General features: G+C 67.8%; 56 protein-coding genes and 1 pseudogene (1 of these 57 cut by a window edge). 24 read left to right on the top strand and 33 right to left on the bottom strand.

The window, feature by feature from the left end; translation table 11 throughout:
• The 3 genes and pseudogenes from ASD13_RS06155 to ASD13_RS17625 all read right to left on the bottom strand — a co-directional run.
• On the bottom strand, window positions 1-614 hold the 5' portion of the coding sequence (locus ASD13_RS06155; RefSeq protein ID WP_055867100.1) for a hypothetical protein. It extends 169 nt beyond the left edge of the window; the window shows 614 of its 783 coding nt (coding positions 1-614); its start codon is at window positions 612-614; its stop codon lies beyond the left edge, outside the window.
• A 59-nt stretch (window positions 615-673) separates the two neighbouring features.
• Window positions 674-1,165 (bottom strand): hypothetical protein, encoded by a 492-nt coding sequence (locus tag ASD13_RS17630; protein WP_235562552.1) that lies wholly within the window; start codon window positions 1,163-1,165, stop codon window positions 674-676.
• Window positions 1,166-1,336: 171 nt separating this feature from the next.
• Window positions 1,337-1,432 (bottom strand): annotated as a pseudogene (locus ASD13_RS17625) (DUF2510 domain-containing protein); the annotation flags it as partial.
• 215 nt (window positions 1,433-1,647) lie between these two features.
• Here ASD13_RS17625 and ASD13_RS06145 point away from each other — a divergent pair.
• A complete protein-coding gene (locus ASD13_RS06145; protein WP_055867095.1) occupies window positions 1,648-3,150 on the top strand; it encodes a SulP family inorganic anion transporter in 1,503 nt (500 codons plus the stop codon).
• A gap of 11 nt (window positions 3,151-3,161) precedes the next feature.
• On the opposite strand, the gene ASD13_RS06140 is transcribed toward ASD13_RS06145, so the two are convergent.
• Window positions 3,162-4,280, bottom strand: a complete 1,119-nt coding sequence (locus ASD13_RS06140) for a hypothetical protein (protein ID WP_157535593.1) — start codon at window positions 4,278-4,280, stop codon at window positions 3,162-3,164.
• Between the two features lie 39 nt (window positions 4,281-4,319).
• Window positions 4,320-5,405, bottom strand: coding sequence for a type I restriction endonuclease (locus ASD13_RS06135; RefSeq protein WP_055869119.1), 1,086 nt, complete (start codon window positions 5,403-5,405; stop codon window positions 4,320-4,322).
• A gap of 107 nt (window positions 5,406-5,512) precedes the next feature.
• Between ASD13_RS06135 and ASD13_RS06130 the strand changes: the two genes are divergently transcribed.
• Window positions 5,513-5,974, top strand: a complete 462-nt coding sequence (locus ASD13_RS06130) for a (deoxy)nucleoside triphosphate pyrophosphohydrolase (protein ID WP_327039313.1) — start codon at window positions 5,513-5,515, stop codon at window positions 5,972-5,974.
• On the opposite strand, the gene ASD13_RS06125 is transcribed toward ASD13_RS06130, so the two are convergent.
• Complete coding sequence (locus tag ASD13_RS06125; RefSeq protein ID WP_157535592.1) at window positions 5,961-6,905, bottom strand: hypothetical protein; 945 nt, start codon at window positions 6,903-6,905, stop codon at window positions 5,961-5,963. The two genes, ASD13_RS06130 and ASD13_RS06125, sit on opposite strands and share 14 nt — an antisense overlap.
• 80 nt (window positions 6,906-6,985) lie before the next feature.
• On the opposite strand from ASD13_RS06125, the gene ASD13_RS06120 reads away from it, so the two are divergent.
• On the top strand, window positions 6,986-7,321 hold the full coding sequence (locus ASD13_RS06120) for a nucleotide pyrophosphohydrolase (protein ID WP_055867085.1): 336 nt from the start codon (window positions 6,986-6,988) through the stop codon (window positions 7,319-7,321).
• Window positions 7,318-9,057 (top strand): DUF2075 domain-containing protein, encoded by a 1,740-nt coding sequence (locus ASD13_RS06115; protein ID WP_055867084.1) that lies wholly within the window; start codon window positions 7,318-7,320, stop codon window positions 9,055-9,057. Before ASD13_RS06120 ends, ASD13_RS06115 begins: the two co-directional genes overlap by 4 nt.
• A gap of 60 nt (window positions 9,058-9,117) precedes the next feature.
• Here ASD13_RS06115 and ASD13_RS06110 read toward each other — a convergent pair whose 3' ends face one another.
• Together ASD13_RS06110 and ASD13_RS06105 are read right to left on the bottom strand one after the other, a co-directional pair.
• The gene (locus tag ASD13_RS06110) at window positions 9,118-9,993 is read right to left on the bottom strand and encodes a hypothetical protein (RefSeq protein ID WP_157535591.1); all 876 of its coding nucleotides are present in this window, start codon (window positions 9,991-9,993) and stop codon (window positions 9,118-9,120) included.
• Between the two features lie 237 nt (window positions 9,994-10,230).
• A complete protein-coding gene (locus ASD13_RS06105) occupies window positions 10,231-10,845 on the bottom strand; it encodes a MerR family transcriptional regulator (RefSeq protein WP_055867082.1) in 615 nt (204 codons plus the stop codon).
• Between the two features lie 72 nt (window positions 10,846-10,917).
• Between ASD13_RS06105 and ASD13_RS06100 the strand changes: the two genes are divergently transcribed.
• The 3 genes from ASD13_RS06100 to ASD13_RS06090 all read left to right on the top strand — a co-directional run bounded on the left by ASD13_RS06100 (window position 10,918) and on the right by ASD13_RS06090 (window position 12,571).
• Window positions 10,918-11,424, top strand: a complete 507-nt coding sequence (locus tag ASD13_RS06100) for a DUF4188 domain-containing protein (protein WP_055867080.1) — start codon at window positions 10,918-10,920, stop codon at window positions 11,422-11,424.
• 61 nt (window positions 11,425-11,485) lie between these two features.
• Complete coding sequence (locus ASD13_RS06095) at window positions 11,486-11,914, top strand: phosphatase domain-containing protein (protein WP_055867076.1); 429 nt, start codon at window positions 11,486-11,488, stop codon at window positions 11,912-11,914.
• 177 nt (window positions 11,915-12,091) lie between these two features.
• A complete protein-coding gene (locus tag ASD13_RS06090) occupies window positions 12,092-12,571 on the top strand; it encodes a DUF2087 domain-containing protein (RefSeq protein ID WP_055867071.1) in 480 nt (159 codons plus the stop codon).
• A gap of 24 nt (window positions 12,572-12,595) precedes the next feature.
• Here the strand turns inward: ASD13_RS06090 and ASD13_RS06085 are convergent, their stop codons facing one another.
• Complete coding sequence (locus tag ASD13_RS06085; protein WP_235562478.1) at window positions 12,596-13,165, bottom strand: TetR/AcrR family transcriptional regulator; 570 nt, start codon at window positions 13,163-13,165, stop codon at window positions 12,596-12,598.
• 86 nt (window positions 13,166-13,251) lie between these two features.
• Between ASD13_RS06085 and ASD13_RS06080 the strand changes: the two genes are divergently transcribed.
• Window positions 13,252-14,253 (top strand): SDR family NAD(P)-dependent oxidoreductase, encoded by a 1,002-nt coding sequence (locus ASD13_RS06080; protein ID WP_055867068.1) that lies wholly within the window; start codon window positions 13,252-13,254, stop codon window positions 14,251-14,253.
• A 276-nt stretch (window positions 14,254-14,529) separates the two neighbouring features.
• Entirely contained in the window at window positions 14,530-16,908 is a 2,379-nt protein-coding gene (locus tag ASD13_RS06075) for a M1 family aminopeptidase (protein WP_082531423.1), read from the top strand.
• Between the two features lie 99 nt (window positions 16,909-17,007).
• Here ASD13_RS06075 and ASD13_RS17620 read toward each other — a convergent pair whose 3' ends face one another.
• The 6 genes from ASD13_RS17620 to ASD13_RS06050 form a co-directional block, all read right to left on the bottom strand.
• A complete protein-coding gene (locus tag ASD13_RS17620) occupies window positions 17,008-17,268 on the bottom strand; it encodes an NUDIX domain-containing protein (protein ID WP_235562477.1) in 261 nt (86 codons plus the stop codon).
• Window positions 17,269-17,275: 7 nt separating this feature from the next.
• Window positions 17,276-17,455, bottom strand: coding sequence for a hypothetical protein (locus ASD13_RS17615; protein ID WP_235562476.1), 180 nt, complete (start codon window positions 17,453-17,455; stop codon window positions 17,276-17,278).
• Between the two features lie 25 nt (window positions 17,456-17,480).
• Window positions 17,481-18,251, bottom strand: a complete 771-nt coding sequence (locus tag ASD13_RS06065) for a 3-keto-5-aminohexanoate cleavage protein (protein WP_157535590.1) — start codon at window positions 18,249-18,251, stop codon at window positions 17,481-17,483.
• Window positions 18,248-18,478 (bottom strand): hypothetical protein, encoded by a 231-nt coding sequence (locus ASD13_RS06060; protein ID WP_055867063.1) that lies wholly within the window; start codon window positions 18,476-18,478, stop codon window positions 18,248-18,250. Before ASD13_RS06060 ends, ASD13_RS06065 begins: the two co-directional genes overlap by 4 nt.
• Window positions 18,479-18,573: 95 nt before the next feature.
• Window positions 18,574-19,770, bottom strand: coding sequence for a MalY/PatB family protein (locus ASD13_RS06055; RefSeq protein ID WP_055867062.1), 1,197 nt, complete (start codon window positions 19,768-19,770; stop codon window positions 18,574-18,576).
• Between the two features lie 275 nt (window positions 19,771-20,045).
• Window positions 20,046-20,978 carry a hypothetical protein gene (locus ASD13_RS06050; protein WP_055867059.1) on the bottom strand — a complete coding sequence of 311 codons (933 nt, stop codon included), beginning with the start codon at window positions 20,976-20,978 and terminating at the stop codon, window positions 20,046-20,048.
• 293 nt (window positions 20,979-21,271) lie between these two features.
• Between ASD13_RS06050 and purL the strand changes: the two genes are divergently transcribed.
• From purL to ASD13_RS06020, 7 genes are all read left to right on the top strand, one after another.
• Window positions 21,272-23,602, top strand: a complete 2,331-nt coding sequence (gene purL, locus ASD13_RS06045) for a phosphoribosylformylglycinamidine synthase subunit PurL (RefSeq protein WP_055867057.1) — start codon at window positions 21,272-21,274, stop codon at window positions 23,600-23,602.
• Window positions 23,599-23,754: a hypothetical protein gene (locus ASD13_RS17545; RefSeq protein WP_017830104.1), complete on the top strand. Its 156-nt coding sequence runs from the start codon at window positions 23,599-23,601 to the stop codon at window positions 23,752-23,754. Before purL ends, ASD13_RS17545 begins: the two co-directional genes overlap by 4 nt.
• An 89-nt stretch (window positions 23,755-23,843) precedes the next feature.
• Complete coding sequence (locus ASD13_RS06040) at window positions 23,844-24,194, top strand: TraR/DksA family transcriptional regulator (protein ID WP_055867049.1); 351 nt, start codon at window positions 23,844-23,846, stop codon at window positions 24,192-24,194.
• 38 nt (window positions 24,195-24,232) lie between these two features.
• Window positions 24,233-24,691, top strand: coding sequence for a VOC family protein (locus ASD13_RS06035; RefSeq protein WP_055867042.1), 459 nt, complete (start codon window positions 24,233-24,235; stop codon window positions 24,689-24,691).
• Window positions 24,692-24,698: 7 nt separating this feature from the next.
• Window positions 24,699-25,514 carry a hypothetical protein gene (locus tag ASD13_RS06030; RefSeq protein ID WP_055867036.1) on the top strand — a complete coding sequence of 272 codons (816 nt, stop codon included), beginning with the start codon at window positions 24,699-24,701 and terminating at the stop codon, window positions 25,512-25,514.
• A 72-nt stretch (window positions 25,515-25,586) separates the two neighbouring features.
• Window positions 25,587-26,345: a hypothetical protein gene (locus tag ASD13_RS06025; RefSeq protein ID WP_055867030.1), complete on the top strand. Its 759-nt coding sequence runs from the start codon at window positions 25,587-25,589 to the stop codon at window positions 26,343-26,345.
• Complete coding sequence (locus ASD13_RS06020) at window positions 26,342-27,190, top strand: SMP-30/gluconolactonase/LRE family protein (RefSeq protein WP_055867021.1); 849 nt, start codon at window positions 26,342-26,344, stop codon at window positions 27,188-27,190. The genes ASD13_RS06025 and ASD13_RS06020 overlap by 4 nt, the downstream gene beginning before the upstream one ends.
• Before the next feature lie 97 nt (window positions 27,191-27,287).
• Here ASD13_RS06020 and ASD13_RS06015 read toward each other — a convergent pair whose 3' ends face one another.
• The gene (locus ASD13_RS06015; protein WP_047523725.1) at window positions 27,288-28,142 is read right to left on the bottom strand and encodes a fumarylacetoacetate hydrolase family protein; all 855 of its coding nucleotides are present in this window, start codon (window positions 28,140-28,142) and stop codon (window positions 27,288-27,290) included.
• A gap of 14 nt (window positions 28,143-28,156) precedes the next feature.
• Window positions 28,157-29,131 (bottom strand): C-terminal binding protein, encoded by a 975-nt coding sequence (locus ASD13_RS06010; RefSeq protein ID WP_055867014.1) that lies wholly within the window; start codon window positions 29,129-29,131, stop codon window positions 28,157-28,159.
• Window positions 29,132-29,219: 88 nt separating this feature from the next.
• Here ASD13_RS06010 and ASD13_RS06005 point away from each other — a divergent pair, with 88 nt between their 5' ends.
• Together ASD13_RS06005 and ASD13_RS06000 are read left to right on the top strand one after the other, a co-directional pair.
• Window positions 29,220-29,969 carry an SDR family NAD(P)-dependent oxidoreductase gene (locus ASD13_RS06005; protein ID WP_055867011.1) on the top strand — a complete coding sequence of 250 codons (750 nt, stop codon included), beginning with the start codon at window positions 29,220-29,222 and terminating at the stop codon, window positions 29,967-29,969.
• Window positions 29,962-30,321, top strand: coding sequence for a nuclear transport factor 2 family protein (locus ASD13_RS06000; RefSeq protein ID WP_055867005.1), 360 nt, complete (start codon window positions 29,962-29,964; stop codon window positions 30,319-30,321). Before ASD13_RS06005 ends, ASD13_RS06000 begins: the two co-directional genes overlap by 8 nt.
• Window positions 30,322-30,334: 13 nt before the next feature.
• Here ASD13_RS06000 and dinB read toward each other — a convergent pair whose 3' ends face one another.
• Window positions 30,335-31,531, bottom strand: a complete 1,197-nt coding sequence (gene dinB / locus ASD13_RS05995; RefSeq protein ID WP_055867001.1) for a DNA polymerase IV — start codon at window positions 31,529-31,531, stop codon at window positions 30,335-30,337.
• A 103-nt stretch (window positions 31,532-31,634) separates the two neighbouring features.
• On the opposite strand from dinB, the gene ASD13_RS05990 reads away from it, so the two are divergent.
• Window positions 31,635-32,465, top strand: coding sequence for a zinc-ribbon domain-containing protein (locus ASD13_RS05990; RefSeq protein WP_055866998.1), 831 nt, complete (start codon window positions 31,635-31,637; stop codon window positions 32,463-32,465).
• Window positions 32,466-32,477: 12 nt separating this feature from the next.
• Here ASD13_RS05990 and ASD13_RS05985 read toward each other — a convergent pair whose 3' ends face one another.
• Genes ASD13_RS05985 through ASD13_RS05960 form a run of 6 tightly spaced genes read right to left on the bottom strand, consistent with a single transcriptional unit; the run spans window position 32,478 to window position 40,147 of the window.
• On the bottom strand, window positions 32,478-33,284 hold the full coding sequence (locus ASD13_RS05985; RefSeq protein ID WP_055866995.1) for an SDR family NAD(P)-dependent oxidoreductase: 807 nt from the start codon (window positions 33,282-33,284) through the stop codon (window positions 32,478-32,480).
• 1 nt (window position 33,285) lies between these two features.
• The gene (locus ASD13_RS05980) at window positions 33,286-34,362 is read right to left on the bottom strand and encodes a mandelate racemase/muconate lactonizing enzyme family protein (RefSeq protein ID WP_055866992.1); all 1,077 of its coding nucleotides are present in this window, start codon (window positions 34,360-34,362) and stop codon (window positions 33,286-33,288) included.
• The gene (locus ASD13_RS05975) at window positions 34,359-35,120 is read right to left on the bottom strand and encodes an SDR family NAD(P)-dependent oxidoreductase (RefSeq protein WP_055866991.1); all 762 of its coding nucleotides are present in this window, start codon (window positions 35,118-35,120) and stop codon (window positions 34,359-34,361) included. Before ASD13_RS05975 ends, ASD13_RS05980 begins: the two co-directional genes overlap by 4 nt.
• A 53-nt stretch (window positions 35,121-35,173) precedes the next feature.
• The gene (locus tag ASD13_RS05970; RefSeq protein ID WP_055866984.1) at window positions 35,174-36,565 is read right to left on the bottom strand and encodes a hypothetical protein; all 1,392 of its coding nucleotides are present in this window, start codon (window positions 36,563-36,565) and stop codon (window positions 35,174-35,176) included.
• A 34-nt stretch (window positions 36,566-36,599) separates the two neighbouring features.
• Window positions 36,600-38,783, bottom strand: coding sequence for a hypothetical protein (locus tag ASD13_RS05965; RefSeq protein WP_055866982.1), 2,184 nt, complete (start codon window positions 38,781-38,783; stop codon window positions 36,600-36,602).
• Window positions 38,783-40,147: an MFS transporter gene (locus ASD13_RS05960; protein ID WP_055866978.1), complete on the bottom strand. Its 1,365-nt coding sequence runs from the start codon at window positions 40,145-40,147 to the stop codon at window positions 38,783-38,785. Before ASD13_RS05960 ends, ASD13_RS05965 begins: the two co-directional genes overlap by 1 nt.
• A 150-nt stretch (window positions 40,148-40,297) precedes the next feature.
• Between ASD13_RS05960 and ASD13_RS05955 the strand changes: the two genes are divergently transcribed.
• Both ASD13_RS05955 and ASD13_RS05950 read left to right on the top strand, forming a co-directional pair.
• Window positions 40,298-40,948, top strand: a complete 651-nt coding sequence (locus tag ASD13_RS05955) for a GntR family transcriptional regulator (protein ID WP_055866975.1) — start codon at window positions 40,298-40,300, stop codon at window positions 40,946-40,948.
• An 8-nt stretch (window positions 40,949-40,956) separates the two neighbouring features.
• The gene (locus ASD13_RS05950) at window positions 40,957-41,799 is read left to right on the top strand and encodes an SDR family NAD(P)-dependent oxidoreductase (protein ID WP_055869117.1); all 843 of its coding nucleotides are present in this window, start codon (window positions 40,957-40,959) and stop codon (window positions 41,797-41,799) included.
• A gap of 228 nt (window positions 41,800-42,027) precedes the next feature.
• On the opposite strand, the gene ASD13_RS05945 is transcribed toward ASD13_RS05950, so the two are convergent.
• The 9 genes from ASD13_RS05945 to ASD13_RS05905 form a co-directional block, all read right to left on the bottom strand.
• Window positions 42,028-44,193 carry a peptidase C14 gene (locus ASD13_RS05945; protein ID WP_082531421.1) on the bottom strand — a complete coding sequence of 722 codons (2,166 nt, stop codon included), beginning with the start codon at window positions 44,191-44,193 and terminating at the stop codon, window positions 42,028-42,030.
• Between the two features lie 108 nt (window positions 44,194-44,301).
• Entirely contained in the window at window positions 44,302-45,219 is a 918-nt protein-coding gene (locus ASD13_RS05940) for a GNAT family N-acetyltransferase (protein WP_055866974.1), read from the bottom strand.
• Window positions 45,216-46,172 (bottom strand): hypothetical protein, encoded by a 957-nt coding sequence (locus ASD13_RS05935; protein WP_055866972.1) that lies wholly within the window; start codon window positions 46,170-46,172, stop codon window positions 45,216-45,218. Before ASD13_RS05935 ends, ASD13_RS05940 begins: the two co-directional genes overlap by 4 nt.
• Window positions 46,169-47,182, bottom strand: coding sequence for a hydroxyacid dehydrogenase (locus tag ASD13_RS05930; RefSeq protein ID WP_055866969.1), 1,014 nt, complete (start codon window positions 47,180-47,182; stop codon window positions 46,169-46,171). The genes ASD13_RS05935 and ASD13_RS05930 overlap by 4 nt, the downstream gene beginning before the upstream one ends.
• Complete coding sequence (locus ASD13_RS05925) at window positions 47,179-48,240, bottom strand: dihydrodipicolinate synthase family protein (RefSeq protein WP_055866966.1); 1,062 nt, start codon at window positions 48,238-48,240, stop codon at window positions 47,179-47,181. The genes ASD13_RS05930 and ASD13_RS05925 overlap by 4 nt, the downstream gene beginning before the upstream one ends.
• Window positions 48,240-49,274 (bottom strand): NAD-dependent epimerase/dehydratase family protein, encoded by a 1,035-nt coding sequence (locus ASD13_RS05920; protein WP_047523745.1) that lies wholly within the window; start codon window positions 49,272-49,274, stop codon window positions 48,240-48,242. The genes ASD13_RS05925 and ASD13_RS05920 overlap by 1 nt, the downstream gene beginning before the upstream one ends.
• Window positions 49,275-49,293: 19 nt before the next feature.
• On the bottom strand, window positions 49,294-50,199 hold the full coding sequence (locus ASD13_RS05915; RefSeq protein WP_047523747.1) for a carbohydrate ABC transporter permease: 906 nt from the start codon (window positions 50,197-50,199) through the stop codon (window positions 49,294-49,296).
• Window positions 50,196-51,101: a carbohydrate ABC transporter permease gene (locus ASD13_RS05910; protein ID WP_047523748.1), complete on the bottom strand. Its 906-nt coding sequence runs from the start codon at window positions 51,099-51,101 to the stop codon at window positions 50,196-50,198. Before ASD13_RS05910 ends, ASD13_RS05915 begins: the two co-directional genes overlap by 4 nt.
• A gap of 76 nt (window positions 51,102-51,177) precedes the next feature.
• On the bottom strand, window positions 51,178-52,419 hold the full coding sequence (locus tag ASD13_RS05905; protein ID WP_017830075.1) for an ABC transporter substrate-binding protein: 1,242 nt from the start codon (window positions 52,417-52,419) through the stop codon (window positions 51,178-51,180).
• A gap of 189 nt (window positions 52,420-52,608) precedes the next feature.
• Between ASD13_RS05905 and ASD13_RS05900 the strand changes: the two genes are divergently transcribed.
• From ASD13_RS05900 to ASD13_RS05890, 3 genes are all read left to right on the top strand, one after another.
• Window positions 52,609-53,793, top strand: a complete 1,185-nt coding sequence (locus tag ASD13_RS05900) for an ROK family transcriptional regulator (RefSeq protein WP_055866964.1) — start codon at window positions 52,609-52,611, stop codon at window positions 53,791-53,793.
• On the top strand, window positions 53,790-54,803 hold the full coding sequence (locus tag ASD13_RS05895) for a Gfo/Idh/MocA family protein (RefSeq protein ID WP_055866962.1): 1,014 nt from the start codon (window positions 53,790-53,792) through the stop codon (window positions 54,801-54,803). The genes ASD13_RS05900 and ASD13_RS05895 overlap by 4 nt, the downstream gene beginning before the upstream one ends.
• Window positions 54,800-55,621, top strand: an 822-nt coding sequence (locus ASD13_RS05890) for a Gfo/Idh/MocA family protein (protein ID WP_055866958.1), incomplete at its 3' end; no start/stop codon positions are given. The genes ASD13_RS05895 and ASD13_RS05890, both read left to right, overlap by 4 nt.

Below are 55,621 nucleotides of genomic sequence, written 5' to 3'. Positions count from 1 at the left end.
GTGATCGCGTAGTCCTCACCGTAATCCCGCACAAAAGTCTCATAGGTCGACGGTGACTCCGCGAGGGCGATCTCTCGCTCCATCACGACCTCCGCCAGGAACAGAGCGGACCCTTCGGTGCGGGCGATGTCATAGAGGATCGACTTGATCTGGTCTTTGTAGGCGTCGGACGCAGTGTCGAGTGCAGCCGAGTAGATCCAGTACTGGTTGAGAGCTGCGGGGCTCCGCCCGGCGTCGACCGCGACCGTCTCGTATTGCGGGCCGTTGTAGACATACTTCTCTTCGGGCTCCGCGGACGGTTCGGGGCTGGGCTCAGTGGAAGCAGCCGTCGGCATCGTCGTGGGCTTCACCGAGTGATCATCGCCGCCAGTGATCAGACTCATGATGAGGATGACGACGAAGCAGATGACGACGACTCCGCCGGCGATTCCGATCACGAGCCACGGAGGTTTTGGCTTCACCTGGCGGAAGGTCAGCTGGGTGCGGAACATCGGGAGCTCCAGCTGTGAGACGCATTTCCAGCCCTGATGCTCCCACTTCGCAATCGACCGCGCTTCGGCCCCGCGCACGGTCGTCACCGTCTTGGTCACGTAGTGGACTTCTTTGTCGACCATGAGACTCGATCTCTTCTTTGTGTGGGGAACGGTGGACCGCTCCCCACAGCGGGGTGCGACTACTGAGCGGTATTCACAACGGCGCGGGTTGCCTCGACCTGTGCGCGAACCGTCTCAACGGCCGCGAGGATCGACGGGCCATCCTGCGTCGAGATCGCCTCAACCAGAACGTCCTGGGCACCGTCCAGTGCGACAAGAGATGCCAGCCAGGTGGTGGACACGTTCTCGGGAACATCAAGCGCTTCGAGCTGCCCCTGGTTGAACGCGAGTTCGCCAGAGTTGCTCAACAGGCGCCAAAAGCCATCCTCGTTAACCGTCGTGACGATGTCATCGAGGTCTTTGAGCATGTCGTCGAGATGGGAGCCTGCCTGCGCACGGAATGCGACGGCATCAACGGCCTCGACCACGGGGGCGGCCGGTGGCGTGGGTGAAGATGTCGGTTCCGGCGCAGCCGTCGGCGTCGCCGTGACCGGGGCGACGCTCGCCTCTGCAGCGGGTTCAGAACGGCCGCCGGCTCCGATGGCCGCGCCGACCGATCCGACAACGATCACGCCAGCTGCGATCGCCCCGCCGATGATCCACTTCTTCTTCGATCCGGAAGCACCTGTCCCGGCGGTAGAAGCAGGTGCGGCGGCCGGGGCCGAAGGAGGAAACGGAGCAGCGGGCGCAGGAGGAGGCGAGAGCACAGGCGCTGGGGCCGTCATCACCTCCGGGGCCGCGGCGGGCGCTGTGTTCTGCGTCCACTGTGCCCCATCCCAATAGCGGACCTGATTCGGGTCTTCGGGGCTCGGGTACCAACCGGCGGGGGCGTTGCTCACACTGACTCCGTACTACTGAGGGGCCCAGTTGGGCTCGATCTGACCATAGCGAACCACGAGAAACGATCTGCGGCGGATTTATCACAATCGAATGACGAACTCGATGCCGCCAGAACATGGATAGACCGTCCCTGAGATGGGATCCTCTCCTCCCACAGCTCCGCCCTACGCTGGAGCGTCTGCCTCATTCTCGAGGCGCCTTCCCCTGGAGCTCCATGTCTGCAACGACGGTCGATGATCGTGCCCGCTACCGGGCGAACCCCTCTGTGCTGACGGCGCTGAAGAATCCGCGGATGCTGACCCGCGAGGTGCTGGCAGGTCTCGTCGTCGGACTCGCGCTCATCCCCGAGGCCATCGCCTTCTCGGTGATCGCGGGCGTCGACCCCAAGGTGGGGCTGTTCTCGTCGTTCATCATGGCGGTGTCGATCGCGTTCCTCGGCGGGCGGCCGGCGATGGTGACCGCGGCGACCGGAGCCGTCGCGCTCGTGATCGCGCCGGTCGCGCCGATGTACGGGCTCGACTACTTCATTGCGACCGTCATCCTCGCCGGCATCTTCCAGGTGATCCTCGGAGTGGTCGGCGTCGCGAAGCTGATGCGGTTCATCCCCCGCAGCGTCATGGTCGGATTCGTGAACGCGCTGGCGATCTTTGTGTTCAGCTCGCAGTTCCCGCAGCTGATCGACGTGCCGTGGCTGGTCTATCCGCTGGTGGCGCTCGGGATCGTCGTGATGCTGGTGATGCCGAAGATCACCAAGATCGTGCCGGCGCCGCTGGTGTCGGTGGTCATCGTGACGGGTGTCGTGCTCGCGTTCGGCATCACGGTGCCGACGGTCGGCGACCAGGGAGAGCTGCCGCGGAGCCTGCCCTCTCTCTTCATCCCGAACGTTCCGCTGACGTGGGAGACGTTCACGATCATCGCGCCGTTCGCGCTCGGAGTCGCGGTGGTCGGGCTGCTGGAGTCGCTGCTCACCGCGAAGCTCGTCGACGAGATCACCGACACCCACTCGCGCAAGAGTCGCGAGGCGTGGGGGCAGGGCGTGGCGAACGTGCTGTCGGGGATCTTCGGCGGCATGGGCGGCTGCGCGGTGATCGGTCAGACCATGATCAACGTGAAGGCGTCCGGCGCGCGGACCCGCATCTCGACGTTCTGCGCCGGCCTCTTCTTGTTCTTGCTGGTGGTCGTGTTCGGCGACTTCGTCGGGACGATCCCGATGGCAGCGCTCGTTGCCGTGATGATCATGGTCGCGATCGGGGCGTTCGACTGGCACAGCATCCGTCCGTCGACGTTGAAGCGGATGCCGAAGAGCGAGACCTTCGTGATGGTCTCTACTGTCTTGTTGGTTTTGGTGACCCACAACCTTGCCGTCGGCGTGGTCGGTGGGGTGCTGGTCGCGTCGGTGCTGTTCGTGCGGCGGGTGGCGCACTTCGTCACGGTGACTCGGGTTTTGGGTGCTGATGGGGCTGTCGCTACGTATGTCGTGGAGGGGGAGCTGTTCTTCGCGTCGAGCAATGATCTGACGACGTTGTTCTCGTACTCAGACGATCCGGAGCGCGTTGTTGTTGATCTGTCGGGGTCGCATGTGTGGGATGCGTCGACCGTCGCCGCGTTGGATGCGATCGAGACGAAGTACCAGGCGTTGGGGAAGACGGTAGAGATCGTCGGGATGAATGAGAGCAGTACGCGGATGCGGGGGCGGTTGACGGGTGGGTTCGAGTAGTAAAAGGTCAGCTAGCGGCTGTTCCAGGCTCGACGACCGCTGAAGTCTGGCGTGTCGTCAGCATCGGAGCCGTTGTCAAACTCCGCTAGCGCTGCTTCAGCACGTTGCTGAGCCTCAGCCACCATCCGTTCGAAGAACTCATATCCTTCTGGATCATTGTGCGCCTCGAAAATAGACCGGACACCGTCCATCAGATCATCCAGCTTGTCTTTCCACTCTACTGTCCCGAAGTCAAGCTCCTGCGAAATCTCGTTCACTCCTTCGAAGATCGCCATTTCGTGGCCTTCGGTACTACCTGCTCGGTTGAGGCCGACGGCGGTTGCAGCGTGCCAGAGCGGGAGAGTAGCCCGAGCCGGAACCTTGGCTTTCGACAAGAACCGCGCAGTCGAACTCAAGATCGCGCTGTCGGCCAGCCCTTGTTCGAGCGCGTTGGCGAGCAAGCGCAGTCGCTCCCGTCGAAGAAGCCGAGCTTGCATTACGAGGACGAGAGCGCCAAGTGCGAAGGCCAGCGATATCCACCATGCGATTACTGCCCCGAGCACGATCCCGAGCGTCGCGATCGGCAGCGCCACGCCCACCCGAAACCCTGCTTCAGCGCGAAGACGATCACTCTCTTGATACTGGTCCGGCGCCTTATGCCAAAGCTGGAGAGAGAGCGACTCAAGCTGCGACTCGAGCAGCGAGAGGGGAAACGCTAGATAGACGTCAGGCTGCACCCCCGCGTCTGCGTAGCGCCGACTGATGGCATCCATAAGCATCCCGCGGACAGGGTATTTGGCATCACGTCGATAGATGTACGAGCGCCACCGAGCGAGCGGCTTTAGCTTGCTTGCTTTGACACTTCTTTCAATCGCAGCCACGCGTCGCTGGATCTTCCCAGCCACCCACGATGAGAGACCTTGTGTGATAGATCCCAGTAGGTAGGCGACAAAGGCTCCGACGCCTGTCACCGCAACTAGTCCCATTGACTGAACTAGACGCGAGAGCTCAACAAGGGCGCCATGCTCCGCCGATAGCGCACTCCAGTCGCGCCACACGAGAATGAGCAAAACCGTCAGCCAGATTCCCCCCACCGCCAAAGGCGTCCTCACCTGGCGGACCCCAGGCATCAGACTCGTGATCAGATTCACGGGACCCTCCGTCCCTTCTTGAGCCAATCAGACAGAGCTTTACTCCTTGTACCGACGAACCGCTTCACGAATTCCGTCAGCGTGCGCATAGATCTCGTCGAGCTCGTCGATCGCATGGCGCGTCTCGACCTTGTCCTCGTCCAACAGTCCCAGGTACTTCTGCTTCCCGTTGAAGTGAAGACGAGCAACGGGCTTTCGGTTGTTATCGTCGAGCAGCACAGCGAAGTAGCTCTTGGCATCGCGATGCGTCACTCGCTGCGGCTTCACCTCGCCACAAGCGATCGCCTTGACGATCTGGTAGCCCTCAAGTTCCTCGAGTGTGGTCTCGATCTCGGTGTCTCGATCGAGATCCGCCTCCGCCACCTCGGCGCTCGTCGCCGGCGACGGGTCTGCGGTGTGCGCGATGCCGCTCACCCCGAGCGCGGCCTTCAAACGGTCATTCACCCGCTCGTTCAGGAACTGATGAGCCGCCTTGCCAACCAGTCCGGTGAACTGCTGTCGCACCTTCTGTGTGTAGGAGCCGTCGTAGACGCGCGTTGCAAAGAACTTGATCCACTCGTCGGTCGGTTCGCGGAACTGGCTCGCGATCTCTCTCTTGAGCGCGCCAATGTACTTCAGCTCTTCCGCGGCGCTGATGATCGATTCGAGATCGAAGCTCTCCTTGCTGAGCTTCTGGATCTCGGGGATGAGAGTCTCATCGATGTCGAGCAGGTCGAGAACGAGGAACGGCTTGCCATCCATGCGGTTCGGAGCATCAAGGTCTGTGTAGAAGTGCCAGAGGACACCGTTTGTCAGGACAGCGATGCGCGCGTTGGTGACGGAGAAGTAGCGGAAAAGCTGCGAGGCGTGCTCGATCTTGAGCGAACCCATCGATGGCTTGCACTCGATGAGGATCTGGACCTCCCCGTCGCGCATGATCGCGTAGTCGACCTTCTCGCCCTTCTTGGTGCCCACATCTGCCGTGAACTCCGGAACGACCTCCAGCGGGTCGAAGACGTCGTAGCCAAGAATCGTCGAGATGAACGGCATGACAAATGCGTTCTTCGTCGCCTCCTCGGTTCCAATCGCCGTCGCCTGGTTCTTCACCTTCGTTGCGAGGGAATCGAGACGCTCTGAAAACTCCACCGTCACTCCATTCTTCGTTGAACACGCGTTCATCCAGACGATAGCGGAATTGCAGAGCATCGTGTGGGCGCATGCGCTGCAAGAGCCGAGTATGCACGGCAGCCATCATGGCCGGCCTTGCACTCACTGATCGCTATGCTGCCCACAAAGAACGGATTCCGATGCCCAAACAACTTCACGTCGTCGCCGCGGTTATCGTGCGCAATGGTCGTGTGCTTGCCGCGCAGCGAAACGCGGCCATGTCACTGCCGAACCTCTGGGAGTTCCCCGGCGGAAAGATCGAGCCAGGCGAGTCCCCTCGAGCTGCTCTTGTCCGCGAGCTACACGAGGAGCTCGGCTGCACGGTCAGTGTGGGGGCGCCGATCGTAGAGACGCGGCACGAGTATGACTTTGCGACCATCGTTCTGGCGACCTACTACGCGTCGATTGACGCGGGAGAGCCAGCCCCTATCGAGCATGCAGAGGTGCGCTGGTGCACGGCTCCCGAACTTAGGTCCTTGGACTGGGCCGCCGCTGATCTACCGGCCGTTGCTGCTGTTGCTTCACAGCTTGAGGCTATGCAGCAGTAGCTATCCCCTCGAACGAGAACCGATCGCCATCTTTATAGGCGAGCCCTAGGCCGGCGGCTTGAAGATAGTCCCGAAGGTCCGCGTTTGGACGCGATGGCAGCAGCACGGAGCAACGAAGGTTGTCGACTTTGACATGTCGGCGATAGTCATAGAGCTGCCCGACAGCCATACGAAGATCCGCCCTGCCCGCGATCGCCTTCGCCTCGTACAGAACCCGATCAGTTCGGTCGTAGACGTCAGTCAGAAGAGGTGAGCGCTCTTCTGGGAGCTTGATCGCCCACCGCTTGAACTCGTGTCCAGCCTGGCTCGCAACAAATTCGTCTACGAGCTGAGACTCCTTGCGGACCGCGGAGCCTGCAGCGCGAGGGGCGGTTTCAAAGAAGAACCTAGAGTTGATCTCAAGCGGTACTTCCAACGACCCGGGTCGATCGGTGATGCCGCTGAAGCCCACTCTGTCTACAAGCGAGCTAGGCACCTTCGTCACGGCAAGCAGGCGGAACACTATTACGGTCCGCGAAGCACCCACCCGATCAGGGGCTGCCATCCGTTCGAACCCTCGGCTTGGATCGAGGATGAACTCTCCGAGATAGCGCTGACGCTTCGTTTGAGTGCCAGCCACAAAACCGTCCGCAACGAACGCGTGAAGTGATCGACCCTTTTCAGCGTGCGTGAGGATCGGTGAGTTTGACCCCGACTCAAGCTGATCTCCGCTCTGTCCGGCCCCGGTGTAGAACAACACGCTGCCGTCGCTCGAGAAACCGTCGTACACGTATCCGAACTGGTTCCCCTCGCTGTGATCAGTGAAGATGAAAACTCGGTTTGAGCGCCTGCTGGCGATGATCCCACCCTGAGTCGCACCGCCGTACTCGACCGCAAGCTCACTTCGCGTGACGACATCTCCCACACGCAAGCGAAACGGATCGATAGGCATGGTCATACAGTAGCGGCGCTGATGGCGCGTACGCGGATCGTCTCCGGTAGCGAGATACGGGGTCCTGCTAGCGTCACATCATGCCTTCATCCGAGACTCTGGCCGCCCTCCGCGCCTTCGTCGCCGAGCGCGACTGGGACCAGTTCCATTCCCCAGAGAACCTCGCCAAGAGCATCTCGATCGAGGCTGGCGAGCTTCTGGAGTGCTTCCAGTGGTCGCCGGACTTCAACCAGGAGCAGGTGGAGGCCGAGCTCGCTGATGTCGTCACCTACTGCATCCACCTCGCCAACAAGATCGGCGTCGACCTGAACGAGATAGTGATGAAGAAGCTGGAGTCAACGAAGGCCAAGTACCCCGTCGAGCTCGCCAAGGGCCGAATGACGAAGTACACCCAACTCGGAGATTCTCGCGAGTGACCGAATTCAACATCCAGCGGCTTCCCTTCCGCCGCGAGTCAGTGGACACCTGGGCGCGGGACGATGCCAGGCACACCAACTGGCCTGTCGTCTACGTGATCGAGGGCGACACCCGGCGCAGTTCTCCCGGTCTCTATGTCGGCGAGACGGTTAGCGCCGCTACACGGATGCGCCAGCACCTCGCAGGGTCTAAGAGGAACGAAGCCCTCGAATCGATCCGGGTCGTCATTGATCACACCTTCAACAAGTCGGTGTGCCTCGACCTCGAGTCGCACCTCATCCGCTGGTTCTCGGGCGATGGTCAATATCGCATCCTCAACGGCAACGATGGCCTGACCGATGCGCAGTACTACGATCGCGATCTCTACCGCGAGTCTTTCCGCGACGTGTTCGAGGCACTGAGAGCACAGGGGCTATTCTCTCGCAGCATCCCTCAGATCGAGAACTCCGACCTCTTCAAACTGTCGCCCTTCAAAGCTCTGACAGATGACCAGGGCATCGCAATCATGGACATCCTGGAGGGTCTGCTCGAAGACCTTCAGGACCCCGGCGCTCGATCAACGCTCGTAGTCCAGGGGAACCCGGGAACAGGGAAGACGATCATCGCGATCTTCCTGATGAAGTTGCTCGCCGACATCCGCGATTACGACGACCGCGACGGGGTCGAGCCGGACTCCATGTTCTCGGAGTTCTTCGTCCCCGAGAACCGCGAACTGCTCAAGTCACTCCGCATGACGCTCGTGATCCCACAACAATCTCTGCGAATATCGGTCAAGAAGATCTTCAAGAAGACACCCAAGCTCGATGCTGCAATGGTGATGTCGCCATTCCAGCTCGGTGAATCGGACGAGGCTTACGACCTCGTTCTCGTCGACGAGACCCACCGTCTCGGCCAGCGAGCCAATCAGGCATCGGGGGTGCAGAACAAGAAGTTCCGCGAGATCAACGAGGCTCTGTTCGGAAGCGATGACCCTCGCTACACCCAGCTCGACTGGATCAAGGCTCGGAGCAAGCATCAGCTCCTGCTTGTTGATGGGGAGCAGAGTGTGCGGCCTCATGACCTTTCCCCGGCGGCACTCAACGCCGAAATCGGTGAGGCCAAGGATGCGCATCGCTTCTTCCGGCTGACGACCCAGATGCGCGTGCAGGCCGGCGCAGATTATGTCGAGTTCGTCCGTGCCCTGCTGCGGGATGAAGCACCTGTGCTCCCCGACCTCGGTGACTATGAGCTCCGCCTCTTCGACGACCTCGGAGAGATGCGCGATGCCATCCGGCAGAAGGATGCTGAGGTCGGTCTCTCCCGCCTCGTCGCGGGCTACGCGTGGGATTGGGTTTCGAAGAAGAGCCCGGGCGCGTTCGACATCGAGCTTGACGGTGAGCGAATGCGGTGGAACGTCACGGATAGGGACTGGATTAACTCGAAGGGTTCGCTCGAAGAGGTCGGCTCGATCCACACCGTCCAGGGGTACGACCTCAACTATGCGGGCGTCATCATCGGGCCGGACCTCCGGCTCGACCCGGCAACTGATCGGATCGTCGCTGATCGTGAGAGCTATCGGGACAAGAAAGGCAAGGAGAACACCGGGCACCTTAAGGATGCCTTCGGGGACGATGACCTGTTGACGTTCATCCGGAACATCTATGGCGTGCTGCTGACACGTGGCATGCAGGGGACGTACATCTACGTTTGTGATGCTGCGCTCCGGAGCCGAATATCGACAGCACTCAGCAACTGATCTTCCTGATCAGAGCCAGAACGCCCACTGAGCGCATCACCGCGCTCGGTCGCGTCGTCGTTAGTTCGAGGTGCGGCTACGGATCTCGTCGTCTGTCAACGGAGTGAACCCCGCATCGACTTCCCGCTGGTACTCATCAACCAGGTTTCGATCGTCCTGTTCCTTATATTTGACCGCCTGCTTGCGATTCAGCTCCCTCTTATCACGGTTATTCTCCTTGAGCTTCTTCTTGGAGGGCTTGCTTGCCTTGCCGTCCGCCTGGATTACGGTCTGCTCAGCTTGGAGCGTCTCGGTCGCGTACCGGTTGTAAAAGGGCGAGACATCCATAAGTAGCCGCCAATACACCCACTCCTTGGGCACGAGCAGGAGGGCACGTCCGTCCGCGACAGGGAGCGTGAGGCGCTGCTTGGTCCACCGCAGTGTCGCTGGATCGAAAACGTCATACTCATCAGTCGAAGCACCCGCCGCCAGACTGGGGTACCGACTCATCATGTCTGTCGTAAAGTCGGCGAGAACGTGAAACACGATTCGTGTAGTCGCGTCGGAGATAAGGTCGTAGCCCACTCCATCCGCGAAGAGCCTCAGCTGCTCGAGACGGGTCAGCACCGCAATTCTCGCCTCGCGGCTATTTTCTAGCAGTTTCCAAAGATCCTGAGATTCCTCGTGTCCAAACGCTCTTCCATACTTGCTCTTGACACTCATACCGAGGCGAGTCTCGTTTGGCTCATGCAAGTGTTCGAGCATCTCTTGCCCCGCCACGTGGTCCGCAGCTACAGATGAGAGGCGGAGCCGGAGCACCTCCGTGAAGAACGCGATCAGCGCCTTGTTGGCAGCGACCGCGTACTTTCCTCCTCCGTTCCGGATCGCGCTCGGGTCCAGGAACAGCAGATTGTCCCGATGCACGTGCACATCGACAAACGGGACGACACCGGACAATCCAAAAGTCTTGGTCACTCGCATACGTACTCCCCAACCACATCGTTGACGACTCGGTCGTAGCCGAGCAGCGCCAGCTGGGCGCTTTCTGTGAACCATATCGTGAAGCAGTTACGATACTGTCGCCGCAAGTAAATCCTCGCGAGCGCGTTTGCCGTCGACCTCCCAACTCTGCACCGCGGAAAGCATGGAACACCGCCCGCATGGAAACGATCGCAAACCGCGAGAGGGAGGCCGCTAAATCGCGCCCCCACCAAACCTCTCTCCCGAACTCACCTGCTGCGCCACCCGCCGCAACGCCAGCAGCAGCGGCTCCACCAGCAGCGACCCCAGCACCACGTACCGCACCGCAGCCTCCGCAGACTCGTCCGGCACCCCGGCGAGCTCGGCATCCGCGATCCGCCGCGCACTGGCGAGGTACTCGTCCATCGCAGCATCCGGCACGGTGAACCCGGCTCGCTCCAACCCCTGCAACGCCCGGGCGACCGCGTGCAGCACAGCTTCGTCGCACATCCCTGGCTTCCACCCGAGCCCTGCGACGAGACGCTCGGCTTCCGCCAGATCCAGGGCCGCATCCACCGGGGGAGTGATCGCCGCATGCGCGGTCCCGAGTAGCTCGTGCGGGTTCGCCGGTGGATCATCCAGCGCCCCGAGCACCCGCCGCGTCTCGGCGATGCTCACGCCGGCGTCGAGCAGCGCGCGGATCACCCGCAGCCGCTCCACGTGCTTCTCGCCGTATGCGGCCTGAGTCGCGGAGCTGCGCTCACCCTCGGGCAGCAGCCCCTCGCGCAGGTAGTACTTGATCGTCGGCACCGTCACGCCGGTCTGCGCGGACAGTTCGGAAATTCTCATGGCCACCTCTTGACTTCGATAGTAGCGCTATCCATTATGGATAGTGACGCTATCCAATCAAGAGGAGTCATCATGTCGAAGGTCATCACGGGCCGCATGACCCACCGCCACGAGGGCGAGCTCGTCGTGTTCCACATCGGGATGCAGATCAACCGCTGGTGGCGCCCCGACCTGTGGATGCCGGCGTTCGTCGCCATGCCGCGCATGCTGCGCGAACTCTCCATCGACCCCGATTCGGGCATGCTCGGCTACCACTTGCTCTTCGGCGCGGGCGGCCCCTACGTCGTGCAGTACTGGTCATCCGTCGACAAGCTGTACGCCTACGCGTCCAACCCGTCGCAGGAGCATCGCCCCGCCTGGACCGCCTTCAACCGCGCCGCCCGCAAGGCTCCGGGAGCGGTGGGCGTGTGGCACGAGACCTTCCGCGTCGACACCGCCGAGAGTGTGTACGTGTCGACGAAGCCGATGGGACTGCCGAAGGCCACGGAGCTCGTCGAGGTCGGCAAGCGTCAGGATCGGGCGCGGGCGCGATTCGCGGACGGGCGGACGGAAGCGACGAAGTCCGAACCGGCACAGTAGGCGCATCCGCTCGGCACTCCACACGGCGATCTTCGGCCCAAGAACCCACTACCCTCGCAGCATGCCCACAGATCGCCCACGCGCCTGGATCTTCGACGTCGACGGCACCCTCGCCCTCATCGGCGACCGCTCGCCGTACGACATGCGCAACGTGGCGGTCGACACTCCGAACCACCCCGTCGTCGTCGCAGCACAGGCATTCGCCGCCCACCCCGACGTCGACGCGCTCATCGTGGTCTCGGGCCGCGACGAGACCGCCCGCCGCGCCACGGAGGCCTGGCTGACGTTCAACGAGATACCGTTCGACCGCCTCCTGCTCCGCCGCACGGGCGACCAGCGCGCCGACAACATCATCAAGGCCGAGATTTACGACGCCCACATCGAACCGCACTTCACTGTCATCGGGGTCGTCGATGACCGCCGCAGCGTGGTCGAGATGTGGCGGTCTCGTGGACTGGTCTGCTTCCAGGTCGCCGAGGGCGACTTCTAGTCCGCGATTCACCGGCCGTGTGACCTCGCCTGTTCGGCATCAACGAAATGCCGGAATGCAACATCACCGTGGGGAATGACGTTCGAGCTCGGGCGCCCCGTATGCGCTCTGCGTGCTCCTCCTCCTCGCAGAACCGATGAGACGATCTCAACGCGAACCTGCGATCCTGGAGGCATCATGAGCGACGTGAGAGCAATGTTGGCGTGTCTGGCAAACGAGGAGGTGGCTCGCGTCTTCGCGAGCATCGTCCTGCACGTCGACCCCGACGATATCCCTCAGGCGAGGAAGGAAAAGGCCGTTGAGGCCTTGTCTCGAAGCGGACTCATCACAGCAGAGACCGAAACCCTTGCGCTCAACTCCGCAGGAATCAGGGCAGAGCTGGCAGGTATTGGTGGCAAGGTGACGTCAGATCCCCTGCAGCGGTGGCTTGACGAAAGCGGTCGGATACGACAGTACCCACGGCGCGCAAACGAGCGAGAAATGTTGCTGACGACGATTGGCGATCAGGCGATCAACGCGGGTGAACGGCTCACTGAAGCGGAAGTGAACAGCCGCCTAGAACGGTATACCTCCGATGTCCCGACACTGCGTAGGTATCTAGTCGTCCACCGGATTCTCGCCCGCGAGAACGATGGCTCGCGGTACTGGCGACCCTAGCTCGAGACCACGGAGCACCCGCCTTTACGCCCCAATCCCCCGCAGCAACCGCACCACCGTCTCCTCGACCCGCTGCGCACTCAACGGCTGCCCGATCAACGCGGAGTACGACGCCATCGCGATGAACTGGTCCGCGATCGCGGCCGCATCCACATCCGCCCGCACATCCCCCGCAGCACGGCCGCGCGCCACCCGCTCGGCCACCCAATCGCGAATCGGCGCCGCCAGCCGCTCGTTCAAGACGAGCCCCAGCTCGGGATCAGCCGCCGTCACCTCGATCAGCGCCCGCGCGAGCGCCACACCCTCGGGCCGGGCCAACCCGACGGACATGGCCGAGAACCACGCCCGCAGATCAGCCCCGAGGTCATCCGTCATCGGCACCGACACCTCGGCACCCGGCAGCGATCCTTCGAGCAGTGCCTCGCCGAGGATCGCGGCCTTCGACGGCCACCACCGGTAGATCGTCTGCTTCGACACCTCCGCAGACTCCGCGAGGCCCTCGATCGTCACGGCCTCGTATCCGTCTGCGGCGAGCGCGCGACGCATCGCCTCCAGCACGGACTGGCGGGCTTTCTCACTGCGAGGACGGGGCACCATTCGAGCGTACTCAGGCGTAGACTCGAACATAAGTAGACACACCGTTGCGAAACTATAGAAACACCCGAACAAGGAGAACGAGCATGGCCCTCACCGCACACTCCACCATCGGCGACTGGATGAACGACCCGACCGGCGGGCCTCTCATCCGCGGACTGTTCGCACAGACGGGCGCCGACCCCGAGCTGCTCACCCCCGTGCTCGGCCTTCCCCTGCAGCAGCTGGTCGCGATGAGCCAGGGCCAGCTTCCCCAGTCGGTGGTCGACGACCTCGTGCGCGCGGCCAACGGCGGCGTGATCCCCGAAGACGACACCTCCGAGGGCTGGACCGAGAAGCCCACCTCCGGCCGCTTCGCCGGCAAGACCGTGATCGTCACGGGTGCCGCCTCCGGCATCGGCAAGGCCACCGCCTCCCGCATCGCCCGGGAAGGCGGACGCGTGATCGCGAGCGACATCGCCACCGAGAAGCTCGACGCCCTCAAGGCGGAGCTGCCGGATGCCGACATCGTCACGGTCGCGGGCGACCTCACGAAGCAGGAGGCGATCGATGCGGTGCTCGCTGCCGCAGGCGATCGCATCGACGGCTTGGCGAACGTCGCCGGCATCAACGACGACTTCTCTCCCGCGGGCGAGACCCCCGACGCCGTCTGGGATCGCGTCATCGCGATCAACCTGACCGCTCCGTTCAAGCTCATGCGCGCGGTCATCCCCGTGATGGAAGCAGCGGGCCAGGGCTCGATCCTCAACGTCTCGAGCGAGGCCGGCCTGCGCGGCAACGCCTCGGGCAATGCCTACACGGCCAGCAAGCACGGCATCATCGGCGTGACCAAGTCGGCGGCCTTCATGTACGGGCCGAAGGGCATCCGCGTGAACTCCGTCGCCCCGGGCGGCGTCGCCACCGGTATCCCGATGCCCCCGCACATGTCCGAGTACGGCTCGGGCCGCCTGGCCCCGTTCCAGCAGGCGATCCCGACCGTGGCGACAGCCGAGCACCTGGCCGCATCCATCACGTTCCTGCTGTCGGACGACGCCGTGAACATCAACGGCGCCATCCTCGCCTCCGACGGCGGATGGTCGGTGCAGTAAGCCGCACCGCGATGCCGACGCCCCCGCCGACCCGAACGGCGGGGGCGTTTCGCATCTCCGGGCGGATGATGCACGGTGGGCGGCATCCTGGACAGGGTCGAACAATTCCCCCGGTCAGCGAACAGAAAAACTCGCCGCAACCGAACCGTGAACGGCACGATATATTGCAGAAACATACGTTCCATACGTTTCATACGCATCCCCAGGGCCACAAGCCTCCCCCCGCACCACGACGACGTGACCGGTCGCCCGCGTTCTGCCTACCTGAAAGCCCCCATGCCTCGACTGACCTCCCCCGCCCGTCGACGATTGATCGCGACTCTTCCGATCACCGCTCTCCTCGCCGGTTCCCTTCTCGCCACCTCTCTTCCCGCGGCAGCGGCCGACGACTCCATCGCCGGACCCCGCACCTCGGGCGACCCGATGTTCCCGAACATCGGCAACGGCGGCTACGACGCCCTCGACTACGACGTCTCCCTCAGCTGGAGCCCGACAGGCGTCGCCGACGGACTGATCACCGGCGACATCACCACGGCCACGACGACGATGACCGCCCGTGCCCTCGCTCCGCTGCACCAGTTCTCCCTCGACTTCGAAGGCATGACGGTCGAGGGGGTGACCGTCAACGGCGTCCCTGCCAGCTGGTCGCGCGACATCGACCCGGCTGCGGAGAAGTTCAAGCTCATCGTCACCGTGCCGACCCCGGTGGAAGGGGAGTTCACCGTCGCTGTCACCTACAGCGGCACACCCGTGCGCCACGTCGACAGCGACGGCGCCTTCGAGGGCTGGAACGGCACGAACGACGGCGCGATCCTCCTCGGACAGCCGATCGGCACCATGGCCGGTTTCCCCCACAACAACACCCCGAGCGACAAGGCCACATACACGATCTCGGTGGATGCCCCCTCGGTTCTCGCCAATGTCTCCGGCGTGCAGGGCGACGCAGCCGTCGCCAGCAACGGTGAACTGCAGTCGAAGACCGTCTCGGGCGAGCGCACCACCTGGGTGTGGCGACAGGACAAGCAGATGGCCTCTGAACTCGTGGTCATCGCGATCGGGCGCTTCGAGGTGATCGAAGGCTCGGTCACCCTGAGCGACAATCGCGTCATCCCCTCGTGGTCCTTCATGGACGCGGGGCTCAGCGACACGAACAAGACCACCATCCGCAACCGGGTCGCGCAGCTCGAGACCATCACCCGCAACCTCGAGAGCATCTACGGCCCCTACCCCGGCAACAGCACCGGCGTGATCGTCGACACCGTGCCCAGCGGGGTCAACTACGCCCTCGAGACGCAGGACCGGTCGTTCTTCCCGAGCACGAACTCCGTGAACGGCAACACCCTCATCCACGAACTCGTCCACCAGTGGTACGGCAACAACGTCGCACCGACCACCTGGACCGACATCTGGATCGGCGAGGGGATGGCCACCTGGGGCCCGACCTACTACAACAGTGCCGCAGCCTTCGGCTCGGGAACCAGCACCGAGCAGAGCTACTTCAACTCGTGGAACAACAAGGCCTCGTCGAGCGCGGACTGGAACATCCCCCCGGGCGCCCAGACCGCCTCGAACGAGCTCTACGGCTACCAGACCTACACCCGCAGCGCCCAGTTCTGGGAGGCTCTGAAGATCTCGATCGGCGACGACGCATTCTTCGCTCTGATCAAGGAATGGCAGACGCGCTTCGCCGGCCAGAGCCGCACGAGCGCCGACCTCAAGGCTCTCGCCGAGGAGCTCTCCGGCCGCGACATCACCGCGCTCTGGAACGACTGGATCCTCGAGCCCGGCAAGCCCGCCTGGCCCGACAAGCTGTCCGTCTCGCTGACGGCGACTCCGGCCGCCACGGAACCGCTCGACATCGGCGACACCGCCACTTACACGCTCAGCGCCACAAACACGGGTCGGGTGGCCCTCGCCTCCTCCGTGGTGACGGTCGACCTCAGCGACGTGCTCTCGCGCGCGACGCTGGTGGCTGTGCCGGCGGGCACTGTCCTCGACGGCACGACCCTCACCTGGAGCGTCCCCGCGGGCGTCGCAGCGGGGGCCTCCACCGAGGTGCAGTTCACGGTCGAAGTGGCTGAGGATGCACCGAGCGGTGCCTTCTCGTCGACCGCGCGCGTCGCCACACTCGGCGGCACCTGCGTCACCTGCGTCGCGGAGCTCTCGATCATGGAGGTGCTCGCGCCGACCAGCGTTCCGACCATCACGGGCACCGCGGCGGTCGGACAGACCCTGACCGCGACCTCGGACGGCTGGCCCGCCGGAACCGCGCTCAGCTACTCCTGGGCGATCGACGGCGAGCCCGTCGTGAGCGATGCACCCGTCCTGCGGATGGCCCGCGCGGCCGCGCCGGGCGCCCAGTTCGTCGTTCCGGCGGACGCCCTCGGCAAGCGGATCACGGTCACAGTGACCGGGACGCTCGACGGATTCCGTGCCGGTTCCGTCACGAGTGCGGCCACCGCAGCCGTCGGTCCCGCCCTCAACCCGGGCGGCGGAGTTACGACCCCCGGCGGCGGCACCACTCCCGGCGCCGGCCAGCTGGGACAGACGGGTGCGGAGCTGCCCATCGGCGGCGCAGCCCTCGGCCTGGTGCTGCTCCTGCTGGGCGCGGCATTCGTCGCCCGACGTCGTCGCCACCGCATCGACGCCGCCTGAGACATCGGCGGCTGCCGCGGCCCGTTCGCGGCATCCGCCGAGTGCCTCTCGCACTCACCACGACGCCCCGCCGGCGATGTCGGCGGGGCGTCGTGGTTCTCACCGCGCGTCGGCCAGCATCCGATCCACCCAGAGCGGATGCGGCAGCTCTGCGATCTCGGCCCGCGTGAACCATCCGACCTCGACGACCTCGTCGTTATCGGGGACGGGTAGGTCGAGCAGCTCGCACGCGAACGCGGTCGAGACGTACGACACGCGATCGCCATTCGGGTACGTCACGACGAGCGATTCCCCACCGTAGGCGCCGACGATTCCCGTGACGCGGACGCGCGCACCGATCTCTTCCTGCAGCTCCCGCACGATCGCCTCATCCGGATCCTCGCCGGGCTCGACACCTCCCCCCGAGCAGGCCCCACTCGTCTGAGCCCGCCGTCCGCGCGAGAAGGAAGCGATCCCCCTCGCGGATCACCGCCGTCACCCCGGGCAGCAGCAGAAGGTCATGACCGATCCGGGCACGGATCGACTGGACGTAATCGGAGAACGGCATGGCGGGAGTCTAGGTCGCAGGGCGGTCAGACTCCCCGTAGCCTCTCCACAGCCGCCCGCACGAGCGCGGCGTTGCCCGGTGCCGTCGCACCGTCGGGGAGCAGCAGGGTGTCTTCCAACCCGATGCGCGACGCCACGCCGAACTCGACCGCGAGGTCGAACACCGGCCACGTCGAGCCCTCTTCCCCGTGGAGCAGGATCGGCAGGTCGGGCTCCTCGAGCTCGACGTGGGCGATCATCCCCTCGGCATGGTCGCGCAGCGTCTCGGTCGGCTCGTCGGGAAGCTCGATGAGCACCCGCAGGCACTCCCCTCTGACGGGCGAGCGTTTCCACACCTCGAAGCCGGCCGCATCCCACAGCCCCGCCTCGACCGCGACACCTCGCTTCAGCAGCAGCGCGGCCACCTCGTCGGCGCCGGCCTCGTGCCAGTTGACCGACGCGTGATCAGGCAGCTCCGTCCACGTCTCGATGGCCGCGAGACGACGCTCGACATCGGGCTCGGCCCACGCCCCCGTGGTCACACCGACCGGCACGCCAGGGCTCGCGGAGCGCATCGCCCGCACCCACCGTGCAACATCGTCGGCGGCGAGACTGTCGCGCCCCGTGGCATCTTTCGGATGCACATGCACCTCGTGCGCGCCCGCCGCCACAGCCCTGGCGGCATCGTCGGCCACGACCGAGGCATCCGCGCTCAGCCACGGGTGTCCGACCGCATCGCGGGCGCCGTTGACGCATGCCTGCAACAGCATGCGTCGCTCGGACCCGGGAACGTGATCGGCGTCGGAAGCCGCGGTCATCGGCCGATCAGCTCACGCGGGTGCAGATCGTAGGAGAAGGAGTCGACCGAAGGGCCCTCTTCGCTGCGCACCGTGTGCTCGACCTGACGCGCGACCGCGGCACTGCGACCCACCTTCACCGCCTCGGCCTCGCTCATGAAACTGCTGCCCAACGTCTGCGATTCACCCTCGATGCGGTTGAACCAGATGCCGTTGCGGTGGAACGTCTCGATGTCGCCTGCAGTCATGGGGATCCCTTCTCTCGTCTCCCTTTCTACGTCAGGCCACCGACATCGAGGAGACCCTTGACAGCCTCCGCAGCATCGCTCGAGGGCGCCAGATGTCAGGCCGCGAGACCGGCCCGACGCACGGCAGCGCCCATCGCCGCGAACGCCTCGTCGAGCACCGGACGAGGAGTCGCGAACACGACCCGCGCATGGTCCTCCGCACCGCGCCCGAGCAGGCGCCCCTCTGTCAGCACGACCCCGGCCTGCTCACGGAAGAACGCCGCCGGAGGGCCCGGGATCCCCAACGCGGACATGTCGATCCACCCGATATATGTCGCCTCGGGCACGCGATACACGGCGCCGGGAAGATGCTCGTCCACCAGCGATGCGAGCTGCCGCCGCGACCCGTCGAGGTACTCGATCACGTCCGTCAGCCACGGCTTTCCCGACCGATACGCCGCCGTCGAGGCGACGACGCCGAGAGTGGCCGCGCCGTGCTGAACCGCGAATCCGAACCGCGTGTAGAGCTGCTGATCCGCATCGTTCGAGGTGATCAGCTGCGCGGTCTTCAACCCCGGGATGTTCCACGCCTTCGATGCGCTCGTCCCCGTGACCGTATGCGCGGCCGTCGCCTGCGACACCGACGCGTAGGGCACGAACGGCGCCCCGTCGTAGCGCAGCGGGGCATGGATCTCATCCGCGAACACCCGCCCGCCGTGCCGCTCCACGATCTGAGCGATCGCCTCGAGCTCCTCCCGACCGACGATCGTGCCGGTGGGGTTGTGCGGGTTGCAGAGCACGAGTGTCCGCGCCCCCGCGGCGAAGGCCTCGTCGATGCGCTGCAGGTCGTGCTGCCAGCGCCCGTCGACCTCGACCCCCGGCACCTCGATCACCGGATGCCCGATCGCGGGCAGGTATGTCAGGAACGGCATGTACGCAGGAGTCGGCACGATCACGGGCGAACCCGCCGGCGCATACTCCTGCACCGCGACCCCGAGAGCCGCCATCACATCCGACACCGGATGCACCCGCTCCGGGTCGACCGCCCAGCCGTACTCGTCGCGCATCCACTCGGCCGTCGCCTCTCCCAGCTCCGTCGCCTGCGGGGGCGAGAGGTAGCCGAGGTTCTCGCCGTCGATCGCCCGGTGCAGCGCCTCCGCGATCTCGGGAGCGACCCCGAAGTCCATCTCCGCCACCCACGCCCCGATGTGGCCGGGATGCAGACTCCACTTGCGACTCTGCGGCCGATCGAGGAAGAGACGGGTACGCGCATCGAACGGATGCGACGCGTGCGAGGAACGGTCCGCGGTCATGATCTGGGTTCCCGCCGGTTCAGCCGACGGCGTCGGCACAGGAGGGGCGCAGGGCGCGGATGTCGGACACGAGAAGCTCCATTCACAGCGGGGTCCGACCAATCTACGGACGGCCCCGCGCCGTCGCATTTCACGTTTCCGTGCGTGACGGCGATTCCCGGCGGTTCATCCGTCGGGAGATCGGACGGATGCAGGAGCAGAAGACGGCGAGTCTTCCTGCATCCGTCCCCGCTCCCTGCATCCGGCACATCCCGTCGCGCGGACCCCACAGGGAATCACTGCGGGGCAGGACGCCCCCGGGTCAGATGCTCGATGGTCGCCTCCGCGACGGACGTGACGGAGGATGCGTCTTCCCCGACGGGAACGGTGAACCGCAGCCAGTCGGCACCGACACGAGCGTCGAGCACCGTCCGGCCGTAAAAGTCGACTCCCGTGAGGGCGGCGTCCGCGCCGGTGAGGGAGACCGGGCTCCCGGCGTCGAGCTTCTCGAACGCCCACGCACCAGAGGGAAGGGTGGTGAGTGCGACCAGCGTGGGATCGCCGTACGGGTCCGGCCCCGTTGCGTACATGCAGTACTGCGCTCCTTCACTCGCGAAGTAGATCTCCGCGGCCGTTCCCCACCCCCCGAGCTCGGTGTAGTCCATGATCACGACTTCCCTGCCCAGGATCTCGGATGCCTCCTGCGCGGTGAGCAGCGTCTCGCATCGTGCCCCCGCGATCTTGCTCTGGCCGGGCTCGAAGTCGCGAAGGGTTGCGACAGCCGATGCCAGAACTCCCGCCATCGCCTCGCGAACACGGTCGGCATCGCTCTCGACCAATGCGGAGGACCGCAACGAACCGGTCATGAGCACGTCGCCGTCGCGAAGTTCGATGGTGCACGAGCCGGTGAAGCAGCGGATGCCGTCTCCGGGGATGTCGCTCGCGCCACGCTCCGCCGCACCGTCGATGATCGCCTGCGCACCAGGCACGACCGCGATGCTCCAGTCCGCGGGGGAGGTCGACTCGGGGTCCAACTGCACGGGGTCGCCCGCCGAGCACGCTATCCCTCCGGCCTGCTGCATCATGTACTGCGCCGGCCCCGGATACCAGATCGGTGTGGATGTCAGGCCCAGGACGTCTTTCTCCCCGCCGACAGACGCCCCCAGAACGCCCGCGACGGCGCTGTTCACGTCGGAGCACGTCACATCGAACGCCGCCTCGGGAGCCACGATGGGTTCCTCTGTGGGTGTCGGCGTCGGATCCGGCGCGGAGGCAGAGGGACTCGGCGATACGTCGGGGGCAGGAGTGCATCCGGCCATGACCAAGACGGTCGCGAGGCCGAGAGGAGCAAGGAGACGCAGGCGCATATCGCCACCCTAGGATCACCAGGCGGAAAGCCTGGGTGTTTCATACAACGATTCGATGAAGGCGGCGGGTTCACGTGCTCCTTCAGCCGAAATCCTGTCGGACGCCGCGCCGGTAGACTGAACCTGCCCCGCCGGCCCCTTCCTTTGGAGTGCGCGTGACCACCGCCCCTGCACCTTCCCACCAGCACGTCCCCGACTCTGTCGAGAACGCGATCGCGACGCCCGAGAAGGAGCAGCCGTACGCGGCTCTCGGACTCAAGCCCGACGAGTACGCGCGCATCAAGGAGATCCTCGGACGCCGCCCCACTTCGGGCGAGCTGGCGATGTACTCCGTCATGTGGTCGGAGCACTGCTCCTACAAGTCGTCCAAGAACTACCTGCGTCGTTTCGGCCAGAAGGTCTCCGACGAGATGAAGGAACGCCTCATGGTGGGCATGGGCCAGAACGCGGGCGTCGTCGACGTCGGCGAGGGCTGGGCCGTCACCTTCAAGGCCGAGTCGCACAACCACCCGTCGTTCATCGAGCCCTTCCAGGGCGCGGCGACCGGTGTCGGCGGCATCGTCCGCGACATCATCTCGATGGGCGCCCGCCCGGTCGCGGTCATGGACGCCCTGCGCTTCGGTGCGATCGACCACCCCGACACCGCCCGCGTCGTGCACGGCGTGACCAGCGGCATCAGCTTCTACGGCAACTGCCTGGGCCTTCCGAACATCGGCGGCGAGACGGTGTTCGATTCCGTCTACCAGGCCAACCCCCTCGTGAACGCGCTCGCGGTGGGCGTGCTGCGTCACGAAGACCTCAAGCTCGCCAACGCGACCGGCGTCGGCAACAAGGTCGTGCTGTTCGGCGCTCGCACGGGTGGCGACGGCATCGGCGGCGCGAGCATCCTGGCCTCCGACTCCTTCGACTCCACCGGTCCGACCAAGCGTCCCGCCGTGCAGGTGGGCGACCCGTTCGCCGAGAAGGTGCTCATCGAGTGCTGCCTGGAGCTGTACCGCGGCGAGCTCGTCGAGGCGATCCAGGACCTGGGCGCGGCCGGCATCTCCTGCGCGACCAGCGAGCTCGCGGCCAACGGCAACAGCGGCATGAAGGTCTCGCTCGACAACGTGCTGCTGCGCGACCCCACGCTCACGGCCGAGGAGATCCTCATGTCGGAGTCGCAGGAGCGCATGATGGCGATCGTCGCCCCCGAGAAGCTCGACGCATTCCTCGAGGTCGTGAACAAGTGGGAGGTCGAGACCTCCGTGCTCGGCGAGGTCACCGGCGACGGACGCCTCATCATCGACTGGCAGGGCGAGCGCATCGTCGACGTCGACCCCTCGACCGTCGCGGTCGACGGCCCCGTCTACGACCGCCCGGTCGCCTACCCGACGTGGATCGACGCACTGCAGGCGGATGCCGCGGAGAACCTTCCCCGCTCGAACGACCCGGAGACGCTGCGCGAGCAGTTCCTGAGCCTCGTCGCCTCGCCGAACCTGGCCGACACGAGCTGGATCACCAACCAGTACGACTACTACGTGCTCGGCAACACCGCTCTGAGCTTCCCCGACGACGCCGGCATGATCCGCGTCGACGAGGAGTCGGGTCTCGGCTTCGCGGTCTCGACCGACGCCAACGGCCGCTACTGCCAGCTCGACCCCTATGCGGGTGCGCAGCTGGCCCTCGCCGAGGCGTACCGCAACGTCGCCGTCACCGGTGCCGTTCCCACCGCGATCACCGACTGCCTGAACTTCGGCTCTCCCGAGAACCCCGAGGTCATGTGGCAGTTCGGTCAGACGGTCGACGGCCTGGCCGACGGATGCTACGAACTGGGCACCCCGGTCACCGGCGGCAACGTCTCGTTCTACAACCAGACGGGCGACGTGCCGATCCACCCGACCCCGCTCGTGGGCGTGCTCGGCATCATCGACGACGTCTCGCGCCGCATCCCCTCCGGATGGCAGGACGAGGGTCAGAACATCTACCTGCTCGGCACCACCTCGACCGAGCTCTCGGGCTCGGCCTGGGCCGATGTGGTGCACCAGCATCTCGGCGGCCTGCCCCCCAAGGTCGACCTCGCTGGTGAGAAGCGTCTCGCCGGTCTGCTGTCGGCGGCTCGCGACGAGTGGCTGATCTCCTCGGCCCACGACCTCTCCGAAGGCGGCCTCGCGCAGGCTCTGGCCGAGGGCGTCATGCGCTTCGGTGTCGGCGCCCGCGTCTGGCTGAACGAGATCATCGAGCGCGACGGTGTGGATGCCGCATCCGCCCTGTTCTCGGAGTCGACCGGCCGCGTGCTGGTGACCGTGCCCCGTGAAGACGACGTGAAGTTCCGCGGTCTGTGCGAAGGACGCGACTACCCGGTGATGCGCATCGGCGTGACCGACAGCGAAGGCGCGAAGCTCGAGGTTCAGGGCGTCTTCACCGTGACGGCCGCCGAACTGCGCGAGCGTTCGCAGGCCACCCTCCCGTCGTACTTCGGCCCGACCGTCACCGAGGTCAGCGCATGAGCGACGTGAGCCGTCAGGACTCGAACGACGAGGACTACGGCGACCTCGGCGAGAAGCGCAATCGACGCATGCGCATCGTGGCGTGGACCGTCATCATCGCGCTCATCCTCGGCGGTGGCGGCGCGACCGTGCTCACGCTGCTCCTCGGCTGAACACGGGTCACCGACCCCGGAAACGGGTCGCCGACCCGGAACACGGCTCACCGGTCCGGGATGTCGGCGGCGGTGCCTAGAGTGGGCGCATGACCGCAGATGCCCGGGAACGCCTGCTCGCGCTGCGCGCCCAGGCCGAGGCGCGCGTGCAGGCCACGGCAGCGACCCTCGACGAGCTCACGCACGACCGGGAGAGCTCGAACGACGACGACGAACACGACCCCGAGGGCGTCACGCTGTCGTCGGAGTGGTCGCGGTTGACGGGGCTCGCAGAGGCCGCAGCATCCGAACTGCACCAGGTCGACGATGCGCTGACCCGAGTGGAGGGCGGCACCTACGGGGTCTGCGCGAACTGCGGGAGACCCATCCCCGCCGGCCGCCTCGAGGCACGACCGTTCGCGGAGTACTGCGTCTCCTGCGCCGAGAAGCTCGGACGGTAGCCCTGACGTGGGCGACGATCGCGAGTAGCATCCGACCCATGCCCATCACCCTCGAGAACGTCGGCATCGCCGTCCGCGACCTGGAAGCCACCATCTCCTTCTTCACCGACCTGGGCCTCACCGTGCTCGGGCGCGACGAGGTCAGCGGAGAGTGGGCGTCGACCGCGGTCGGGCTCGACGGCAACCACGCCAAGATCGCAGTGCTGCAGACGCCCGACGGACATGGCCAGATCGAGCTGTTCGAGTACATCCACCCCGACGCGATCGAGACCGAGCCGACGCTGCCGAACGAGATCGGTATGCACCGCATCGCCTTCTCGGTCGACGACATCGACGAGTCGCTGGCGATCGCCGCCCGTCACGGCTATCACCCGCTCCGCGGCGTCGCCAACTACGAGGACATCTACAAGCTCACCTATCTGCGCGGCCCGAGCGGCATCCTCGTGATGTTCGCGCAGGACCTGACGAAGAGCGGAGCCCGCCGAGAAGTAGGCTGAACTCATCATGGACGAGTTCATCCAGGGCTTCTGGAACTTCGCGCAGCACTACTGGTGGCTCATCTTCCCCATCATGGGAATGGCCGGTGGTATCGCGAAGGGCTGGGAGCGCAGCTCCAAGCGCCGACACGAGCGCCGTCTGGAGACTCTCCGCATGAAGGCGCAGCTGAAGACCGCCGAGATCGAGGCGCGTGCGCTTACCCAGCAGGCCCGGCGCCGCGGGCCCTCCGTCGTCGACACGACGGCATCCGTCGCCCCGAACGACCTGGTCGCGCGCCTGTTCAGCGAGCACGACGAGATCACCGCACGCTGGCTCGACTACGAACTCGACGTGGCGAAGCTCATCGCCTTCCCTGCCATGAGCGATGGTCGCCAGCCCCTGACCGCCGCGTTCCTGCGCGCCAAGAAGACAGCGGATGCCCTGCGCCCGGCCTCGGCAGACGCCAGAGTGTCGGAGCAGCAGGTCACCGAGTATCTGCAAGCCGTCGGCGACTACGCGGTCGCGTTCGAGATCGCCGAGAAGGACGCCAGACGCCTGCGCGATTCGACCTTCACCGAACCGGAGCGCAAGCGCCTCGACCGCGCGCAGCAGCTGCTGAAGGTCGCGGTCGACGAATCGGCCACACAGGCCGAACGCAACGTCGCCTACAAGCGCGTGCGTGAAGAGCTCGACGGGCTCATCCTGCTCTCCGACGACGCGGTCACCGTGCTCGAGAAGCAGGTGGCCAGAGAGATCTCCGCGCCGGCAGCACCATCAGTGTCTGAGCCCACCACCCCTGAGCCCGAGCGGATCCGGCTCCCCCGCCGCGACGAACAGTCCTGAAGCACAGGCACATCCGCGGGTTCTGCCCGCACCCCCGCCCACCCGGGCGGACGACGACGGAGGCATGCCGCAGTGATCACTCGGTTCGAAGAGCTCGACTGGCAGTCCACCCCGATCGGCGACCTCACTCTGCGCCGGCGCACGGAGCCCGCGGTGGGACAGGAGATCTACGAGGTCAAGCTCGGCGACGAGTACCTGATGTCGAGCCTGTTCACCGTGGCGGAGGAAGAGCTCGCCGACCTGGGGTTGGCAGCGGTCGACGGCGACAACCTCTCGGTGCTGGTCGGCGGGCTCGGGCTCGGCTACACCGCCGTCGCGGCCCTGCGGGATGAGCGGGTGAGCGCCCTCACGGTGATCGACCGGCTGGGCGCGGTGATCGGGTGGCATGAGCGCAAGCTCCTCCCGGTGTCGGCGGAACTCGTCGACGATCCGCGCACGACCCTGCTCGAAGACGACTTCTTCGCGGTGATGCGCTCCGCGCCCGTCGAGGGTCGCACCGGGTACTCGGCGATCCTCTTGGACGTCGACCACTCTCCCCGGCACCAGCTGGATCCGACGCACGCCGACCTGTACGACGCCGCCGGTCTGCGCGCGCTCGACCGTCATCTCGCTCCCGACGGCGTCTTCGCCCTGTGGTCGGATGACCCGCCCGACGAGGAGTTCATGGTCGAGTTGACGGCGGTGTTCGATGACGCCGTCGCTCATGTCGTCGACTTCGAGAACGCCGTCACGGGCGGCACGTCGTCGAACACCGTGTACGTGGCGCGCAGTCGCAGAACGGGTGCCGAGGCGCTCGATGCCTCCGCCCCGCACGCGGGCGAGGACGCATGACCCCGGAGAACGTCACCGGTCCGATCGCCCACCACGCCGAAGCACCCGTCTGGTGGGCGGGCTGGGGCGGCTTGCGCTGGGTCGACGGAAGCGCGGGCGACCTGCTCGCGCTGCGTCCCGAGGGTGTGACCCGCCAGCACATCGACGACGAGTACCTGGCCTTCGCTCGCCCCCGATCCGGTGGCGGCCTGGTGGCGGTCGGCGCCCGCACGCTCTACCTCGCGGACGACGTCGACGGCGACACCAGGGCCGTGGCCTCGCTGGGCGACGACCCTCGTGTGCGCATGAACGACGGCTGCTGCGATCCTCGCGGCCGACTGCTGGCCGGTTCGATGGCCTACGACGCCGCGGCCGATGCCGGAGGCCTGCTGCGCCTCGACGCCGACCTGAACATCGCGACCGTGCTGGCGCGGGCGACGATCTCGAACGGCGTCGGCTTCTCGCCCGACGGACGACGCGCGTACTACGTCGACACCGCGACGCACCGCATCGACGTGTTCGACGTGGCCGAGGGGGAGCTGCGCGGGCGACGCGCCTTCGTCGTGATCCCCGAGGAACAGGGGTCACCCGACGGCCTCACGGTCGCCGCCGACGGCAGCGTGTGGGTCGCCCTTTGGGGCGGCAGCGCCGTGCACGGCTACGACGCCGCCGGACAGCGCATCGCGACGATCGATCTCCCGGTGCCCCAGGTCAGCGCGTGCACGTTCGGCGATGACGACCTCGGCACGCTCTACATCACCACCTCGGCGCAGGGCCTGGGGCCCGACCACGGCACCGAGGCGGGTTCGCTCTTCGCCGTGCGACCGGGCGTGCGCGGCCTCCCCGTCATCCCCTTCGCCGGCTGAGACCTCGCGGCAGCACCGACGGCCTCTGCCCGAGGCACGGTGCACTCAGCGAAAGGAACCGTGCCCCGGACACAGGCCGCCGGGTGGATGACGCAGGTCAGCGCAGGTGCACCCGCTCGGTGCGCTGGTGCTGGCGACCGAGGCCCTCGATCTCGATCGTCATCTCATCGCCGTCCTGGAGGTACGGGAACCGGCCGGAGAGCGCGACGCCCTGCGGGGTGCCGGTGTTGATCACGTCGCCGGGCTCGAGCACCAGGTAGTGGCTCAGCTCGTGCACGATCTGCAGCACCGGGAAGATCATGTCGGCGGTCGACGAGTCCTGCCTCGGCTCGCCGTTCACGAACGACCGCAGCCGCAGCGCCTGCGGGTCGACCTCGTCGGCGGGGACGAGCGCCGGCCCGAGCGGGTTGAACGTCTCGGAGCACTTGCCCTTCGACCACTGCCCGCCCGACACGTCGAGCTGATAGGCGCGCTCGGACACATCGTTCGAGATCGTGTAGCCGGCGATGACCTCGCGGGCGGCATCCGGAGACGACAGGTAGCGCGCGGTCTTGCCGATCACGACCGCCAGCTCGACCTCCCAGTCGACCTTTTCCGCACCGGGCGGCAGCAGCACGACATCGTCCGGGCCGACCACCGTGTTGGGGTGCTTGAAGAAGACCACCGGATGCTCGGGCGGCACGGATCCGGACTCGGCCGCGTGGGCGGCGTAGTTCTGGCCGATGCAGATCACCGCGGTCGGGCGGGCGACCGGAGCGCCGATGCGCAGCCCGTCGACAGTGGCTGCGGGAAGCTCGCCGCGACCGAGGGCCTCGCGCACGCGGTCGATGCCGTCGGTGGCGAGGAAGGCACCGTCGATCTCGGCGGTGAGGGGCGACAGGTCGTAGGTGATGCCCGCCTCCCGCGCGTAGGGACGCTCGTGGCCGACGGGGCCGAGTCGCAGGAGTTCCATGGGTGTTCCTTCCGTCAGCGCGCAGCGGCGAAGGTCGGGTTGACGATCGGCACGGATTCGCCGGCCAGATAGCGGATGATGTTCTCGGCCGCGTGCACGGGCAGGTCCGCCAGCGCCTCGGGCGAGTACCAGGCGGCGTGCGGGGTGAGCAGCACGTCGTCGAGGTCACGCAGCGGGGAGTCGGCGGCGAGGGGCTCCCCCGCGAACACGTCGAGTGCCGCGGCGCCCAGGTGCCCGGCACGCAGCGAGGCGGCGAGCGCCTCCTCGTCGATGAGCGGACCGCGGCAGGTGTTCACCACGACAGCACCCCTCTTCATGGTCGCGAGGGCCGCGGCATCGATCACATGGCGGGTCTCCGCGGTCAGCGGCACATGCAGGGTGAGGATGTCGGCCCGGGCCACGGCATCCGGGATCTCGACCAGCTCGCATCCGGCGTCGCGCACCGTGTCGGCGGACGCATACGGGTCGGCGACGAGCACGCGGAACCCGAGCGCACGGCAGCCGCGGGCGACCATCGAGCCGATACGGCCGAAGCCGAGCACCGAGACCGTGGTGGCCGAGGGGCGCACGGCGAGCGGGCGGGGATCGACGGCCTTCCAGGCGCCGGCGCGCACGGCACGGTCGTAGGCGGGGAGACCGCGGGCCTGCGTCATGATCATCGCGATCGTGTGCGCGGCGACCTCTTCGATGCAGTAGCTCGGGGTGTTCGCGACCGCGATGCCGCGGGCAGTCGCCGCCTCGACGTCGACCATGTCGTAGCCGATGCCGACCCGGCTGATGATGCGCAGGTTCGGCATCCGATCCATCACCTCGCCGGTGATCTGCGCCCACTGCACGACCAGACCCTCGGCGTCGGAGCCGATGGTGGCGAGGTCGTCGATGCTGCCGGAGGCGGCGCGTTCGGCACGCAGCCCGGCCTGTCGGAGGGTGTCTTCGATGACGGTTCCCGGCAGGTCGCAGTCGCTGACGAGGATGAATGGCTCGGTCATGGATGCGATGCTATAGCATCTAGCAGATGGATGCACGACGTCAGGTCGATCGCTCGCCCTCACCGGAATTTGCTATAGCATCGATCTCATGACTGCTCGCCGCGCACTGATCACGGGGGCCAGTTCCGGTATCGGAACCGCCGCCGCCCTCGAACTGGCCCGCGAGGGCGCCGCCCTCTGGATCACCTACACGGGGCGGGAAGCCGAAGCCCTCCGCGTCGCCGAGGAGTGCCGCGCCGCGGGGGCGCCCGAAGTACACGTCTCGCGCCTCGACCTGCGTGAGCGCGCATCGATCGACGCCCTGATCGCCGAGGTCGCGGCCGCATGGGGCTCGCTGCATGTGCTCGTCAACAACGGCGGCGTCTGCCCGTACACCCCCTACGACGACATCGAGTTCGACGAGTGGGACATGGTCCTGGAGACCAACGCTCGCGGCACCTTCTTCCTGACCCGCGGCGCTCTCCCGCTACTCCGTGCCGCCGAGGGCGACCGCTCGGTGATCAACATCGCCTCGATCGCCGGCCAGGTCGGCGCGCTGCAGACCGGCATCCACTACGCAGCCAGCAAGGGGGCGATCCTCGCGATCACCCGCAGCTTCGCGCGGCATCTCGCCCCCGAGGGCATCCGCGTCAACGCCGTCACCCCTGGTCCCGTCGCGAGCGCGATCACCGACCAGCTGCAGGGCGCTGGCCGCGAGAAGCTCGAAGCAGGGATCCCGCTCGGCGCGTTCGGACAGCCGGAAGACGTCGCCTGGATCATCGCATCGCTCGCCTCGGAGCGCGCCCGCTTCATCACCGGCGCCACCTACGACGTCAACGGAGGAGTTCGCATTGACTGACCGCACCGCCCGCTCCGTCCTGGACCGCTCTGCCCTCGATACCGTGCAGGCACAGCTCGACGCTTTCAACGCGCACGACCTCGACGCGTTCGTAGCGACCTACGCCGAGGACGCCGTGATCACCGGTGTCGCGCCCGAGCCCGTGGTCGGCTCCGCCGCGATCCGCGCGTTCTACGAGCCTCGACTGCAGAACCCCGAGCTGTCGTGCGCCATCGAGACCAGCGTGCTGTTCGGTACCCGGTGGGTCGTCGCGCAGGAACAGGTCATCAACGCGGGCGTCGCCACCGAGACCATCGCGACGTTCGACGTGGTCGACGGGCTGATCGCACGGGCCTCGATGCTCAAGGCCTGACGCCGCAGAGCGCTCACTCGTGCTCCGGGAGGATCGGGGACGACCAGCCCGGATCACGACCGAGCTGTGCGGCCCGCGAGACCGAGGCCGCGCCGTAGCGGTCGCGCAGGGTGTCGAGCACGGTGTCGAGGCGGGCTTCATCGCCCCAGTCGATCGGCAGTTCGGGCTGCACACGGTCGGTGTGGTCGAGCTGCGACAGCGAAATGCCGATCAGAGTGATGCCGCGGTCGGTGATCTCGGCGTGCGCGGCGGCGAGCAGCGTGCGCGCGAGGGTGAGCAGCACGGCGGTGCGATCGGTCGGTGCGCGGAGCGAGCGGGAGCGCGTGGCCTTCGAGAAGTCACCGAAGCGCAGGCGCAGCACGACGGTGCGGCAGACGCGATCGCCGTCGCGGAGGCGCCGACCCAGCCGGTCGACGATCTGCGTGAGGATGAGATCGAGTTCTTCGGCAGATCGGGGGCGGGTGCCGAGCGCACGCTGCGAGCCGATCGACCCGCGTCGCCGAGTGGTGTCGACGGGCCGCGGATCCCGCAGACGAGCGAGCGCGTGCACGTGCGCGCCCGTGGCCTTGCCCAGCATCCGCTCGGCGGTCGCCGCCTCGAGCTCGGCGAGCTCTCCGACCGTGCGGATGCCATAGCGATGGAGCTTCTCGGCCGTCACGGCGCCCACGCCCCAGAGGCGTTCCACGGGAAGAGGGAGAAGGAACTCCTCTTCCCGATCGGGTTCCACGACCAGCAGCCCGTCGGGTTTGCTCACGGCGCTGGCGACCTTGGCCAGGAACTTGGTGCGCGCGACCCCGACCGAGATGGCGAGTCCCGCCTCCGCCCGCACGCGTTCACGCAGCCGTGCCGCGATCTGCTCGGGGCTGCCGGCGATGCGTCTGAGACCCCCGACCTCGAGGAACGCCTCATCGATCGACAGCCCCTCCACGAGCGGGGTGGTGTCACGGAAAATCGCGAACACGTCTTTGCTCGCCGCGGAGTAGGCATCCATGCGCGGCGGGACGACGACGGCATCAGGGCAGAGCTCTCGCGCCTGTCGGCCGCCCATGGCGGTGCGCACCCCGCGTGCCTTCGCCTCGTAGCTCGCCGCCAGCACGACCCCGCCGCCGACGATCACGGGACGGCCACGCAGTTCGGGCGCATCGCGCTGCTCGACCGACGCGTAGAACGCGTCGAGGTCGGCGTGCAGCACCGTCGCTTCCCCACGCATCCCGTTCTCCTGTCGACGTGCGGATCGTCGCACGAACCGGGGACACCGGCAGCGACTTCGAGAGGCGAGACGGGGTGTCTGTGGCGGCCGGTATGGTCGGCGCGTGCCGGAACCGGTGAAGCAGTGGTGGGCGCGACGGCAGTTCTCCCGCGGTCGCGCTGTTCCGTATGACGTGGGCACCTATCGCGCCGGGTGGGCGGCGTATCCGGAACTGGTGCGGCAGTACCACCCCGAGCTGAACCACGGCATCGTCCTGTCGCAGATCCCGCTGGCAGCCGACGTGCTCCTGTGCTGGGAGTGCGCGGTCGGGCACCGGTTCGCCGCGACGCCGACCGAGCAGCGCGAGCGTCCTGGACAAGTGCGACGCCGCTCCGCGTGGTGCCCCGAGTGCTCTGCCCTCGCCCGTCCGCAGCCGGTCGTGCTCGGCGAAGCACGCGCCCGCCCCCGCGCACCCCGTCGCCCCGCGCCCGCGCTCTGCACGAAGACCCCTGACCTGCGCGCGGGCACCGCGTTCGTGAGCGAGTGCGCCCCGAAGCCCGCATCCGCGGCTGAGGGCCGCCTGCGAACGGCACTCGGCGCGGTGATCGACTTCGACCCGACCATGAACGCCGTGAAGGTCTCGCGCCCGTTCTTCCGCCACACCGAGGTCTGGCCCGACATCGTGTTCCCGGAGCTCCGGGTCGCGCTCGAATACGACACCGTCGGCCGTCACGGCCTGGAGCACGTGGGCAAACGCCAAGACGCCGACCTGCGCAAAGATCGCGCGCTCCGTGCCACGGGCTGGGAGGTGATCCGCATCCGTACAGGGAAGCTCGAACCCCTCGGTCCGCACGACCTCACGCTGTCTTCGGTAAGTGGGAAGAGCATCGCCCGCATCCTCGACGAGCTGCGGGTCATTCGTGGCGCACTGCTCGTGGATGCCTATCTGCGGTGACGCAGAGCCCGGTCAGCGCTCGAAGCGCTCCCGCAAACCCGGGTCGATGGCGATGTCGCCGAACGATGCCGTCCACGCGCCGTCGACGGCGATCGACTGCCCCGACAGGTACGGGGCCTCATCCGACAGCAGGAACGCCGTGAGCGCTGCCACCTCTTCGGCGCGGGCGATGCGGCCCATGGGCGGTCCCTCTGCGAGCGCCCGCTCTTCAGCCTCGGGGTCGGCCGCGCGGGCGATCTGCGCCTCCAGATGCGGGGTGCGCACCCCGCCGGGAGCGACGGTGTTGGCGCGGATGCCGAGGGCGCCGTACGACACGGCCACGCTGCGGGTGAGGGCGTCGATGCCGCCGTTCGTGAACTCGTAGGCGGCATGGTCGGTGAAGCTGGAGCGTCCGTGGATCGACCCGATGTTCACGATCGCGCCCGGCACGCCCTGATCGACGAAGGCGGAGACGGCGGTCGAGCAGCCCCAGATGTACCCGAAGCCGTTGATGTCGAGCACCTCGCGCACGGTGTGTTCGTCGAGCTCGTGCAGCGGGGTGCGCTTGGTGATCCCGGCGTTGTTGACCCAACCGGCGAGGGGCGCCCTGGCACGGGCGGCAGCGGCGGCACGCTCGTGCGTCGCGCGATCGGCGGCGTCTCCGAGCACGACCTCGGCCACGATGCCGTCTTCGAGCGTGCCGGAGCCTGGGGAACGCTCGAGCCCGACCACGATCCAGCCGTCGGCGGTGAGACGTTCCGCGATGGCACGGCCGATGCCCTTGCCGCTGCCGGTCACGACGACGCTGCGGTTCGCAGAGCTGCGCGGGGAGTCTGGCATCTCAGTCCCTCTCGAATGGGAAGACGGTGGGATCGAGCGCGAAGCCGAGGCCCGCGGCATCCGTCGGCCGCACCCGGCCCTCGAACGACGGACCGCCGAGGATGAACGACGGCGCAGGATCGTACGGATTGACGCCGCGGGCGAAGGTCTCGACGCCGATGCCCAGGTGCGCGGTGACCTCAGGATAGACGTGCCCCGACACCGGCACGCCGCGCTCGGCCGCCCACGCGATCATCTCGCGGGCCGGTGTCACGCCGCCGATCGCGACCACATCGAGCCGCAGCACGTCGACACCGCCCACCTCGACGAGCGCCTTCAGCACGGCCGGATCGGTGACCTCATCGCCGACCGAGACCGGGAGCCCTGACTCCCGGCGGATGCGCGCGACGCCCTCGGCGTCTTCGGGAAGCAGCGGGTCTTCGAGCCACGCGAGCCGAGGGTCGCCCCACTGCGCGATCTCGGTCAGCGCCGTGTCGGCATCGGGCCAGCCGAAGCCCACGTCGACGACCAGGCCGGTCGTATCGGGCAGCTCGGCGTTCAGCATCGCGAGCAGATCACGCATATATGCCGGATCCGGAATGCGGGAGATCTTCACGTTGGTCCAGCCGTCCGCCTGCGCGAGAACCTCGTCGGCCACCTCGCGGGGAGTCCGGTCCGCAGAGGGATACGCGGCGACCAGCATCGACTCGCGAGAACCGTCGCCCGTGCCGAGCATCTTCCACAGCGGCACACCCGCACGCCGCGCGGCGATGTCCCACAGCGCGATGTCGACCAGGCCGATCGCCCGCCGCACCAGGCCCACCCGTCCGACGATGGCGCTGCCGCGCAGCATCCGCTCCCAGGTCGCGGCGGGGTCGTCGGCATCCGCCCCCACCGCGTGCACCGCAACGAGACGGTCGACGATCTCGGCCATCGGCGCTTCCCGCGAGAGGCAGTAGGCCACACCGGTCAGGCCGTCGTCAGCGGTCGCCCGCACCGCGCTGTACTCGCGGCGGGTCACGGTCATCGCCCCCAGGTGCAGGGGTGCCGGGAGCGGCAGCACGGCCGTGGCCGTGTCGATGCGAGCGATCGTCGTCATTCGGGCTTCTTCGCCAGCGGCACGCCGTAGTCGACCATGAACCCGCCGTCGACGTAGAGCGTCTGGCCGTTCATGTACCGCGACTGGTCGGAGACGAGGAAGCTGACCGCGGCGGCGATCTCGCTCGCTTCGGCCAGACGCTTCGCGGGGATGCGCGACAGGATCGCGTCGAGGCTGAGCGTGCCCGCCTCGACACCCTGGCGGAAGACGCCCGTGTCGACGTACCCGGGTGCGACCGCGTTGACCCGCACCCCGCGCGAGGCCCACTCGGCACCCGCGGTCGAGGTCAGACCGATCACCGCGGCCTTCGTCGTGGCGTAGGGGGCGCGTCCCGCAGAGCCGCGCGACGAGATGGAGGAGATGTTCACGATGCGACCCTCGCCGCGCTGGAGCATCCGCGTGCCCGCGGCCTGCAGCGCCGAGAAGACCCCGTGCAGGTTGACGTCGACCACGGCCGACCATTCGTCCCAGGTGAGGTCTTCGATGCCACGATGGCGCTGGATGCCGGCATTGTTGACGAGCACCTCGATCGGTCCGAGCTCCGTCTCGATCTCGCCGAACACGCGGTCGACACCGGCATGGTCGGTCACATCGAGCTCGCGCCACAGGATGCCGGCCGGGTTGTCGGCTGCGGTGAGTCCGGGAACGCGGTCGGCGGCGACCACGAGGTAGCCGTCGGCGGCGAGGCGCTGACCGATCTCCCAGCCGATCCCGGCGGATCCTCCGGTGACGATGGCGACAGGGCGCTGGGCGGTCATTGCTCTCCTCAGAGTGATCGAGATTTGCTATAGCAAGTGTATCGGGAGTGCCGTCAGTGGTCGAGCAGATCGGCCACGACAGCCACCGCATGCTCCTCGAGCAGGTCGAGCGCCCCGGGCGCGAGAGGCGTCTGCCAGGCCTGATACGCCCCGCGGTCATAGGCGTCGCGCGTCGGCAGATACACGAAGCCTGGGCCGTTCGTGAGGTTCATCACCACGATCGGCGTCTCGGGGAATCGGCGGCGCAGCGTGGTCTGCAGCCGCGAGTAGGCCTCGCCCGGATGCCCCACGATCACCGCGTCCCCGAGCCGCCAGGCCCAGATCGGATGCTGCACGGTGGGACCGTCGATGTAGCCGTCGCGCAGGTTGCGGGCACGTCCCAGACGTTCCTCGCGCGAGCGCGGATCGATGTCCTTCCACTCCTCGGCGAGCTCGTCGAGCGTCGGGAGGTCACGCAGCGGCAGTTCCACACTCGTCAGCGAAGAGGCAGCCCCCTCCCCTCCAGCGGCTGCCCGCCCGGTCCAGATCGCGAGCGGAGCACCCGACTCCACGACGCCGTCGAGCGTCAGCTCCTCCCCCGGGACGGGCAGCGCATCGAGAGCGGCGAGCACCGCGTGTCCGAGCGAGCGTCCGTGCCGGTCGGCGACCGCGACGTCGCCCGTGTACTGCTCGCGCGGAGCCAGCTCGCCCGATGCGCCCTGCACGAACAGGCACGGAGCGCCGGTGGCGGACTCGACGATCTCGCGCATCGCCCCGACGTAGTCCGGCGACACCTCTCGGCTCTGCCAGGCGAGCGTGGTCGGATGGCAGGCGTAGTTCACGAGGGTGGCGCACACCGCACCGTCGACGCTGAGGCGCCCGATCGTCGCGGTGTCGTCGGCCTCGCCCGCGGGGTTGTAGCCAACGAGGGGTCGACCGTCGACGTCGAGCTCGCGATCGGCCGCCAGGGTGCAGCGCCCGGTGGTCCACTCGATGAGTCCGGGGACCGCGCTCTCCAGCGCCTCGCGCCCGGCGGCGATCCCCGCAGCGGCGAGCGCCTCGAGGTATCCGGGGATCAGCTCGCCACCCGGAAGATGCGCATCGGCGGCGCACAGCACCGCACCGGCATGGGTGTGCGAGAGCGAGAGCATCAGCTGGTCGGGGTCGAGCCCCAGCCCGTCGAGGATCGCCCCGCGCACGCCCTGCTCGTCGGCGACGCGACGCCACCACGTGCCATCCACCGCGAGCAGCACGCGCGGGCGCTCGTCGGCGGAGACCACGGCGAGCGCGGTGAGCTCGAACGGACGGTGCGCCCCCTCGGAGCGCTCCCAGTCGGCGGGGCCCCAGTTCTTCGCCCGGATGCCAGTGGGCGGGGTGATGTCGCGCCGGGCGACGCCGATGCGCGCCTGGGTGCGGGGGATGCGGATGCGATCGCCGAGTTTCGTGGCAGATGCGGTGTCGTTCACGCGTGGTCCTCCCTGTTCTCCATGATGCCGCCGCTCAGGCGGTTTTCAGCACGTCGGCGATCAGGACACGCTCACCGTCTGCGGGGAGATCGGTCTCGACGCCGCGCTCGACCGTGTCGCTGTAGAGCAGCGTCGACGGCTCGGCGAAGCCCGCGGCCAACCGCAGCCGTCCTCCGACGAACTGTGCGCCGGTGACCCGCGCGTGGTTGATGCCCGCGCCGATGTCGACGTGCGCCGCGCCCTTCGGCACCGTGGACGTCACACCGCTCAGCCGCCAGGTGATCACGCCCGCGCCGCCGGCCCGCGACAGCATGGCGCCCTCGCCGCGCTCCGTGCTCAGCTCGACACCCTCGAGCACGATGGCCTGGTCGCGCACCGCGGTCGCCGTGAGCACGACGTCACGGACCGTGCCGCCCCGGATGGTCACCCTCGACCCGCCGAGCTCGGCGGGGGCGCCGGTCGCCGGACCGCTCAGCCGGCAGTCGACGAACTCGACCGCTCCGGATCCCCGAGCCTTCATCCCGTCGATTCCGGTGATCGTGCAGCGTGCGAAACTCACGGGGACCGTGACGGGGGTCTGGATGAGCACCTGGTCCTTGGGGAGCGCGAAGGTGCAGTCCTCGATGGTCGTCGGCCGCGACGACCTTGTCGATCGCTGGCCGATGGCCAGCAGCCCCGCGGTGCACCCTCGCAACTGGGCGCCGTCGGCGTTGATCGTCATGGTCGCCTGGGGGTCGAAGGTCGATCGCCCGATCACCCGGACGTTCTCGAGCGTCAGGTCGCTGATCTTCGTGCCCGCGACGAACCACGAGCAGACGTGGTCGCGCACCGTGATGCGCTTGGCTGCGGTGCCCCATTGCGCGCCGGAGTTGGCGATGTCCATCAGCCCCGAGCACCCGATGAAGGTGAGGTCGTGCTCGTACTGACCGTGCGTGGTGAACGGGTTCCCGCCCTGGTCGTCACCGTCGCCGTGGCAGTTCTCGACGATGCAGTACGCACTGGCGGTCAGATCGTTGAGATGCCGCGCGTTCGACGATGTGCAGTCGCTCACCCGCCCGTAGAGGCTGTAGATCTGCTGCGTGAGGTAGCCCGCGCCGCCGTAGAAGACCGTGGGCGGGTTCTCGACCGAGCAGCGTTCGGTCGTGAAGTGGGTGTTCCACCGCCGCATGATGACCGGCCACCAGGTGCGACTGGCGTGCACGTCGGCGACATCGCAGTGGATCGCGTACTCGAAGGCGATCGGGTGCGATCCGGTGAGCTCGCGAGAGTCCGGGAAGGAGCCGTCCGTCGGTCCGTCGAAGGGACCGGCCCCGAGGAACCGCATGTTCGAGATGCGCACGCCCTCGACCGGATCCATCCGACGCCAGATGAGCTTTCGCCCCGTGTCGAGCGGCCAGCCGTTCAGGTAGTCGATCCGGATGTGCGTTCCGTCGATCTGCTGCGTCACCCGGACGAATCGCTGGATCTCGCGCTCATCGGCTCCACCTCCGGCGACCGTGTCGCACTGTAGCGCCCACCAGGAGTCCACGGGGAACGCCGCCGCATCAGGCACAGTCACCGCGTCCGTCAGCTCGGGCCAGGCCTCTGCCAGGCGGTGCTCGACCACCACGTCCCGCGACACCCCGGTGAAGAACATCACCGCACCGAAGGGGTTGTCGTGGGTGTTCGCCTCGATCCCGTCCGTGGTGATGACGTGGCCCCCGAAGTCGATCTCGATGTGGGAGCGGGTGAAGCGATGCCGTCGCTGGAACAGCAGGTCGGTGCTCGCCGCGATCCGCTTGACGCGGACGTCGTTCACCATCGCGGCGAGCGCGTCATCGGCCGCCGTCTCGGGCCCGGTGATGCCGAAGACCCGGAAGTCGACGGTGCCGTCGTGCTGCAGCAGCCATCTGCTGCCGCGCTTTCCGGCGATCACCGTGCCGCCGTTGGCCTCGATGTCCGTAGCCTCGACCCCCACGTAAACGAGCAGTCCGGCGTCGCCGGGCGTCCGGTAGCCGGCGACGATCGCCACCTCGCCGTCGCGCGCACGGCGCCGGGACAGCTCGGAGACGGAGTCCGCCCTGGTGATGTCCTTCGCCCCCGCCGCGGTGGGAGCCGCCTGCGCGGGTGACGCCGCTGCCAGGGAGCCGGCCGCACCGAGCGCGACCGCACCGAACCCCGCCACGAGGGCGCGTCGACTCGTCGAACGCACACGCGCATCCGCGTCGCTGCGGGACATCACCGCACCCCGGACTTCGCGTCTGCGGCGAGCAGCGCTTCGGCCGGAACCGTGAAGTCCGCCCGTCGGCTGAGCACGAAGGCGATGGTCGCACCGAGCAGGGTGAGTCCGGCGATCAGGAGCAGACCCCAGATCGCCGACCCCGTGGTCTCGCTGATCCAGCCGATCGCATACGGACCGGCGAATCCGGCGAGGTTGCCGACCGAGTTGATGAAGGCGAGTCCGGCAGCCGCCGCCGTGCCGGTGAGCACCATGGGCGGCAGACTCCAGAACAGCGGCGTCGTCGAGAACAGCGCCGACATCCCGACGCACAGCGCCGCGAGCGCGAGGACCGGCGTGCCCTGCGCCGCGACCGCCGCGATGAGCGAGAGCGCGGTGATGGTGAGCGTGATGCCGATCTGCAGCGGGATGTTGCCCTGTTTGCGGGCGGCACGCTCCCACGGGAGCATGACGAGCGCGGCGCACAGATTCGGCAGCGCGACGATCCACCCCGTCGTGGAGTTGGAGAAGTCGCCCATGCTCTTCACGATCGTGGGCAACCACATGCCGAGCCCGTACGCACCGAACACCACACCGAAGAACAGCACGATCAGGGTCCACAGGCGTCCGTTGCTGAACACCTCACGCAGGCGCAGACGCCCGTGCTTCTGCTCGGTCGCCGCTGTCTCGGCCGCCAGGGTGTCGTTGATCCACCGCTGCTCGGTCGGGTCGAGCCAGCGCGCATCCTGCGGACGGTCGGGCAGCCAGAAGAAGACGACGAAGGCGAGGAGCACAGCGGGGAGGCCCTGCAGGAGGAAGACCAGCTGCCAACCGTCCAGACCCCACATGCCGTGGAGCTCGAGCATCCAGCCGGAGAGGGGCGCGGCGACGGCGTTCGCGATCGGGTTCGACAGCACGAACACCGCGAGCACCTGGGTGCGGTACTGCCGCGGGAACCAGAGCGTGAGGTAGAGGAGCACGCCGGGGAAGAAGCCGGCCTCGGCGATGCCGAGCACGAACCGGGCGATCGCGAACTGGGTGGCATCCTGCACGAAGGCGGTGAGGGCGGCGACGAGTCCCCAGGAGACCATGATGCGGGCGATCCACTTACGGGCGCCGAAGCGCTCGAGCAGGAGGTTGCTGGGCACTTCGAACAGCAGGTACCCGATGAAGAAGATGCCGGCGGCGAACCCGAAGGCGGCCTCGGTGATCTGCAGTGCCGCCGTCATCTCCAGCTTGGCGAAGCCCGCGTTGTTGCGGTCCATGTAAGCGACGAGGTACAGCAGCCCGAGGAACGGGCCCAGACGCCAGATCGCCTTCTTCATGGCGGAGGCTCCGACCTCCTCCGGTGTTCGCGTATCGGGTGCGGATGCGTTCCCGGCCATGGACAACTCCTTCGTCATCGTTCGAGTGGGCTTGCTATAGCATCTAGCAAATCCCTGGCCGTGTCCACTCATCCGGAAAATGCCATAGCATCGAGCGAACGAATTCGCGCCTCTCGACGAGACGGAACCGCGGATCGAGAAGGGCACCGAATGCGCAGCGTCTCGGATCAGAACATCGCCGAACAGGTCGCAGACGAGCTGCGCGCGGCCATCCACTCCGGAGAGCTCGCCCCCGGCGAGCGCCTGGTCGAGCGCAAGCTCGCCGACCGGCTCGGTGTCAGCCACATCCCGGTGCGCGAGGCCCTGACCCGGCTCGCCGAGGAGCGCCTAATCACCCGCGAGCCCCGCCGCGGCGCTCGTGTCGCCCAGCTGAGCGCGCAGGACCTGGAAGAGATCTCCAGCCTGCGGATCGTGCTGGAGCAGTTCATGGCGATCCGTGTGCAGGAGCGATGGAGCGAGGAATCCGCCGCCCGGCTCGGAGCCATCATCCAGGACATGGCGGATGCGGCCCCCGGCGACATCGACGAGGTGCTGCGCCAGGACCGCCTCTTCCACGAGACGCTCGCCGATCTCGCCGAGCACCGCTTCCTCGACGAGCTGAGCGGACAGTTGCGCGGCCGGATCACCGGATTCCTGCATGCCGCCAACGCGGCCCTCGACCCCGCAGAGCAGGAGGAGCACGTGCGCAGCCACCAGCAGATCGTCGACGCCATCGCGAGCGGCGACCCCGAGCGGGCGCAGGCCGTGATCGCCGAGCATGTGACCAGGGCCGTCGAGCGCATCACCCCCACGGCCGAGTGATCCACCCCGTGACCCCGCAGACGATCGTCCTCACCGGAGCCTCCGACGGGATCGGTGCAGCGGCCGCCCGCCAGCTCACCTCCTCCCCGCATCGCCTCATCCTCGTCGGCCGGTCGGTCGAGAAGACCCGCGCCATCGCCGAGGAGACCGGCGCTGCGTGGTTCACCGCCGACTTCGCGCGCCTCGACGACGTGCGAGCACTGGCCGCGAAGATCAGCGATGCCGTCGGCGACAGCGGCATCCACGTGCTGGCGAACAACGCCGGCGGCATCTTCGGGGATCAGACCCCGACGGTCGACGGCTTCGAGAAGACCATGCAGGTCAACCACCTGGCGCCGTTCCTGCTCACGAACCTGCTGCTCCCACACGTGCTGAAGGCGGAGGGCGCGGTTGTCAACACCTCCAGCATCGCCCACCGCCTGTTCGGTCATCTCGACGTGGACGACCTCGACAACCGCCGCCGCTTCAGCCCGAACAAGGCCTACGGCGACGCCAAGCTCGCGAACGTGCTGTTCGCCAAGAGCCTGCACACGAGGTTCCACGCCCAGGGGCTGAGCGCGGTCGCCTTCCACCCCGGCACCGTGCAGACGAACTTCGCGTCCGACTCGTCGAGCATCATGCGGCTGCTCTACCGCACCCCACTCAAGCACCTCATGCTCATCGGTGCAGACAAGGGCGGTGCGACACTGCGCTGGTTCATCGAGGGAACCCCCGGTGAGACCTGGTTCTCCGGCGCCTACTACGACGAGCGCCAGCTGACCACGAAGGTCAATCCGCAGGTGAACGACGCCGCCCTCGCCGAGGCCCTCTGGCAGCGCAGCGCCGAGCTCGTCGGCATCCCCACCACGTAGCCCGAACGCATCGAGCGGCCCCGGCTCGCCTGCCCGGTTCGCATTCCCCGGTTCGTCTCTCCGGAGTGCGCACCTGTCGGGAGATCTCACGGATGTCGGACCGGAACAGGCTTTCCGGTCCGACATCCGGACATTCTCCCGACGGATGACCCTCCCGACGGATGCCCCTCCCGACGGATGCACCTCCCGACGGATGCTCCGCCCCGGAGGCCCGCGCCCGGGAGAGCGTCAGACCACGAGGTTCGCGGTATCCACCACGCGCGGGCCCGCGGCGGGGAAGGCCGTGCGGGTCACACCCGATTCGACGTTGCCGGTGTGCAGCAGCGTGGACGATGCGCCGAACGCGGCATCCGCCAGCTCGAGCGCGCCGCCTTCGAAACGGTTGCCGACGGCGCGGTAGTGGGTAGCTCCCTTCGTGACCGCGACATGCGTGGCCGACCCCTCCGCACGGAAAGTGCTGTCGGACAGCGTCAGGTGCAGCTCGCCGTCACCGGTGCGCGAGACACCGGTGCCGCCCTTGATCGCGACATCCGACCCCGCGATCTCGACCGCCTGCCGCTCCCCTCGTGCCGCGGCGATGCGGGCGTTGCGGAGCGTCGATCCCTCGAACCGCAGCCGCTCCGACGATGTCACGACCGGCGCCGCGTCGTCGGCGTCCGTGAGCGTCGAGCCGCGGAAAGTGACCGCTCCGGCCCCCGCGATCTTCATGCCGCCGACCCGGTCGAGCACGGTGTCGACGAACGTGACCGGCGTCTTCACCGTGGCGTTGGTGAGCTCCCCCGGTGCGACGAACGTGAAGTGCGAATCGGCGATCACGGTCGGCCGCGCGGAGTTGTCCGAGGCCTGCGTGATCACGAGGGTGTCGGATGCCGTGCAGCCGCGCAGCTGCGCGCCGTCGGCGTTGATCCACAGCATGCCCGATCCCGCGAGCGACGGCTTGCCGATCACCTGCACGTCTTCGAGGGTGAGGTCGGTGATGCGCACGCGGGCGACGAACCACGAGCACACGTGCTTGCGCACCGTGATGCGCTTGGCCGCCGATCCCCAGGCCGCCCCCGAGTTCGCGAAGGTCATCAGCCCCGAGTTGCCGGTGTATGTGAGGTCGTGCTCGTACTGTCCGTGCGTGACGAACGGCCCCTGGTCGTCACCGTCGCCGTGGCAGTTCTCCACCAGGCAGTAGGCGCTCGCGGTGAAGTCGTTCAGGTGCCGGGCGTTCGCGGTGTGGCAGTTGGCGACGTATCCGTAGAGGCAGTAGATCTGCTGCGTCAGGTAGCCGGCCCCACCCCAGGTGACCGAGGTGGGGTTCTTCAGCGTGCAGCTCACGGTCGAGTAGTAGGTGTTCCACCGGCGCTGGATGAGCGGCCAGAAGGTGCCGGTGCCGTCGATGTGGTCGACGTCGCAGCGCACCGCGTACTCGAAGGCCAACGGGTGCGAGCCCGTGTACTCGTCGGTGCCGGTGCCGAGGAACTTCAGGTTCGACACCGTCACGTCGTGCACCGGAACGACGCGGCGCCACGTCATCGTGCGGTCTTTGCCGAGCGGCCAGCCGTTCTTGTAGTTGATGCGGATGTGCGTGCCATCGACGATCTGCGTGACCTGCACCATCCGCTGCAGCTCGCGCTCCCAGCGGCCCGACAGCGCGTTCACCTCGGCGGCGTACCAGTCGCCGACCGCGAAGAACGAGGAGTCGGCGACCGGGAAGATGTCACCCAGATCGGGCACCACCTCGCCGAGCTTCGCCTCGTGCAAGGCATCCGTCACCTCGCCGCGGAAGAACATGACCGCGGCGAAGGGGTCGTCCTTGCCCGCATTCTCGATGCCGACGGTCGTCATGAGGTGCCCGCCGAAGTCGAAGGCGATGTTCGACCGCGAGAACCTGTGGCGACGCACGAAGTTGAGGGGGCTGTGCCCCTCGATGCGGTGGATGCTCGCATCGTTCACCATGGCGTCGAGCGCGTCGTCGGCGTTGACGCTCGCATCCATGATCCCGAACATCCGGAAGTCCACGACCCCCTCGTGCACGAGCAGCCACGCCCCGCCCTTCGGAGCGGCGAGCACGGTGCCGCCGTTCGCCGCCGGAGCGTTCTTCTTCACGAAGCGGTACAGCCCGCCGCCCCCGTCACCGGCCGCGGCGTATCCGGTCGTGCGGACCAGATCGCCGTCCTTGCCCTTGCGCGTGACGAGATCGGTCGCCGTGCCGCCGTTCGCCACAGACGAGGAGCCCGAGTTGCCCTGCGTGACGATCGGGCCGGCGGCCTGCGCGGGGGTCTGCGCACTGACGGCCGCCACGCCGCCGATGGCTGCCGCGCCGAAACCGGCGAGCAGCATGCGTCTGCTGCGCAGAGCAGCGGTGTCGGTCTTCTCCTGCGGGGTCGTGCTCGTCTTCTGGGTCATGCTCATCCTCCTTGCGGCGTCATCGCCGCGGTCAGGCGTCCGGTCGTTCTGCCGGGCCGCATCATCCGATCGATCCCCAGTCCCCAGTGTTTTCTCCGAGCGGGTCGCTCAGAAGTAGTCGCCCGCCGTGAAGTGGCGGATGCCGCGCAGCCGCGCCTCACGCCGCAGCGGACGGATCATCCCGGTGCGGTCGTCCTGCCTCACGGCCGCGGGGGCGAAGGCGCGGAGTGCGCGATCCTCATCCTCGAGAGCGGGGACGGCGAGATCGCACGACGTCACCCCGGCGGATGCCCAGTCCGCGCCGATGGCGGAGAGCAGGTCATCGCGCGCAGCACCGCGCCCCGGAAGCACGGCGCTCTCCAGGAGCATGCCGACATCGCCGCGGTGCTCGGTGATCGCGTAGCCGACCGGCGCTGATCCCTCGACCCGGAGGTACAGGGTCACACCCCTCATGCGCACCTCGGCCATCGCCCGGTCGCGGTCGCCGCGCACCGGGGCCAGGACCACTCGACCTGCGCGCGAACGCTCGTAGACCTCCCGCAGTGGGCGGAGGCTCCCGAGCCCCACGGCCTCGCGCACGACCAGCCCCTCGGTCTCGGCCGACACGGGAGGGCTCCACGGCCCGACCAGGGTGCGCGGCATGGAGAAGGTCTCGAACCCGCTCGAGCGATACACCTCCGGGGTGCCGGTGAACAGCAGCGCCCAGTCGGCGTCGCGCCCGGCCTGCAACGTCGCGGTGACGAGCCTGCGGGCGAGGCCCTGTCCCCTGGAGCGCTCGGCGACCGCGACGCTGCCGATCGCCTGCACCTCGGCGATGCCGCCGTCGGATTCGCGCAGCCGCTTGGGCAGACCGTAGATCGACCCGCACAGGCCCTCATCGTCTTCGGCCACGATCGTGTGGGCGAACCGTTCATCGTCGATGAGCCACTGGTCAGGCGTGAGCGCAGGGGCGAACGCGGTCGCCCACAGCGCGGTGAGCGCGGGCTCGTCCTCGACGCGCGCGGCCCGGATGCGCTGGTCGCTCATGCGTCGCCCCGCGCGATCTCGGCGGCACGGATGCTGTTCGCCACGACGCTCCGCGCCTCGTGCCAGGGCGCCACGGTCGCCCCCGCGGGCGCCGCATCGAGCAGCGCGCGGATCAGGCCGCAGAACCCGAGCTCGTCGTTCGCGTCCGCACCTCCCTCCGCACCGACATCGAGCGCGACCGAGCGGATGCCGGTGGTCGTCACCACATCCACCCCGTAGGCGTCCACACCGGGCGCGCCGGTGATCAGCACCTGCACCGGCACCTCGCGCTCCGCACCGGGCATTCGCACCATGCCCTCGACGCCGGCGGCATCCTCGGACGCCGTGGCCGATCCGTGGCGCGAGCGCGTCCAGCCCGATCCCGAGACGAGAGCAGCACCAGGCAGCAGCACGTCGAGCATCTCCCAGGCGTGCACCCCCACCGTCACCGCCGTGCCTCCGCCGCGCTGTGGGTCGTCCTGCCATGCGCGCTCCGGCAGCTGGAAGGCCGCATTGTCGTGCTGGGCGTGCACACGGAGCGCGAGCACATCGTGACCCGCGACCTCCTCGGCCAGAGCTCTGAGCGCAGGCGCGAAGCGCAGGACAGAGCTCGTGCCGATCGGGATCGAGCCTCCGGCGAGCGCGCGGTCGACCACGGCGAGCTGCGCAGCCGTCGCCGCCATCACCTTGTTCACGAAGACCGGAGCAGCTCCGCTGCCGAGCGCCTGCAGGAAGGGTCCGACCTCGTGCGGACGCGGTGTCGCGATGACGAGGTCGGGCAGGAGCGCCGCGAGCTCGCCGGCCGAGGCCGCCGTGACCCCGCCGAAGCGTGCCGCGAACGCGCTCGCCGCCGCCGCATCCGCATCGTGCACCCCGACGACCTCGGCGCCGAGCGCTCGGACGTTCGCGGCGTCGGTGTGCGGATGAGAGTGCGCGAGCCCGGCGAAGGCCACGCGCAGCGGCGTCCCGGTCATGCCATCGACGACAGCTGGTCGCGGGAGACGATGTGTGCGAGCGGGTGTCCCGCGGCGAAGGCCTCGACCTCGTCGGCGACGATCCGTCCCTGACGCCGTCGCCCCTGACTCGTGCCGGCCGCCCGATGCGGGGTCACCAGCGCGCCGGGCAGTGTCCGGAACGGACTGTCCGCGGCGAACGGCTCCTCGTCGAACACATCGATCGCGGCGTTGAGCCTGCCGCGCTGCAGCTCCTCGATCAGCGCGGCCTCGTCGACCAGCCACGAGCGCGCGGTGTTCACGAGCCCCGCGCCGTCGCGCATCAGGGCGAGCTCGCGGCGACCGATGAGATGGTGGGTCTCGGGCAGCGTGGGAGCATGCACGGCGACGATCTGCGCGCGCCGCAGCGCCTCGTCGAGCGGCACGAGCTCGGCTCCGAGAGCCGCCGCCGCGTCGGCATCGATCGTCGGGTCGACAAGCAGCGCTTCGGCCCCGAGCGCGCGGATCAGTTCGAGGTAGGCCCGCCCGGTGCGGGAGGCGCCGATCACGGCGATGGATGTGCCGAGGATCTCGCGCTGCACGCCCACGGCATCCGCGTCGTACCAGCCGTCGCCGGAGCGCAGGGCGTTGTGCATCTCGGGCACCCGGTGCAGCAGCGCGAGCGTGAACGTCAGCGACACCTCGGCCACCGGCCGCGCCATCCCCGCACCGGCCTGGGTGACCAGGATGCCGCGGTCGAACAGCTCGTCGGTCGCGAAGGGCTTGATCGTCGCACCGGTGTGCGCGATCAGTGCGAGCGCGGGCAGCGATGCCAGCACCGCGGCGTCGAACGGGCCGACGCCCCAGCTCGTGATGACGATGCGCGCCTCGGCGAGCTCCGCGTCCGCGAGGCGGTCGACACGCAGGAAGGTGCCCCCGAGACGAGCCGCGACCGCACGCAGGCGCTCCGCATCCTCGTCGGAGAAGAACTCTGTGAAGAGCTCTTCCGAGACGACCGCGACCACGGTCGGCACACTCCTCTGGGCGCTCATCTCAACCAGGCCTCGAGGTTCTCGGCGATGAAGGCGTCGTCGTTCAGGTCGGGGTAGGCGTGACGCACCCGCGCGATCTCCTCGGCCTGTCCCGGTGAGAGACCCTCCGCGGGGTCGAGGCACCAGACGCCGTCGAGCAGACCCTGCTGGCGCAGCATCTCGTGCACACCGGCGATCACGCCGTCGAAGTCGTTGCCGGGATCGAACACGGCCTGGTTGACGTCGACCATGTCGGAGGCGACGAGACCCAGTTCGCGGTAGGCCTGCGCATCGCCGGCCATCGCCCGCTGCGCGCGTTCGAGGAGAGCGACGGCGGCGCGCGTGCCGACCGCCCACTGGCCGAGCAGCCCGCCGACGAAGCGCAGCGTGCGCGCACCCGAGGGCGACTCCACGTGGAATTCGGAGAGCAGGTCGGCCACGATCGCATCGTCGTTCCCGGTGTAGAGCGCGATCTCGTCGGCGCGGCCCGAGGCCGCGACGCCGCGCACCAGCTCGAGCGTGCGGTAGCGGTCGAAGGGGGCGGCCTTGACCGCGACCACGGCCGGGATCGAGGCAAACTCGCGCCAGAAGTCGCGGTCGAGCACGGGGCCGCCGATCGCGGTCTGCAGGTAGAAGCCGACCACCGGCAGCACCTCGCCCACCGCCCGGGCGCGCTCCAGCAGGGCGCGCTCGTCGGCGCCGGCCACGCGAGGGCTCACCAACACGGCGTCGTAGCCCAGGTCACGGGCGAGCTCGGCCTCGGCGACCGCCTGAGCCGTGCCACCGGCGACACCGGCGATGCGCACGACATCGGCGCTCGCCCGCGCGTCGAGCTCTTCCGCGGCGAGCGCGAGCACGGGCTCGAACAGGGCGTGCTCCGGATCGCGGATCTCGAACTGGGTGGTGTGCACTCCCACGGCGATGCCCCCGGCACCGGCGTCGAGGTAGTAGCGGGTGAGGGCGCGCTGGCGGCGTTCGTCGATGCGCCGATCGGCGGTGAGGGCGAGCGGATGCGCCGGGATCACGGCACCGCGGGCGAGGGTCGCCGCAGCCTCCGGTCGCAGGGTGGGAACCGCCATCAGAACTTCCCGTCCCGCACGGCCCACTTGGTCGGCTTGGCGATCATCGGAAGACCCTTCTCGATCCAGTCCGCCTGCAGCCCGATCAGCGTCTCGGCCGAGACGGCCGGGTAGCCGAACAGGGCCATGCAGCGCCGGGCATCGCTGAGCAGCGCGGTGGGCTGGGGCTCGTCGACGATCGTGACCTCGCGGTCGAACAGGGTGCCGAATCGACGGGCGATCGACTCCACGCTCAGGAGCTCGGGGCCGGTGAGGTTGATCGCGAACGGGGCGGTCGAGGCGTGCACGAGGCTGCGCAGCACGACCTCGTTCGCATACCCCTGCCAGATCACGTTGACGTTGGCCGTCGCGACCGAGACGGGCTGGCCCGCATGCACGGCGCTGCCGATGTCGGCGAGCACCCCGTAGCGCAGGTCGACGGCGTAGTTGAGGCGGATGATCGCGACCTTCGTGCCACGCTCCTGGGCGCCGAACTCGAAGACCCGCTCGCGCCCGAGGCACGACTGCGCGTACTCGCCGATCGGTGCGGGCTGCACCTCTTCGGATGCACCGCCGGAGGACGCGGGCAGGAACGGGTAGACGTTGCCCGTCGAGAGCACCGAGATGGCACTGTCGCGGTAGCGGCGGGCTACCCGATCGGGCAGGGCGGCGTTGACCTCCCACGCCCACGAGGCGTTGGTCGCGGCTCCGAACTTCGCCCCGACCATGAACACCACGTTGGGGGCGTCCGGCAGCGATGCGAAGTCGTCGTTCTCGATCAGGTCGAACGGGACGACCTTCACCCCCGCGGTCTCCAGACGCTCGCGGATCGCCGCGTCGCCGAAGCGGGAGACGGCGTAGACCGCGTCGCCCTGGCGCCCGGCGGCATCCATCCCGCGGCGCGCGAGCATGGCCAGCGTCGGGCCCATCTTGCCCCCGGCGCCGAGGATCACGAGGTCGCCCGCACCCCGTGCGAGGTCGTCGATCAGGCCGGCGCTCGGAGTGGCGAGCGCCTCCTCGAGTTCCGCCTCGGAAGTGAACTGGTGCTGAGTCATGTGGTGCTTTCCCTTCTTCTCAGCCCTTGATACCCGTACCGGCCACGCCCTCCTGCACGTACCGCTGAGCGATGAGGTACGCGAGGAAGATGGGCAGCAGCGCCACGACGGATCCGGCGAGCATGGTGCTCAGCGGGACGTTCTGCTGCTGCAGCGACGAGATGCCGACGGTGAGTGTGAACATCGCGTTGGACTTCGCGATGATGAGCGGCCACAGGAAGTCGTTCCAGTGCCACAGGAAGACGAAGATGCCCAGCGTCGCCAGGATCGGCTTGCACAGCGGGAGCACGATCCGCAGGAAGATGCGGAACTCCCCCGCGCCGTCGATGCGGGCGGCCTCGAACAGCTCATCCGGCAGTCCCTGGATGAACTGCCGCATCAGGAACACGGCCTGCGCGTTCGCGAGCGACGGCAGGATCAGACCCCAGTACGTGTCGACGCCGCCGAGGTTTGCCATGAGGATGAACGTCGGGATGAGGGTGACGTGGAACGGCACCATGACCATCGCCAGGAACGACCAGAACATCACCTCCTTGCCGCGGAAGCGCTTCTTCGCGAAGGCGTAGCCGGCGAGCGCCGAGAGGAACAGCACGGCGACGACCGAGACGAGGGAGTAGATGAGGGTGTTGCCGAGCCAGCCGAGGATGTTCTGTCCCGCGAGCACCTGCTCGTAGGCCTCGAACGAGATGTCCTGGAAGGGCAGCAGGGAACCCGGGAGCTCGACGACCATGCCGGGCTTCAGGCTCAGCACGACCATCGCGTAGAACGGGAAGAAGCTGAGGATGCCGGCCAGGCTCAGCCAGATCCACCGGCCGACGATTCCCCATCCGGTGGGCTGGAGCGCACGGTAGGCGCGACGCTGCTTCGTCGACATCTTCGGCGGCGTCGCCGGTGCCTGGGTCGGAGGCTGCAACAGAGCGGTCATTTCTGCTTTCCGATCACCAGGCGCTGGATGAGCGCGACGACGAGGGTCATGATGAACAGGGCCACACCGATCGCGGCCGCGTAGCCGTAGTCGAAGTAGCGGAAGCCCTGGTCGTAGAGCATGTACACGAGCGAGTAGCTGGCGTTCGCCGGCCCGCCCTGGGTCATCACGTAGATGACGTCGAACACCTGGAAGGCGGCGGTCGTCTCGATCACCGCGAGGAAGAAGAAAGTCGGACGCAGCACCGGGAGGATGATGTACCGGAAGCGCTGCCAGGCGTTGGCGCCGTCGACCAGCGCCGCCTCCTCGAGCTCGCGGGGAACGTCCTGCAGCGCGGCGATGAGGATCATCATCCCGTAGCCGAAGCGCGACCAGACACCGACGACGACGATCGCGGGGATCACGAGCACGGTGCTGCCGAGCCAGGATCCGCCGAGCCCCAGCGGTGCCATCAGCGCCGACCACGGACCGTTCGCGGAGAAGATCCAGACGAAGATCGACCCGGCCAGCACGAGAGAGGTGATGACGGGGAGGAAGAAGATCGAGCGGAAGAAGCGCGCGCCCCGGAAGGCACGGCGCACGCCCAGTGCCATCACGGTGGACAGCACCAGCGCGATCGGCACGGCGCACACCGTGTAGATGAGGGTGGTGCCCATCGCCCGCCAGAACAGCGGATCGGCGATCATGCGCTGGAAGTGGTCGAGACCACGCCACGAGATCTCACCCGTGATGTCGTAGTCGAAGAAGCTCAGGGCCACGCCGGCGATGCTCGGGCCGAAGCGGAAGGCGATGAAAAGGAGGAAGGCGGGGAGCACGAACAGGAACGCGATCCGCGCCTCTCGTCGTGCGAGCACCCGGGTGACCCGCCCTGCGGGCCTCTTCGCCGTGGTTGCCGTCGTCATCAGTGATACCTCACGTGGGGGGAGTGAAGGGGTGCGGGGGCATGCGGAGTTCGGGCTCCGCATGCCCCCGATCGTGTTACTTCTTGATCAGCGGTGCCGCGGCTGTCGCGGCATCCTTCAGCGCAGCCTCCGGGGTCTTGTCCCCGAGGAGGGCTGCCTGGATCTCCGGTGCGAGCACGCCCATGAGCGCGCGGGACGAGGCGTTGAGCTCGCCCACCGTGGTGTCGGGGACGTACTTCTCGACCTCGCCGAGCAGCGGGTCGTCCGCGTACAGCGGCGCGGTGGTGCTGAGCGCCGAGAAGTAGCCGGCCGCCTTGAGGTACGGCTCGACCACGTCGGCGCCGGTGGCGTACTCGACGAACTTCGCCGCAGCGTCCTGCGCCTTGGAGCCCTTGAGCACCGAGAGCGATCCGACCGTGCCGTAGGCCACGGACTCCTTCTCGGTCAGCGGCGCCATCACCTTGACGTTCTCCTCGCCCCAGAAGGGCACGACCTCGTTGACCGCGTTGTTCCACGTGCACGCGACCTTGCCCTGGGCGACGGCGGTCTGCTCGAGCGGGACGTTGGTGGTGAGCGCCTCGGGGTCGAGAGCGCCCGCCTCGGCCAGGTCGGTGAGGAAGGTGAGCGCCTGCACGCCCTCCTTGCTGTCGAACCCGACGTCGCCGTCCTTCGTGTAGACCTCGCCACCGGCCTGCCACAGCAGCGGGTAGTAGGTGAGGTTGAGGGTGTTCTCCGCGGATGCCGGGTAGTTCAGGGCGTACATGCCCTTCTCCGTGAAGGCGGGGGCCATCGCGGTGACGTCGTCCCAGGTCTCGGGGTACTCGGTGACGCCCGCGGCCTCGAACGCGGCGGCGTTGCAGATGAGGGGCTGGGCGCTGGTGAGGATCGGAGCCCCGAGGATGTCTCCGTCGAGCGTGACCGACTTCTTCACGTTCGGCAGCAGATCATCCTGGCGCTCGGTGCTCAACAGGTCGTTGAGCGGGGCGATCGACTTCTGGTACGCCGCGAGCTGGTCGGGGATGAGGTAGACGACGTCGGGGCCCTTGCCGGCCGCGATCGCGGTCTGGAGAGCCTCGTCGCGGTTCGCCCACGGGAAGATCTCGTACTTCACGTTGATGTTCTCGTTCTGCTTCTCGAAGTCGGCGATCGTCGAGTCCCAGAAGTCCTTGTGCACCGCCTCGTCGGCGATGACCGGGTAGAGCCAGACCGTGATGTCCTGCTCACCCTCTGCGGTGTTGCCTCCGCCGGCCGAACATCCGGCCAACAGGGTGGCGGCCGCGAATCCCGCGACGACGCCGGTGATCTTGCTGACGCGCATGGTGCTCCTTTGCTTATACCGTGCTGAGTACGGTTCATTATGACACTGCAATGGGATAATTCGTCAAGTACAAGTTCTCAGACCCGTGTTTCAGCCGTGTTTCCCGTTCGAGAACATCAAAGCTTGATCTGAGAATTGGGTGTGCTAATTTGATCGCACCCGACGACGGAGAAGAAGGAAGGACCGCACATGGCCGTGACCAGTCCGCTCTCGATCGTTGCGCGATCCGCTCTGCAGCTGCGCGATGTCGGGCCCGCGACCGTGAACGACCTGTCTCGTTCACTCGAGATCTCGCGTACCTCGGTCGAGAACGCCGTGACCGTCCTGGCCGAGTCCGGGCTGATCGTCGACGCCCCCGCCCAGAACGGCGGCGGCGCCGGACGCCCTGCCCGCCGCTACTCCTTCCACGGCGCCGCTGGCACCGTGGTGGGGGTCGACATCGGGGTCGCGAGCGTGCGCGTGGTGCTCGCCGACCTGTCCGGACTCGTGATCGCGCAGCGCAGCTACTCCGGTGTGGCCGCGCAGCCCGACGGCGCCTCCAAGCTCGCCGCCGTGATCGACGATGTGCGCCGCACCCTCTCCGCCGTCTCCATCCCCGCCTCGAAGGTGCGCGCGGTCGGCGTCTCGCTCCCCGGCATCGTCGACGATGCGGGGCGCGTGACCACCTCCGTCGTCATCCCCGAATGGTCGGGCATCGACATCGGCTCCCAGCTGCGGCAGGCCTTCGGCTGTCCGGTCGCCGTCGACAACGGCGTGCGCCTCGCCGCTGTCGCGGAACACCACCTCGGTGTCGCGCAGCTGGTCGACGACGTGATCTACCTCTCGGTCGGCAACCGCATCGCGATGGGACTGATCCTCGGCGGACGCCCGCGGCGCGGCATCCACAACGCCGCCGGTGACATCGGCCGGCTCGCCTTCCGGGGGCTGAACACCGAGACGGGTCAGATCTCGTGGCGCACGGCGTCGACCGCAGCCGAGGTGTTCGCGAAAGCACGCGGGGGCGATGAGGCCGCCCAGCAGGAGCTCGACGGCTTCATCGACGAACTCGCCCACGGGATCGCCACCCTGACCATGACGGTCGACCCGGCCATGATCGTGATCGGCGGCGGACTGTCCGCAGCGCACGAGCAGCTGCTCGACCCGCTTCGGGCCGCCCTGCCCGGCCACCTCGGCCTGCCGTTCCAGGTGCCGATCGCCGAAGCGCGCCTGGGCGCCGAGGCCGCCGCGCACGGAGCGGTCGTGCACGCGTTCCAGCGCCACGCCGCCGAGATCTACGGCATCGAGGACATGCCGGCCCCGCCGATCACCCCGCTGCCGATCGAGGCGGCCGGCACCGACGACACCACCGTCGAGAACACCGAGGAGAAGCAGTGAGCACGTTGAAGGTCGGACTCATCGGCGCCGGGGGAATCTCCCGCGTGCACGCCGACGCCTGGCGGGCGCTCGGCGCCCAGGGGTACGTCACCTCTCTCGTGGGAGCCGAGGCGATCGCCGAGGAGTACGGATTCGAGCTGGTCCCCGATGTCGACACGCTCATCGGTCTGGTCGACATCGTCGACATCGTGACCCCGAGCAGCACCCACGCCGACTTCGCGCAGCGGGCCATCGCGCGCGGGCTCGACGTGATCTGCGAGAAGCCGCTCGCGGCGACCGCCGAGGCCGCTGCAACCATCGCCCGCGCCGCAGAAGAGGCCGGTGTGCGGCTCTTCCCTGCCCACGTCGTGCGGTACATGGGCGAGTACGCCCAGATCAAGGCGGGCATCGACGCCGGTCGCATCGGCACGCTCGCCGTGCAGCGGTTCAGCCGCGCCGGCTCCGCCCCGCAGACCCCGTGGTTCTTCTCGGAGAGCGCCGGTGGCGGCGTGATCCGCGACCTGATGATCCACGACATCGACCAGGCGGTCTGGTTCGCCGGTCCCGTCGCGACGGTCTATGCGGTGCAGAACCCGCCGACGGTCGATGACCGCGTGCCCGCCCCCGTGACCTCGCATGTCGTGCTGACGCACCGCAACGGCGTGATCAGCCACATCCACGGCAGTTGGGTCGCGCCGGGCATGCCCTTCCGCACGAGCGTCGAGGTCGCAGGCTCCGAGGGACGCCTGCGCTACGACAGCGCCGAGGACAACGCGCTGCGCACCGACGCCGTGCTCCCCGAGGGTGACACCGACTATCTGCCGCCGATGTCTCCGCAGGAGAGTCCGTACTACGCCGAGATCGCCGACTTCGTCGCCGCTGTGCGCGAGGGCCGTGACGCGAGGGTCAGCCCCGCCGACGGCATCGAGGCCGTGGCCGTGGCCGAGGCCGCGTACGCCTCGATCGCCGGCGGAGTCCCGATCACCCTGCCCGAACGCTCCGCCGCCGACGCCGAGGAGGCCGCCCGATGAACACTCCTGTCCCGCTGCGGATCGCCGTGCTCTCGTTCGCGCACACGCACTCGCTCAGCTACGTGCACGCTCTGAAAGCGATGCCGGGCGTCGAGCTGGTCGCCGCCGATCCCGACGGCGCCGCGGCTGCCGACGACGCGCTCCGGGGCGCGGCCCTGGCCGCCGAGCTCGGCGTCGCCTACGTCGACACCTACGACGAGGCCTTCGCCTGGAGGCCCGACGCCGTGGTGATCGCCGCCGAGAACTCCCGCCACCGCGCCCTCGTCGAGCGCGCGGCCGCTGCCGGGGTGCACGTGCTGTGCGAGAAGCCGCTGGCCACCACGGTCGAGGATGCCGTCGCGATGCAGGAGGCCTGCGAGCGTGCCGGCGTGATCCTCATGGTCGCCTACCCTGTGCGCTTCGCGCCGAGCGTGCGCGACGCGATCACCGAGCTGCGCAGCGGGCGCCTCGGGAAGGTCCTCGGCGTCACCGGCATCAACAACGGGAAGCTCCCGCAGGACCGCGCCTGGTTCACCGACCCGGAACTGGCCGGAGGCGGCGCGCTGGTCGACCACGTCGTGCACTGCGCCGACCTGCTCGACGAGCTCCTGGGCGAGCGGGCCCAGTCGGTGCGCGCCGTGTCSAACAGCATCCTGCACGCCGAGCGCGAGCTCGAGGTCGAGACCGGCGGACTCGTCTCGATCCGGTACCCGAGCGGCGTCATCGCCACGATCGACTGYTCCTGGAGCTGGCCGATGAGCTCGGCCACCTGGGGCGGGCTGACCCTCCAGGTCGTCGCCGAGCGCGGCACCGTCACCGTCAGCCCCTTCGCCAAGGGC

It is taken from the genome of Microbacterium sp. Root1433D1 (genome assembly GCF_001426835.1).
Taxonomy (GTDB): domain Bacteria; phylum Actinomycetota; class Actinomycetes; order Actinomycetales; family Microbacteriaceae; genus Microbacterium; species Microbacterium maritypicum.
The sequence above is the reverse complement of the archived record's forward strand: the minus strand, read 5'-3'. Positions and strand labels throughout refer to the sequence as shown.

Excerpts from the sequence above, each read along its gene's own strand:
- ASD13_RS06020 (WP_055867021.1), top strand. The coding sequence starts at position 26,342 with ATGACCCCGGAGAACGTCACCGGTCCGATCGCCCACCACGCCGAAGCA.
- ASD13_RS05910 (WP_047523748.1), bottom strand. The coding sequence starts at position 51,101 with ATGACGACGGCAACCACGGCGAAGAGGCCCGCAGGGCGGGTCACCCGG.
- ASD13_RS06030 (WP_055867036.1), top strand. The coding sequence starts at position 24,699 with ATGGACGAGTTCATCCAGGGCTTCTGGAACTTCGCGCAGCACTACTGG.
- ASD13_RS06015 (WP_047523725.1), bottom strand. The coding sequence starts at position 28,142 with ATGGAACTCCTGCGACTCGGCCCCGTCGGCCACGAGCGTCCCTACGCG.
- ASD13_RS06090 (WP_055867071.1), top strand. The coding sequence starts at position 12,092 with ATGAGCGACGTGAGAGCAATGTTGGCGTGTCTGGCAAACGAGGAGGTG.
- ASD13_RS05925 (WP_055866966.1), bottom strand. The coding sequence starts at position 48,240 with ATGGCGGTTCCCACCCTGCGACCGGAGGCTGCGGCGACCCTCGCCCGC.
- ASD13_RS06100 (WP_055867080.1), top strand. The coding sequence starts at position 10,918 with ATGTCGAAGGTCATCACGGGCCGCATGACCCACCGCCACGAGGGCGAG.
- ASD13_RS05960 (WP_055866978.1), bottom strand. The coding sequence starts at position 40,147 with ATGGCCGGGAACGCATCCGCACCCGATACGCGAACACCGGAGGAGGTC.
- ASD13_RS06040 (WP_055867049.1), top strand. The coding sequence starts at position 23,844 with ATGACCGCAGATGCCCGGGAACGCCTGCTCGCGCTGCGCGCCCAGGCC.
- ASD13_RS05955 (WP_055866975.1), top strand. The coding sequence starts at position 40,298 with ATGCGCAGCGTCTCGGATCAGAACATCGCCGAACAGGTCGCAGACGAG.
- ASD13_RS06010 (WP_055867014.1), bottom strand. The coding sequence starts at position 29,131 with ATGACCGAGCCATTCATCCTCGTCAGCGACTGCGACCTGCCGGGAACC.
- ASD13_RS06095 (WP_055867076.1), top strand. The coding sequence starts at position 11,486 with ATGCCCACAGATCGCCCACGCGCCTGGATCTTCGACGTCGACGGCACC.
- ASD13_RS06125 (WP_157535592.1), bottom strand. The coding sequence starts at position 6,905 with ATGCCTATCGATCCGTTTCGCTTGCGTGTGGGAGATGTCGTCACGCGA.
- ASD13_RS05920 (WP_047523745.1), bottom strand. The coding sequence starts at position 49,274 with ATGACTCAGCACCAGTTCACTTCCGAGGCGGAACTCGAGGAGGCGCTC.
- ASD13_RS06035 (WP_055867042.1), top strand. The coding sequence starts at position 24,233 with ATGCCCATCACCCTCGAGAACGTCGGCATCGCCGTCCGCGACCTGGAA.
- ASD13_RS06080 (WP_055867068.1), top strand. The coding sequence starts at position 13,252 with ATGGCCCTCACCGCACACTCCACCATCGGCGACTGGATGAACGACCCG.
- ASD13_RS05900 (WP_055866964.1), top strand. The coding sequence starts at position 52,609 with ATGGCCGTGACCAGTCCGCTCTCGATCGTTGCGCGATCCGCTCTGCAG.
- ASD13_RS05930 (WP_055866969.1), bottom strand. The coding sequence starts at position 47,182 with ATGAGCGCCCAGAGGAGTGTGCCGACCGTGGTCGCGGTCGTCTCGGAA.
- ASD13_RS17615 (WP_235562476.1), bottom strand. The coding sequence starts at position 17,455 with ATGCCGTTCTCCGATTACGTCCAGTCGATCCGTGCCCGGATCGGTCAT.
- ASD13_RS05980 (WP_055866992.1), bottom strand. The coding sequence starts at position 34,362 with ATGACGACGATCGCTCGCATCGACACGGCCACGGCCGTGCTGCCGCTC.
- ASD13_RS06060 (WP_055867063.1), bottom strand. The coding sequence starts at position 18,478 with ATGACTGCAGGCGACATCGAGACGTTCCACCGCAACGGCATCTGGTTC.
- ASD13_RS05905 (WP_017830075.1), bottom strand. The coding sequence starts at position 52,419 with ATGCGCGTCAGCAAGATCACCGGCGTCGTCGCGGGATTCGCGGCCGCC.
- ASD13_RS06055 (WP_055867062.1), bottom strand. The coding sequence starts at position 19,770 with ATGACCGCGGACCGTTCCTCGCACGCGTCGCATCCGTTCGATGCGCGT.
- ASD13_RS05975 (WP_055866991.1), bottom strand. The coding sequence starts at position 35,120 with ATGACCGCCCAGCGCCCTGTCGCCATCGTCACCGGAGGATCCGCCGGG.
- ASD13_RS06105 (WP_055867082.1), bottom strand. The coding sequence starts at position 10,845 with ATGAGAATTTCCGAACTGTCCGCGCAGACCGGCGTGACGGTGCCGACG.
- ASD13_RS17545 (WP_017830104.1), top strand. The coding sequence starts at position 23,599 with ATGAGCGACGTGAGCCGTCAGGACTCGAACGACGAGGACTACGGCGAC.
- ASD13_RS05935 (WP_055866972.1), bottom strand. The coding sequence starts at position 46,172 with ATGACCGGGACGCCGCTGCGCGTGGCCTTCGCCGGGCTCGCGCACTCT.
- ASD13_RS05985 (WP_055866995.1), bottom strand. The coding sequence starts at position 33,284 with ATGCCAGACTCCCCGCGCAGCTCTGCGAACCGCAGCGTCGTCGTGACC.
- ASD13_RS05940 (WP_055866974.1), bottom strand. The coding sequence starts at position 45,219 with ATGAGCGACCAGCGCATCCGGGCCGCGCGCGTCGAGGACGAGCCCGCG.
- ASD13_RS06065 (WP_157535590.1), bottom strand. The coding sequence starts at position 18,251 with ATGACCGCGGCTTCCGACGCCGATCACGTTCCCGGGTCCGAGCGACGC.
- ASD13_RS06005 (WP_055867011.1), top strand. The coding sequence starts at position 29,220 with ATGACTGCTCGCCGCGCACTGATCACGGGGGCCAGTTCCGGTATCGGA.
- dinB (WP_055867001.1), bottom strand. The coding sequence starts at position 31,531 with ATGCGTGGGGAAGCGACGGTGCTGCACGCCGACCTCGACGCGTTCTAC.
- ASD13_RS05945 (WP_082531421.1), bottom strand. The coding sequence starts at position 44,193 with ATGACCCAGAAGACGAGCACGACCCCGCAGGAGAAGACCGACACCGCT.
- ASD13_RS05965 (WP_055866982.1), bottom strand. The coding sequence starts at position 38,783 with ATGTCCCGCAGCGACGCGGATGCGCGTGTGCGTTCGACGAGTCGACGC.
- ASD13_RS06075 (WP_082531423.1), top strand. The coding sequence starts at position 14,530 with ATGCCTCGACTGACCTCCCCCGCCCGTCGACGATTGATCGCGACTCTT.
- ASD13_RS06130 (WP_327039313.1), top strand. The coding sequence starts at position 5,513 with ATGGCCGGCCTTGCACTCACTGATCGCTATGCTGCCCACAAAGAACGG.
- ASD13_RS06120 (WP_055867085.1), top strand. The coding sequence starts at position 6,986 with ATGCCTTCATCCGAGACTCTGGCCGCCCTCCGCGCCTTCGTCGCCGAG.
- ASD13_RS05915 (WP_047523747.1), bottom strand. The coding sequence starts at position 50,199 with ATGACCGCTCTGTTGCAGCCTCCGACCCAGGCACCGGCGACGCCGCCG.
- ASD13_RS06145 (WP_055867095.1), top strand. The coding sequence starts at position 1,648 with ATGTCTGCAACGACGGTCGATGATCGTGCCCGCTACCGGGCGAACCCC.